59 protein-coding genes and 1 pseudogene (1 of these 60 cut by a window edge) are annotated in these 56587 nt (G+C 71.4%); 22 read left to right on the forward strand and 38 right to left on the reverse strand.

What is annotated here, in order from left to right:
- Positions 1–260: DUF6444 domain-containing protein (locus V6U90_RS33965; protein ID WP_442933649.1), on the reverse strand; the 260-nt coding region annotated here is incomplete at its 3' end.
- Between the two features lie 445 nt (positions 261–705).
- Here V6U90_RS33965 and V6U90_RS22360 point away from each other — a divergent pair.
- A complete protein-coding gene (locus V6U90_RS22360; protein WP_334439971.1) occupies positions 706–1053 on the forward strand; it encodes a hypothetical protein in 348 nt (115 codons plus the stop codon).
- Positions 1054–1169: 116 nt separating this feature from the next.
- Here V6U90_RS22360 and yidD read toward each other — a convergent pair whose 3' ends face one another.
- Entirely contained in the window at positions 1170–1616 is a 447-nt protein-coding gene (gene yidD / locus V6U90_RS22365; RefSeq protein ID WP_334439974.1) for a membrane protein insertion efficiency factor YidD, read from the reverse strand.
- Positions 1617–1663: 47 nt separating this feature from the next.
- The gene (locus tag V6U90_RS22370; RefSeq protein ID WP_334439976.1) at positions 1664–2725 is read right to left on the reverse strand and encodes a LacI family DNA-binding transcriptional regulator; all 1062 of its coding nucleotides are present in this window, start codon (positions 2723–2725) and stop codon (positions 1664–1666) included.
- A gap of 175 nt (positions 2726–2900) precedes the next feature.
- Here V6U90_RS22370 and V6U90_RS33970 point away from each other — a divergent pair.
- The 3 genes and pseudogenes from V6U90_RS33970 to V6U90_RS22380 all read left to right on the forward strand — a co-directional run.
- Positions 2901–3249: pseudogene (locus V6U90_RS33970) on the forward strand (DUF4127 family protein); the annotation flags it as partial.
- A complete protein-coding gene (locus tag V6U90_RS22375) occupies positions 3244–3891 on the forward strand; it encodes a DUF4127 family protein (protein ID WP_334439978.1) in 648 nt (215 codons plus the stop codon). The pseudogene V6U90_RS33970 and the gene V6U90_RS22375, both read left to right, overlap by 6 nt.
- Positions 3892–4118: 227 nt before the next feature.
- Entirely contained in the window at positions 4119–6566 is a 2448-nt protein-coding gene (locus V6U90_RS22380) for a DUF4127 family protein (RefSeq protein ID WP_334439980.1), read from the forward strand.
- Positions 6567–6694: 128 nt separating this feature from the next.
- Here the strand turns inward: V6U90_RS22380 and V6U90_RS22385 are convergent, their stop codons facing one another.
- Positions 6695–7393, reverse strand: coding sequence for an alpha/beta fold hydrolase (locus tag V6U90_RS22385; RefSeq protein ID WP_334439982.1), 699 nt, complete (start codon positions 7391–7393; stop codon positions 6695–6697).
- A gap of 211 nt (positions 7394–7604) precedes the next feature.
- On the opposite strand from V6U90_RS22385, the gene V6U90_RS22390 reads away from it, so the two are divergent.
- Both V6U90_RS22390 and V6U90_RS22395 read left to right on the forward strand, forming a co-directional pair.
- On the forward strand, positions 7605–8147 hold the full coding sequence (locus V6U90_RS22390) for a sigma-70 family RNA polymerase sigma factor (RefSeq protein WP_334439985.1): 543 nt from the start codon (positions 7605–7607) through the stop codon (positions 8145–8147).
- A complete protein-coding gene (locus V6U90_RS22395) occupies positions 8140–9423 on the forward strand; it encodes a hypothetical protein (RefSeq protein ID WP_334439988.1) in 1284 nt (427 codons plus the stop codon). Before V6U90_RS22390 ends, V6U90_RS22395 begins: the two co-directional genes overlap by 8 nt.
- Before the next feature lie 157 nt (positions 9424–9580).
- On the opposite strand, the gene V6U90_RS22400 is transcribed toward V6U90_RS22395, so the two are convergent.
- The 11 genes from V6U90_RS22400 to V6U90_RS22450 form a co-directional block, all read right to left on the reverse strand.
- Positions 9581–10366: a lysophospholipid acyltransferase family protein gene (locus V6U90_RS22400; RefSeq protein ID WP_334439990.1), complete on the reverse strand. Its 786-nt coding sequence runs from the start codon at positions 10364–10366 to the stop codon at positions 9581–9583.
- Positions 10367–10475: 109 nt separating this feature from the next.
- Positions 10476–11387, reverse strand: coding sequence for an alpha/beta fold hydrolase (locus tag V6U90_RS22405; RefSeq protein WP_334439993.1), 912 nt, complete (start codon positions 11385–11387; stop codon positions 10476–10478).
- A complete protein-coding gene (locus tag V6U90_RS22410; RefSeq protein ID WP_334439996.1) occupies positions 11380–11961 on the reverse strand; it encodes a hypothetical protein in 582 nt (193 codons plus the stop codon). Before V6U90_RS22410 ends, V6U90_RS22405 begins: the two co-directional genes overlap by 8 nt.
- A gap of 71 nt (positions 11962–12032) precedes the next feature.
- Positions 12033–12602 (reverse strand): DinB family protein, encoded by a 570-nt coding sequence (locus V6U90_RS22415; protein WP_334439999.1) that lies wholly within the window; start codon positions 12600–12602, stop codon positions 12033–12035.
- A gap of 88 nt (positions 12603–12690) precedes the next feature.
- Positions 12691–14748 (reverse strand): amylo-alpha-1,6-glucosidase, encoded by a 2058-nt coding sequence (locus tag V6U90_RS22420; RefSeq protein WP_334440001.1) that lies wholly within the window; start codon positions 14746–14748, stop codon positions 12691–12693.
- The gene (locus V6U90_RS22425) at positions 14748–15119 is read right to left on the reverse strand and encodes an SCP2 sterol-binding domain-containing protein (RefSeq protein ID WP_334440003.1); all 372 of its coding nucleotides are present in this window, start codon (positions 15117–15119) and stop codon (positions 14748–14750) included. The genes V6U90_RS22420 and V6U90_RS22425 overlap by 1 nt, the downstream gene beginning before the upstream one ends.
- Positions 15120–15287: 168 nt before the next feature.
- Entirely contained in the window at positions 15288–15704 is a 417-nt protein-coding gene (locus V6U90_RS22430) for a CBS domain-containing protein (RefSeq protein ID WP_334440006.1), read from the reverse strand.
- Positions 15705–15850: 146 nt separating this feature from the next.
- Positions 15851–16294, reverse strand: a complete 444-nt coding sequence (locus tag V6U90_RS22435; RefSeq protein ID WP_334440009.1) for a PPOX class F420-dependent oxidoreductase — start codon at positions 16292–16294, stop codon at positions 15851–15853.
- Between the two features lie 64 nt (positions 16295–16358).
- Positions 16359–17384: an aspartate-semialdehyde dehydrogenase gene (locus tag V6U90_RS22440; protein ID WP_334440012.1), complete on the reverse strand. Its 1026-nt coding sequence runs from the start codon at positions 17382–17384 to the stop codon at positions 16359–16361.
- A 169-nt stretch (positions 17385–17553) separates the two neighbouring features.
- Positions 17554–18888: a M16 family metallopeptidase gene (locus V6U90_RS22445; protein ID WP_334440015.1), complete on the reverse strand. Its 1335-nt coding sequence runs from the start codon at positions 18886–18888 to the stop codon at positions 17554–17556.
- Complete coding sequence (locus V6U90_RS22450) at positions 18885–20234, reverse strand: M16 family metallopeptidase (protein ID WP_334440017.1); 1350 nt, start codon at positions 20232–20234, stop codon at positions 18885–18887. The genes V6U90_RS22445 and V6U90_RS22450 overlap by 4 nt, the downstream gene beginning before the upstream one ends.
- 48 nt (positions 20235–20282) lie before the next feature.
- On the opposite strand from V6U90_RS22450, the gene V6U90_RS22455 reads away from it, so the two are divergent.
- Positions 20283–20531, forward strand: a complete 249-nt coding sequence (locus tag V6U90_RS22455; protein ID WP_334440020.1) for a hypothetical protein — start codon at positions 20283–20285, stop codon at positions 20529–20531.
- 67 nt (positions 20532–20598) lie between these two features.
- On the opposite strand, the gene V6U90_RS22460 is transcribed toward V6U90_RS22455, so the two are convergent.
- Positions 20599–20817, reverse strand: a complete 219-nt coding sequence (locus V6U90_RS22460) for a hypothetical protein (RefSeq protein WP_334440023.1) — start codon at positions 20815–20817, stop codon at positions 20599–20601.
- A gap of 110 nt (positions 20818–20927) precedes the next feature.
- Positions 20928–22082, reverse strand: a complete 1155-nt coding sequence (locus V6U90_RS22465; protein WP_334440025.1) for an alkaline phosphatase PhoX — start codon at positions 22080–22082, stop codon at positions 20928–20930.
- A gap of 312 nt (positions 22083–22394) precedes the next feature.
- Here V6U90_RS22465 and V6U90_RS22470 point away from each other — a divergent pair, with 312 nt between their 5' ends.
- The 3 genes from V6U90_RS22470 (at position 22395) to V6U90_RS22480 (ending at position 24311) form a co-directional block, all read left to right on the forward strand.
- Positions 22395–23486: a 3-deoxy-7-phosphoheptulonate synthase gene (locus tag V6U90_RS22470; RefSeq protein ID WP_334440029.1), complete on the forward strand. Its 1092-nt coding sequence runs from the start codon at positions 22395–22397 to the stop codon at positions 23484–23486.
- A 384-nt stretch (positions 23487–23870) separates the two neighbouring features.
- Entirely contained in the window at positions 23871–24077 is a 207-nt protein-coding gene (locus V6U90_RS22475; protein ID WP_334440032.1) for a hypothetical protein, read from the forward strand.
- A 33-nt stretch (positions 24078–24110) separates the two neighbouring features.
- A complete protein-coding gene (locus V6U90_RS22480) occupies positions 24111–24311 on the forward strand; it encodes a hypothetical protein (RefSeq protein ID WP_334440125.1) in 201 nt (66 codons plus the stop codon).
- Positions 24312–24381: 70 nt separating this feature from the next.
- Here the strand turns inward: V6U90_RS22480 and V6U90_RS22485 are convergent, their stop codons facing one another.
- The 3 genes from V6U90_RS22485 to V6U90_RS22495 all read right to left on the reverse strand — a co-directional run bounded on the left by V6U90_RS22485 (position 24382) and on the right by V6U90_RS22495 (position 25690).
- Complete coding sequence (locus V6U90_RS22485; RefSeq protein WP_334440034.1) at positions 24382–24921, reverse strand: DUF1360 domain-containing protein; 540 nt, start codon at positions 24919–24921, stop codon at positions 24382–24384.
- 84 nt (positions 24922–25005) lie between these two features.
- Complete coding sequence (locus V6U90_RS22490) at positions 25006–25344, reverse strand: hypothetical protein (RefSeq protein WP_334440037.1); 339 nt, start codon at positions 25342–25344, stop codon at positions 25006–25008.
- Position 25345: 1 nt separating this feature from the next.
- Entirely contained in the window at positions 25346–25690 is a 345-nt protein-coding gene (locus tag V6U90_RS22495; RefSeq protein WP_442933648.1) for a DUF6158 family protein, read from the reverse strand.
- A gap of 133 nt (positions 25691–25823) precedes the next feature.
- On the opposite strand from V6U90_RS22495, the gene V6U90_RS22500 reads away from it, so the two are divergent.
- On the forward strand, positions 25824–26234 hold the full coding sequence (locus V6U90_RS22500) for a hypothetical protein (protein WP_334440039.1): 411 nt from the start codon (positions 25824–25826) through the stop codon (positions 26232–26234).
- Between the two features lie 26 nt (positions 26235–26260).
- On the forward strand, positions 26261–26584 hold the full coding sequence (locus V6U90_RS22505; RefSeq protein WP_334440042.1) for a DUF3817 domain-containing protein: 324 nt from the start codon (positions 26261–26263) through the stop codon (positions 26582–26584).
- 84 nt (positions 26585–26668) lie between these two features.
- On the opposite strand, the gene V6U90_RS22510 is transcribed toward V6U90_RS22505, so the two are convergent.
- The 6 genes from V6U90_RS22510 to V6U90_RS22535 form a co-directional block, all read right to left on the reverse strand.
- Positions 26669–27187, reverse strand: coding sequence for a DUF6232 family protein (locus V6U90_RS22510; RefSeq protein ID WP_334440045.1), 519 nt, complete (start codon positions 27185–27187; stop codon positions 26669–26671).
- Between the two features lie 348 nt (positions 27188–27535).
- Entirely contained in the window at positions 27536–28537 is a 1002-nt protein-coding gene (locus tag V6U90_RS22515; protein ID WP_334440048.1) for a sigma-70 family RNA polymerase sigma factor, read from the reverse strand.
- 616 nt (positions 28538–29153) lie between these two features.
- On the reverse strand, positions 29154–30119 hold the full coding sequence (gene murQ / locus V6U90_RS22520) for an N-acetylmuramic acid 6-phosphate etherase (RefSeq protein WP_334440050.1): 966 nt from the start codon (positions 30117–30119) through the stop codon (positions 29154–29156).
- Positions 30116–31027: a MurR/RpiR family transcriptional regulator gene (locus tag V6U90_RS22525; RefSeq protein WP_334440054.1), complete on the reverse strand. Its 912-nt coding sequence runs from the start codon at positions 31025–31027 to the stop codon at positions 30116–30118. The genes murQ and V6U90_RS22525 overlap by 4 nt, the downstream gene beginning before the upstream one ends.
- Positions 31028–31115: 88 nt before the next feature.
- A complete protein-coding gene (locus tag V6U90_RS22530) occupies positions 31116–32132 on the reverse strand; it encodes an NAD-dependent epimerase/dehydratase family protein (protein ID WP_334440057.1) in 1017 nt (338 codons plus the stop codon).
- A 102-nt stretch (positions 32133–32234) separates the two neighbouring features.
- Positions 32235–32921, reverse strand: a complete 687-nt coding sequence (locus V6U90_RS22535; RefSeq protein WP_334440059.1) for a dTMP kinase — start codon at positions 32919–32921, stop codon at positions 32235–32237.
- Positions 32922–33091: 170 nt separating this feature from the next.
- On the opposite strand from V6U90_RS22535, the gene V6U90_RS22540 reads away from it, so the two are divergent.
- From V6U90_RS22540 to V6U90_RS22555, 4 genes are read left to right on the forward strand one after another with little or no spacing between them, the layout of a single operon-like run.
- Positions 33092–33673, forward strand: a complete 582-nt coding sequence (locus V6U90_RS22540; RefSeq protein WP_334440062.1) for a nucleotidyltransferase family protein — start codon at positions 33092–33094, stop codon at positions 33671–33673.
- Positions 33670–33942 (forward strand): hypothetical protein, encoded by a 273-nt coding sequence (locus tag V6U90_RS22545; RefSeq protein ID WP_334440065.1) that lies wholly within the window; start codon positions 33670–33672, stop codon positions 33940–33942. Before V6U90_RS22540 ends, V6U90_RS22545 begins: the two co-directional genes overlap by 4 nt.
- Positions 33943–33952: 10 nt before the next feature.
- Positions 33953–34729, forward strand: a complete 777-nt coding sequence (locus V6U90_RS22550) for a metallophosphoesterase family protein (RefSeq protein ID WP_334440067.1) — start codon at positions 33953–33955, stop codon at positions 34727–34729.
- On the forward strand, positions 34720–34866 hold the full coding sequence (locus V6U90_RS22555; RefSeq protein ID WP_334440069.1) for a GPGG-motif small membrane protein: 147 nt from the start codon (positions 34720–34722) through the stop codon (positions 34864–34866). The genes V6U90_RS22550 and V6U90_RS22555 overlap by 10 nt, the downstream gene beginning before the upstream one ends.
- Positions 34867–34994: 128 nt before the next feature.
- Here the strand turns inward: V6U90_RS22555 and V6U90_RS22560 are convergent, their stop codons facing one another.
- The gene (locus V6U90_RS22560; RefSeq protein ID WP_334440071.1) at positions 34995–35771 is read right to left on the reverse strand and encodes a peptidoglycan DD-metalloendopeptidase family protein; all 777 of its coding nucleotides are present in this window, start codon (positions 35769–35771) and stop codon (positions 34995–34997) included.
- A 364-nt stretch (positions 35772–36135) separates the two neighbouring features.
- Between V6U90_RS22560 and V6U90_RS22565 the strand changes: the two genes are divergently transcribed.
- The 4 genes from V6U90_RS22565 (at position 36136) to V6U90_RS22580 (ending at position 41404) form a co-directional block, all read left to right on the forward strand.
- Positions 36136–37491: an ABC transporter substrate-binding protein gene (locus tag V6U90_RS22565; RefSeq protein ID WP_334440073.1), complete on the forward strand. Its 1356-nt coding sequence runs from the start codon at positions 36136–36138 to the stop codon at positions 37489–37491.
- 71 nt (positions 37492–37562) lie between these two features.
- The gene (locus V6U90_RS22570) at positions 37563–38531 is read left to right on the forward strand and encodes a carbohydrate ABC transporter permease (RefSeq protein ID WP_334440075.1); all 969 of its coding nucleotides are present in this window, start codon (positions 37563–37565) and stop codon (positions 38529–38531) included.
- Between the two features lie 17 nt (positions 38532–38548).
- The gene (locus V6U90_RS22575; RefSeq protein ID WP_442933650.1) at positions 38549–39442 is read left to right on the forward strand and encodes a carbohydrate ABC transporter permease; all 894 of its coding nucleotides are present in this window, start codon (positions 38549–38551) and stop codon (positions 39440–39442) included.
- A 294-nt stretch (positions 39443–39736) separates the two neighbouring features.
- Positions 39737–41404 carry a glycoside hydrolase family 13 protein gene (locus V6U90_RS22580; protein ID WP_334440121.1) on the forward strand — a complete coding sequence of 556 codons (1668 nt, stop codon included), beginning with the start codon at positions 39737–39739 and terminating at the stop codon, positions 41402–41404.
- Positions 41405–41482: 78 nt separating this feature from the next.
- Here V6U90_RS22580 and V6U90_RS22585 read toward each other — a convergent pair whose 3' ends face one another.
- From V6U90_RS22585 to xylA, 4 genes are all read right to left on the reverse strand, one after another.
- Entirely contained in the window at positions 41483–42922 is a 1440-nt protein-coding gene (locus V6U90_RS22585) for an MFS transporter (protein WP_334440080.1), read from the reverse strand.
- A 119-nt stretch (positions 42923–43041) separates the two neighbouring features.
- Positions 43042–44238, reverse strand: a complete 1197-nt coding sequence (locus V6U90_RS22590; RefSeq protein WP_334440083.1) for a DUF5925 domain-containing protein — start codon at positions 44236–44238, stop codon at positions 43042–43044.
- A 353-nt stretch (positions 44239–44591) separates the two neighbouring features.
- A complete protein-coding gene (gene xylB, locus V6U90_RS22595; protein ID WP_334440086.1) occupies positions 44592–46007 on the reverse strand; it encodes a xylulokinase in 1416 nt (471 codons plus the stop codon).
- Positions 46008–46024: 17 nt separating this feature from the next.
- Positions 46025–47212: a xylose isomerase gene (xylA, locus tag V6U90_RS22600; RefSeq protein WP_334440088.1), complete on the reverse strand. Its 1188-nt coding sequence runs from the start codon at positions 47210–47212 to the stop codon at positions 46025–46027.
- A gap of 75 nt (positions 47213–47287) precedes the next feature.
- On the opposite strand from xylA, the gene V6U90_RS22605 reads away from it, so the two are divergent.
- On the forward strand, positions 47288–48547 hold the full coding sequence (locus V6U90_RS22605) for an ROK family protein (RefSeq protein ID WP_334440090.1): 1260 nt from the start codon (positions 47288–47290) through the stop codon (positions 48545–48547).
- Between the two features lie 143 nt (positions 48548–48690).
- Here the strand turns inward: V6U90_RS22605 and V6U90_RS22610 are convergent, their stop codons facing one another.
- Positions 48691–49320, reverse strand: a complete 630-nt coding sequence (locus V6U90_RS22610; RefSeq protein ID WP_334440093.1) for a MarR family winged helix-turn-helix transcriptional regulator — start codon at positions 49318–49320, stop codon at positions 48691–48693.
- A 97-nt stretch (positions 49321–49417) separates the two neighbouring features.
- Between V6U90_RS22610 and V6U90_RS22615 the strand changes: the two genes are divergently transcribed.
- The gene (locus tag V6U90_RS22615) at positions 49418–50548 is read left to right on the forward strand and encodes a PP2C family protein-serine/threonine phosphatase (protein WP_334440095.1); all 1131 of its coding nucleotides are present in this window, start codon (positions 49418–49420) and stop codon (positions 50546–50548) included.
- Positions 50549–50608: 60 nt separating this feature from the next.
- Here the strand turns inward: V6U90_RS22615 and V6U90_RS22620 are convergent, their stop codons facing one another.
- The 6 genes from V6U90_RS22620 to V6U90_RS22645 form a co-directional block, all read right to left on the reverse strand.
- Complete coding sequence (locus V6U90_RS22620; RefSeq protein WP_334440098.1) at positions 50609–52093, reverse strand: sugar transferase; 1485 nt, start codon at positions 52091–52093, stop codon at positions 50609–50611.
- A gap of 242 nt (positions 52094–52335) precedes the next feature.
- Positions 52336–54078 (reverse strand): VWA domain-containing protein, encoded by a 1743-nt coding sequence (locus V6U90_RS22625; RefSeq protein WP_334440123.1) that lies wholly within the window; start codon positions 54076–54078, stop codon positions 52336–52338.
- Between the two features lie 260 nt (positions 54079–54338).
- On the reverse strand, positions 54339–55379 hold the full coding sequence (locus V6U90_RS22630; protein WP_334440100.1) for a lactonase family protein: 1041 nt from the start codon (positions 55377–55379) through the stop codon (positions 54339–54341).
- 61 nt (positions 55380–55440) lie between these two features.
- The gene (locus tag V6U90_RS22635; protein WP_334440102.1) at positions 55441–56043 is read right to left on the reverse strand and encodes a GTP-binding protein; all 603 of its coding nucleotides are present in this window, start codon (positions 56041–56043) and stop codon (positions 55441–55443) included.
- Positions 56024–56410, reverse strand: a complete 387-nt coding sequence (locus V6U90_RS22640; RefSeq protein ID WP_334440105.1) for a DUF742 domain-containing protein — start codon at positions 56408–56410, stop codon at positions 56024–56026. The genes V6U90_RS22635 and V6U90_RS22640 overlap by 20 nt, the downstream gene beginning before the upstream one ends.
- Positions 56400–56587: the end of a roadblock/LC7 domain-containing protein gene (locus V6U90_RS22645; protein ID WP_334440107.1), read on the reverse strand. Its footprint extends 265 nt past the window's final position; the window shows 188 of its 453 coding nt (coding positions 266–453); the start codon falls outside the window, past its right edge — the gene reads right to left on this strand; it ends in the stop codon at positions 56400–56402. Before V6U90_RS22645 ends, V6U90_RS22640 begins: the two co-directional genes overlap by 11 nt.

Genomic DNA, 56587 nt, shown 5'->3' on the forward strand with positions numbered 1-56587 from the left:
CGCAACGTGCGACCCTCATGACCAGGCTGCCCACCCGGCCGCCGACCCGAACGCGCCCGCAACGACCTCGGCGCCGGCTTGGCCAGCCCATCCGACGACGGCGGCCGCGACGAGTTCGACGAGTCCTGCCCGAGCCGAGCCCGCAGATCCGCGTTCTCCGCCCGCAACACCGCGTTTTCCCGCCGCAACCCGGCGTTGTCCCGCTCCAACTCAAGAACCCGGGCCTCCAACCGGGCAAGCCGCTCAAGCAGCTCCACGATGGACGGCGTTCCGGACACCCAACCATGATCCAACCCGAACGACCCAGGTCAAGCCGACCCGCCGACGAGCACCTGACCAGTCACCACCGGATTATCGCGCCGCCGATCACCTTTCCGTTTCGCCGAGCCCGGCGGGAAACGACGGAATAGCGATACCTCAACGGGTCACAGCCGGATCAGAGAATGCAACAACAGTGGACGCCCCTACCTACTCCGGTTCATCACGGCGCGATTCCGCAGGCCAGCCCCGCTCCTCCGGAACTGCTCGGCCCGCCCTCGTACCGCCGGCCCGATACCCGGCCAATACCCCTAGTGACCCCTATTCAATTCTCGACCCCCGACCACCATAGCGACGGGTTGAACTCCACAGTGGCGTCAGTACGATCAATGGCGGCCTATGGAATAGGCATTCACTGTTTAGTGACCTGGAGGTCGAATGTCATCAGTGTCATCGAAGAAGCGCGCCGCCGGTTTCGCCCTGGCCCTGACCGGGGCCATGGCGGCGACGCTCGCACCGGCGAGCGCGGCCTTCGCCGCACCGGAGATCGGTGCCCTCGGTTGTAGCTCCGGCTCCAGCATCTACGCCTGCTACACCGGCTACTCCGGTGCGGTCGACCCGGTCTCCATCCGGTGGTACGTCAACGACGTCCACTCTGTGCAGAACGACAACCTCCCGTCGATGAGCGTGCTGTGCACCCCGGGCACCTCCGCCACCATCAAGGTGGTCGTCTCCGACGCGTCGGGCAGCGACACCGCCTCCACCACCCACCTGTGCCGTACCCGTTGGTGGTGACAACCCTCGTCAGCCGGTGACCGTCGCGCGGAACGGCACCGCCGCACCGGTCACCGGCTGACCACCCGGCCCCACCCCGTCTTCACACCGGACCATGCCGGGCACGGTCAGTGCGGTCAGCGCACCGGGTCGTGGGTGCCCCGCGACACCCCCGGACGACACCGACGCACCCGGTCTGCCGCCATCCGACCACCCACCGCCAGCCCGTACCGCTCCACCGCCGCCAGCCCGTACACCCCGCACGTCGGCGTGAACCGACACTCCCCCGGCCAGTGCGGCGACAACCACCGCCGGTACCCCCGGATCGCCGCCGTACCCGCCCGGTCCACCACCGGCACCCGGGTCACCGACGCCACCCCCGCACCGAACATCAACAACGTGGAGAAGAGCCCGAAGTCACAGCAGTCCGGGCCGTCGCAGTGGTCACAGCCGCTGCATCCGTCGCAGCCGTCGAGGTGGCTCTTTTTCTTCTTCTTGCGGCCGTGGTGGTGCTGGTCGTGCCTGCAGTCGCCGACGCAGACATGGTCATGCCGGTGACCGTGACCGGCTCTCACGTTGAACATGCGCGACATCATGCTTCAGCCGCGCCACCTCCCGACGACCGCTCCGTCTACCGTCCGGGAGGGACATCGGCTAGGGTCTCCCCCTCGACCAGCAGGCACGGCAGCAGCCGCTGATGGTCGCTGCCGCTGCCGTTCAGGATGCTGTCGAGCACCTCGATCGCCTGCCAGCCCATGTCCTCCCGGGGAATGTGGAAGCCGGTGAACTCGGTGTCGGTGTCGGTGTCGGCCTGCCGGGTGGGATCACCGAGGGCGAGCACGGACAACTGCTGCGGTACGGAGATACCCCGGGCCCGGGCAGCGGCGGTCAGCGCCACCGCCTCGACGAGTTCCTCGCAGAACACGGCGGTGACCCCGGCCGGGAGGAGCACATCGAGCAGTTCGCCCGACGAACGTCCGGCAACCGGTTCGTGTCGGCCCTCGGCCCCGGCCGCGCCGACCGCCCCGGTGAAGCCGGCCAGGCGGTCGACGGCGGATTCGGCACCGGTACCGGCCCCGACGTAGGCCATGACCCGGTGGCCGAGGCCCACCGCACGGTCGACCAGGGCTGCGGTGGCCCGGGCGTAGTCCGCGCCCACGTAGGGCACTGCGCCGCCCGCGCCGGATTCCAGGTACGCGTCCTCGCGCCGGCCGACGGACACGAACGGCATCTCCCCGGCGACCATCCGGGCCAGTTCGTCCCGGGGGATCTCCCGGCCGAGCAGCACACAACCGTCCGCGAGCCGGATGCGGCTGTTGTCGTGGAAGATCCTCCGGCTACCCCCGACCGCCGGGGCGCTGGTGAACAGCAGCAGGTCGCATCCGATTTTCTCGGCGCAGGCCTCGATGCCCAGCAGGAACGGGTGGTAGAAGTTGGCGCTGGTGCTGGGGAAGACCGGCTCGTAGGTGAAGACGCCGAGAATCTGGTTGTGCTGCCGCAGCAGGCGCCGGGCGAGCGGGTCGGCCACGTACCCCGTCTCGCGGATGACGCGCAGCACCCGTTCCCGGGTCTCCGGCGCGATGTTCCAGGCGGCCTCACACCGGTCGTTGAGCACGAGAGACACCGTCGTCTGGCTCACTCCGGCCGTCCGGGCGATCTCGCGCTGGGTCAGCCTCCCACGTGCTGCGGCCACGGGTATCGGTCGCCTCTCCGGTAGTGAGCGGTGTCGCTGGGATGCTGCCCGCCCATCCCAGCGGACGTCAAGGACCAGCCCGTGGAGTAATTCGTATTACTGACTCCGAAAGCCTTGACCCGGGGCATGGCCTGCTTCAAGACTCAGCAAACCCCCACCCCCGCAAGGAGCCGAAGTGCCTGATCCTGCCCTGTCTCGACGCAGTCTCCTCCGCGCTGCGGGTCTCGCCGGCTTCACCGGTGCCGGTCTCACCGCCGTCAGCCTCCCGGCCCGCGCCGACACTCTGGAAGCCACCCGGCTCGGCACGATCGGTCTGGTACCGCTCGACGACCGCCCCTACACCTGGTACGCCCCGCAGCAGATCGCCACCGGCGCCGGCTACCACACTGTGCTGCCGCCGCGCGCCACCCTCGGACGGCACTTCACCCCCGGCGACGGCCGGGCCGTCGGACAGTGGCTGACCAGCTCAACCGGCCAGGCGGACGCCCTGGTCCTCGCGCTGCCGATGCTCGCCTACGGTGGCCTGCTCAACTCGCGCAACAGTTCGGTGCCGGAAGAGGAGGTCCTCGCCCGACTGGAGGCGGTACGGGTCGTCCGCGGACCCACGGCTGCTGCCCCTGCTCAACGGCCGGATCCGCTACGCCGAACTGGCCGGTTACTCCGGCTGGAACATCGGCATCAGCATCGCCCAGTCCCTGTTTCGCTGGGCGCTGCTCCAGCGTTCGGCCCGGGGTGACCTGACACCGGGCGCAGCGGCCACCGTCGGTGAGCCGGTCCTGGCGGCCCGGCGGGCGCTCCTGCACGACGCGGCACAGGCCAGCGTCGAGCTGTCGGTCTCCGAGTGGGTACAGACCGACTCGTACCGCAACAACGTCCGGGACGCCACCACCGCCCACGCGTCCGCCCTGGGCGAGCCCGACCCGCAGAACATCAGGACCTACTTCCCTGAGATCAACGCGTACGCCGTCGACAACACCACGCCGCACGCCGAGAAGCTGTTCGCCGAGCAGTTCGCCGGTGTCCCGCTCGCCCTCGGCAGCGACGGCCGGGCCCCGGTGACGGCCCGGGTGGACCGGCTCGACGCGTGGCACATGTACCTGCCCTGGAACCGCACCGGCGAGATCGCCGCCGAGCCCCGGATCGTCCTGCACCGGGGTCAGCAGTGAGGGCGCGGTCGGTACTGCTCGCCGCACTCCTCGCCGGCACTGGCCGGTCTCTACGACTACGAACACCAGGTCAACGGCGCCAGCGCCGCAGCCACCGCCGTCTCGGGCCGCTACACCACCTACACCAGCCTCCCGGTCGCCCACAACGGGCTCGGCATCCTCAAGACGGTCGGCTACGCCGGCACCCGATGACGCCCCCTGCACCGACCCGGAAGAATCGAGAACCGATGCGCCGCACCATCAGCGTGCTCGCCACAACCGCCCTCACCCTCACCCTCGCCGCCATCCTTCCCATCACCACCCCGGCCGCCTCCGCCAGCCCACCGGACAACCTGGGTCAGCTCGCCGTCGTACCGCTGGACGACCGGCCGTTCACCTCGTACACCCCGGTCGCGGTCGCCGAGGCCGGCGGCCACCGGGCGCTCACACCCCCGACCAACCTGCTCGGCGAATTCCAGACCTACGGCGACAGCGAGGCGGTCGGCGCCTGGTGGCGCAACGCCGCCGCAGGCGCGGACGGTTCGGTCGTCGCGGCCCCGATGCTCGCCTACGGCGGACTGGTCGCCTCCCGGTCCTGCGGTACCAGCCTGGCCGACGCCCAACGGCGGCTCACCGTGCTGGACGAGGTGAAACGCAACAACCCCGACAAGCCGCTCTACGCGTTCGACGTGATCATGCGCCTCACCATCGAACCGACCAGCTCCTACCCCGGGATCCACTCCGGTCCGATCCGCCGCTGGGCGATCCTGTCCGACCAGGTGGTGAACCTCGGCCGGGAGGACCTGCGGGCCGAGTACGAGCAGGTCGCCGCCGAGATCCCGGCGGAGGTCAAGGCGGACTACCTGTGCGCCCGGGCCCGTAACAACCAGATCAACCGGGACATGGTCAAACGGGTCGCGGACGGCACCATCGACTACCTGATCCTCGGGCAGGACGACGCCACCGAGTACGGCCCGCACCGCCTGGAGAAGGAGGGCCTGGCCGCACTCGTGGCGGAACTCGGCGTCGGGGACCGGGTCAAGATCTACCCGGGCGCGGACATCCTCGGCGCCCTGCTGGTGGCCAGGCACGTCACCCAACGGCTCGGTGCCACTCCGACGGTCGACATCGAGTGGTCCCGTACCCCCGGTGACCAGTGGATCGCGCCCTACCAGGACATTCCCTACGCCACGCTGGTCGGGGAATACCTGCGTACCCTCGGCGCCCGGACCGTCGACAGCCCGGACGCGGACATCCTGCTGATGGCGAACACGGCCGGCGGCGGCCGGCTGGAACCGTTCGCCGACCGGATCCACGACGCGGTGGCCCGGGGCCGGCTCGTCGCGGTCGGCGACGACGCCTTCGCCGGCAAGGTGGACGCCGAACTGCGCTCGCTGCTCGCCCCCCGGATCCGCTTCGGGGAGCTGGCCGGCTGGTCGGGCTGGAACATCGGGCTGTCGATCTCCCAGTCGGTGGTCCGCGCGGCGCTGCTCCAGGCCAGCCGGACCGGCACGCTGCCGGGTGTGCCGGGCACAGCGGTGGGTGAGCCCGTTCAGCAGGCCCGCCGGGCCATCCTGCTGGGCGCCGCCACCGCGCACGTCGAACTGACCCTCCAGGAACTGGCGCACACCGATCTCTACCGCAACCAGGTGCTCAGCCAGGTCCAGGCGTACGCCCGGAACAACGGCGACGATCCGCAGTACATGACGAAGGTCTTCGAGGGCGCCAACCAACTCGCCGTGGAACGGGCCCGACCGCTGGCCGACCGGCTCTTCGCCGACGAGTTCGCCGGCACCCCGGTGCGGGCCGGCAGCGACGGCACGGACGAGATCACCGCCGTGGTACACCGGCTGGAGTCGTGGACCCTGGGGCTGGCCTGGCCCCGGTACCAGGAACTGGAGGCCTTCCCCACCCTCGCGCTGAGCACCGCCCCCGCCGACCGTGACTCGCTGATCACTGTCTCGTCCCTGCCGTCGCGGACCACTGTCCGGCCGGAGTCCGACGTGGACGCCCCGTTGACCACGGTGGTCCGTAACGACTTCGGCGCACCGGTGACCGCGCGGGTCAGCACCAGCGCCCCTGCGGGCTGGGTCGTCCCGCAGCCCACCGACGTACGGCTCGCGCCGTTCGAGGTACGGGAGATCCCGTTGACCGTGGGGGTCCGGCAGCTCGCCGCCGGGCAGAGCGGCACGGTCACGGTCAACGCCACGCACACCTCCGCGCCGACCCGGTCCCGGCAGTTGACCGCCGGGGCGACCTCGACGGTCAACGCGGTGTGGCGCAACGTGGCGCTGGAATCCGAGGGTGCGACGGTCACCGCGTCCGGTTGGTGGCAGCAGTACGTGCCGCGCAACGTCATCGACGGCAACCGCAGCAGCGCCGGCAGCCGCTGGATCACCGACCCGGCCGACAGCCACTGGTTGGAGGTCCGGTTCGCCGGTGTGGAGCCGATCGACACTGTGCAGCTCCACCAGTACGGCGGGTACGAACTCACCTCGTACCGGATCTCCGGTCTGGTCGACGGTGCCTGGCGGGTACTGGCCGAGGTCACCGGGAACTCGACCACGGTCACCAGCCACAGTTTCGCACCGGTCCGGGCGACCGCGGTGCGTCTCGACGTGCTCGGCAGCCGGGACGACCGGGCGCGGCTCTACGAGATCGAGGTGACCTGCCGCAACGCGTCCTGCGGCGGCTGACCCGGACGAGGACGGCGGACGTACGGACCCGCTGCCGGTGCCGGCACTGACGTGCCGGCACCGGCAGCGCCGTGTGTCGGGCGGACGACGGTGGCCAGCAGTCAGCAGTGGTCCGCAGTCGGCGGTGGTCAGCGGTCGGCGGTGGACTGCGTCGCCAGCCGGTACGCCTCCAGCCGATCGGCCAGCTCCGCCGGCCGGCTGAGCATCACCAGGTGCCCACCGGCCATCTCGTCGGGCACCATGCCCAGCCGCTCCCGGACCACCCGGCGCATGAAGTCGGCGGGGAAGAACCGGTCGTCGCGGCAGAGCAGGAACCGGGTCGGCACCTCCGGCCGGGCCGGCAACGGCCACGGCTTCTCGGCCGGGGTCATGGACTGGTCCCGGTGATGGTGGGCGGCCTCGGCGACCACCTCCGGTGGCACGTCGTGGAAGAAGGTGGCCGCCAGGTCCGCGTCGGCGGCCACGCCACCCCGGTCGGCCTGCTCGCGCCGGGCCTGCTCGTAACCGGTGTTGTCCCACCACTGTGCCGGCGGCTCGCCGGGCACCGGAATCATCGCGCTGAGCAGCACCAGCAGTCGTACCGGCAGCCGTTCGCAGACCAGTGGCGCGGTGAACCCGCCGAACGAGTGGGCCACCACGATCAGGTCGGTACGGTCACCGACCGCCCGGACGACGGCGGCAACGTACTCGTCGAGGCCGGCCGCGTCGTCGTCGGCGGGCAGGTCGACCGCGATCGCCTCCTGCCCCCGGGCATGCAGCTCCGCCGCAAGCCGGTGCCAGGTCCAGGCGGCGCCTCCGGCACCGGGAATCAACACGTACGTCGCCACGCCACTCTCCTCACCCGTCCGGCGACGCCCACCGTCACCAGCCAGTTACCTCTACCATCGCAGTCCGACAGATTTCTTCCTGTCCACCCTGGTGATGGCGCTGTCCCCGGCCGCCTTCCGAGGGTCGCCTCCCCGACTCGGCCCAGGGTGTCACCGGAACGCCCAGCCGTCGGTCGTACCAGGTGAACCGACGGAAACGGGAGGGAACGATGTGGACGGACAGGCCCAGGTCCAGGAGGTGTACGCCGCCTCGGCGGCCCGCCTCGTGGCCCAGCTCTTCGCGGTGACCGGGGACTACGCCGAGGCGCAGGACGCAGTGCAGGAGGCGTTCGTCCGGGTACTCGCCCGGCCGGGCCGACTGCGCCAGGTGGACAACCCCGAGGCATGGTTACGCACGATCGCGCTGAACGTGGCGCGCTCCCGGTACCGGCGGCGGGCGGTGTTCGACCGGCTGGTCCGCAGCGGGCGGCTGACACCGGCGGATCGGGGCGTACCGGAACTCTCGCCGGACCACGTCGTGCTGGTCGCCGCGTTGCAGCGGCTGCCCCGCGCGACCCGGGAGACGGTGGTGCTGCACCACCTCGCCGACCTGCCGGTGGCCGACGTCGCCCAGGCGCTGGGCTGCTCGGTCGAGGCGGTCAAGACCCGGCTGGTCCGGGGCCGGCGGGCGCTGGCCACCGACCTGGCCGAGACGGGAGATCCGGCCGGCGCCCTCGTCGCCAGCACCAGGGATCGGGGGATCCGCCATGCCTGAACTCGACTTCAGTGGGCTGGACAGCGCCGCCCAGGCCGCATTCAAGCCGCACTTCGCGGACGTGGTACACCGGGCGCGCCGACGCCGTCGTACCCGGATCGGCGCAGCGGTGGTGACCGCCGTAGCGGTCCTGGCCAGCGGTGGGGTGGCCGTCGCGCAGCTACCGGCCCGCCACGCCCTGCCCCCGGCGGACGATCCGAAGCCCACGCCGGAGTTCCTGCCCGTCCCCGACCCGTCCGCCTCGGCCCGGGCGCAGGCTCCCGGGCGGCAGATCAAGTACGGCCCGATGCAGGCCGGTGACCTGGACCGGTTGTACGTCCGCTACAACGACTGCCAGGACGGGGACTGCGCCCTCGGGGTGGCGGTCAGCGCCGACCGGGGCCACACCTGGCAACGGGTCCCGCTGCCGGTACCGGTCAACTCGCTGGTGGTCCTGCACGCCACCGGTCCCCGGAGCCTGGTCGCCCAGGCCCACACCCAGACCCGGCTCGGCGACGGTTTCCAGCCGGGTGAGTCCTTCTGGCTGACCAGCGTCGATGGGGGATTGACCTGGCGCCGGGCGGAGCTGCGACAGGTGCCCGCGCTACCGGCCAACGCCCGGGTACCGGACCGGATGCCCGGCCCGGACCTGGACGCGCTGATCACCGTCGACCCGTCCACCGGGGACGTGCTCCAGTTGGCCCGCCGATCCACCCTGCGGTTCGCCCGGTTCGTCGACAGCATCCCCGCCGATGCGGGCCTCTGGGTGAGCGGGTACACCGGTGCGACGTACGGGTCCGACGGCGGCGCACTGCCCACCGGCAGCGCGGTCGAGGTCAGCCGGGACGGTGGTCGGAGCTGGCAGCGGTACGCCTTCCCGGAGCAGCTCGTGTCGAACGACGACGACTTCGGCGGGCCGGCGATCGCCAGTCACAACGGGCAGACCGGGTACGCGGTCGGCCGGGTCGGCGGGACGTTGCGGATCTACCGCAGCGTCGACGGCGGCCGGAGCTGGCAGCGGACCGCCGCCACCGCGCAGGTCGGCGAGCGGCGGATCGCGGCGGCGGTCCGCTCCGACGGGACGCTGGTCGTCCAGGCCGGACTGGACGCCAACGAGAACCCGGTGATGTTCACCAGCACCGACCGGGGGAACAGTCTGCAACCGACGACCATCGGGCCGGGCGCCTCGGCGGTCCCGGTGCCGGGTGGGTACGCCCAGTCGGGCTGGCCGCAGAGCAGCGCGAGTTGGCTCTCCGCAGACGGCAACGACTGGTCCCACGTCACCCCACCCGACTGATCCACCCGCCTGGACGTCGATGACGACGAGTGCTGTTCCTGCCATGCCCCGATCGTGGCTCTCCGGCGGGCGGTACGGCAGACACCATCGCGCCCGGTAGCGGAACGGTCCGGTCAACCTCCGGTCCGCCCGTCGACTGGCCACAGTGGGCGGGCGGTCAGCCGGCCGGGTCCGCCGCCGGGTCGGCGGCCGGGTCGGCGGCCGGGACCCGCTGGCCCCGCGCCTCCAGCAGGGCGGCCTCCTCCAGGGTGGGCGCGCTGCCACCCAGGTGCGCGGGCTGCCACCAGGCGTCGTCGGGACCGGCCGGGGTGTCCGGGTACTCCCGCTGCGCCCGGTCGACCAGGGCGGACAGCCGCTCCGTCAGGTCGGCGTTCATCACGTTGGCGTCCGGGTAGTCCGCCGGGTTCATCGGCTCCCCGACGATGATGGTGATCGGTACGTGCCGACGGGTCAGGGTCCGTGGGCGCCCCTTCGTCCAGAGCCGCTGCCCGCCCCAGAGCGCGACCGGCAGCAGCGGTACCCGCGCCGCCTTGGCCATCCGGGTGGAGCCGCTCTTGAGTTCCTTGACGGTGAACGAGCGGCTGATCGTCGCCTCGGGGAAGACCCCCACCACCTCACCGCCGCGCAGGGCACGCAGCGCCGCACCGTAGGAGGCGGCACCGGCGTTCCGGTCCACCGGGATGTGCCGCATACCGCGCATCAGCGGGCCGGCGATCCGGTTCGTGAAGACCGACTGCTTCGCCATGAACCGGACCAGCCGGCCGGACTCCTGGGCCCCGAATCCGCAGAAGATGAAGTCCAGGTAGCTGACGTGGTTGGCAGCCATCACCGCGCCCCCGCTGCGCGGTACGTGGTGCGCGCCCTCCACGGTGATCCGCAGGTCCAGCACCCGGAACATCGTCTTGGCGGCGGCGATCACGGGCGGGTACACGAGTTCCGGCATTCCGCGACATTACCCCGCCGGATCTGGCAGGATCGCTGCGGCTGCCCGATGACCGGCGGATTCCCCCTTCCGGGTCACGCCGCGCGGCGCCGGTTCGCCCCCGCGCCGGTCAGCGGACCGCACCGAGGAACCGGATCACCAGTTCCGCCAGCGGCCCGGGGCACTCGACGACCATCGCGTGGCTCGCGCCGGCCAGCGGGTGTACCCGCAGCCGTGGATTCGCCGCCGCGACCTCGGCCAGCCGACCGCCCAGGCCCCGCCGGTACGCCCCGTAGAGCCGGGCGAACGGACGCTGCTCGGGCAGGTCCTCGGTGGCCAGTACGTGCAGCAGCGGCACGGTCAGGTCCCGGTAGAGCGGCACCAGGTCGAGTTCCGCCATCAGCTCCCGGACCCGGGCCAGCACCTCCGGACCGGGTCGGAGGCGCACCGCGCCCCCGTCGACGACGAGATTACGGTCGAAGGCGGCGAGCGCGACCTCCTCCGGCTGACCGTGCCGGGCGACCATCGCCAGGTGGGCGTCGCGGAACTGGGCCACCTGCTCGCTGGTCAGTGGCGCCGCGAACGCCCCGGCCATCGTGGTGAAGACCGCCTCCAGTCGGGCCAGTTCCCCGGTCGCCTCCTCGACATCCAGCCCGACGAGTTGGTCGGCACGGACCGGGGTGGGGTTGCCGTCGAGGTTGACCGCGCCGGGGCACTCCGGGTGCCGGGCCGCCCAGTGCGCGGCCACCATCCCGCCGAGGGAGACCCCGACCACCGCCGGGGCGTCGAGCCGTAGTTCGGTGGCGACCGCGACGAGGTCCGCGTCGACCGCGTCCCAGTTCCACGGGCCGTCCCCGGAACGGCCGTGGCCACGCAGGTCGACGACGACCACCCGGTACGCGGCGCGGAGCAGCCCGGCGAACGGCACGAGCCCGGCGAGGTTGCCACCGGCCCCGGGGAGCAGCAGCAGGGGCGGGCCGTCACCACCGACGTCCCGCACGGCCAGAGGTACCGTCCCGGAGCGGATCACCGTGTCAGACATGACGGGACCGCCCTTCCCGCCCACCGGCCGTCGCGTCCGGCACGGCGGGACCACCGTTTCTGGCACCGGGCGGCGCGGCGGCGCCGCCGTCGCGGGTACCCGGTGTGACGGCGGGACCGCCGTCCCGGGCCCGGAGCCGGTCCCGTACCGAGGCGGGGATGACGCCCCCGTCCGGGTGCCGGGCCAGCTTGCCCCGGGTTACCAGGTCGTGCACGCCCTGCCGGGTGATGCCGAGCATGGCGCCGGCCACCGCGTAGGAGACCGAGGTCGCAATGGGATGGCCGACCCGCCAGGCGAGCGCCTGCCCCAGCGGGGTGCGCCACCAGTCCACCGGCGGCGCGAACGGCCCGTCGTCGGGATACAGCGTGGCGACCAGTCGGATGGTCACGCCGAGCGCGGTGGTGTCGTCACCGGTGAGGATGCGCTGCGCCCAGTCGCCGGCCCTGCTCTGGACGGCGGTGCGGAGCGCCGTCACCGCGTCGTCGGATTCGAGCAGGATCTCCAGTGGATCGAGCAGCCGGATGTCGAGCAGCCGGGTGAGGTGTGCGGCGAGTTCCGCTTCGCTGGGTGGCACGATCCACCCCCCTTCTTGACAGAGATCGTCAAGCACTTGACGACTGTTGTCAAGTAAGGGATGGGGCAGGTTCAGTCAGCCGGCCTCCAGGGCTGCAACCAGGGGGTGGCCGGCCACTGCTCCACCGCCGCCAGCAGCGGGTACGCCGTCGCGCCGTCCACCACCTCCCGGACGATGTCCGCGTGGCCGGCGTGCCGCGCGGTCTCCTCGATCAGGTGCAGCAGCACCCAGCGCACGGACCACGCCTCGACGTCGGCCGGGAACCAGGGCACCTCGTGCGGCACCGGCACCGGCCGCCCGAGGTCGGTTATGCCGTCCAGCACCGCCTCGGTCCGCCGCGCCACCTCGTCGTACCCGGACAGCACGCCGGCAAGGGTCTCCCCGGGCGCCAGCCGGAACTGCGACTCGTAGTCCCCGGCGGAGGCCACCGCACCCTGCTCGACGAGATCGATCCACCACCGTTCCATGGACGCGACGTGCTTGACCAGACCTCCCACGCTCAACGCGCTGACCGTGGGTGGCGCCCGCGCCTGCTCGTCGGTGAGCCCGTGCGCGGTCACCCGGATCATGTGACGCTGGTGGGCGAGATAACCGAGCAGCGCGGACCGTTCGTCGTGGACCGGGGAAACGAGTGCGGACACGGGCGGGTCACCTTCCGGCGGTGAGGATGGGGTTGTCCCATCCTCACCGCCGGGTACGACACTCCCAGGTCCGCTACGACGGTCCGCCTCAGCGGCCCAACCGGTCCATCTCCAACCGGCCCCGGGCGAAGGCGTCCACCCGACCCCACCGGCCCGGGATGTCCAGCACCTCGATCCGCCCCATTCCCACCGGCAGGACCGGCTCCACCGCCAGGTGCCCCTCATGCGGCTCGATTCCCAGCATGGTGCGGATCAGCAGCATCGGCGTACCGGTCGACCACGCCTGCGGACTACACGCCGTCGGGTACTCGACCGGGAACTTGGTCAGCTCCCGCGGGTACCCGCCGAACGCCTCCGGCAGCCGGCCGTCGAAGTACACCGAGGCGTCGATGATGCCCTGGGCGATGATCGCGGCCTCCTCGGTGAACCCGTAACGGCGCAGCCCCCAGGCGATGAACGAGTTGTCGAACGGCCAGATCGTGCCGTTGTGGTAGCCGATCGGGTTGTACCGGACCTCGCCCTCGGCGAGGGTGCGTACCCCCCACCCGCTGAACAGCCTCGGCCCCACCAGGTGTTCGGCGAGCTTCACCGCCCGCTCCTCGGTGACGATGCCACTCCACAGCAGGTGGCCGATGTTCGACGAGAGGGTGTCCACCCGACCGCCCTGCGGGTCCAGCCCAAGGGCGTAGTACTCGCCGTCGGCCACCCACCAGTCCCGGTTGAACCGCTCCTTCAGCTCCGCCGCCTCCCGCTCCAACCGGTCGGCGAACGCGGGGTCACCCCAGAACTCCCGGGCCAGCCGGGCCGCCCGGACCTTGGCGTCGTAGGCGTACCCCTGCAACTCGCAGGTGGCCCGGGGAAAGCCCGGCAGCCGACCGTCCCGATAGGAGATCGAGTCCCAGGAGTCCTTCCAGCACTGGTTCTCCAGACCGGTGTCGGTGTTGCGCCGCTCGTACCAGATGTAGCCGTTACCCACCAGGTCCGCGTAATCGTCGATCCACTTCAGCGCCGCCCGGGTCTCCCGCTCCAACTCCATGACCAGCGCGCTGTCCCCGCTCCACCGCTCGTACTCGTCGAGCAGCACCACGAACAACGGCGTGGCGTCCACCGAGCCGTAGTACGGCGAGTGCGGCTGCTCCTCGAAGGCGGCGGTTTCGCCGTACCGCATCTCGTGCAGGATCCGACCCGGGTCCTCCTCGCGGAAGTCGTCGAACCGGGTGCCCTGGAGGGCGGCCAGGATCCGCAGCGTCGTGCGCGACAGCGACGGGGTGAACGGCAGCGTCTGGAGGCAGGTCAGGATGCTGTCCCGGCCGAACATGGTCATGAACCACGGCAGGCCGGCGGCCGGCAGCGTCTGCCCGGCCAGCGAGACCGGCGAGAAGCGCAGTGCGGCCAGGTCCACCAGACTCCGCTTGTACGTCCGGGCCAACGACTCCCACTCGCAGTTGACCTTCGGCGCTGCCGCGATCCACTCCTCCAGGTCGTGTTGCATGGCGAGCCGCTCGTGACCGTGCGCCTGGAGCCCGATCCGCAGGTCCCGGCCACCCGGACCGACCGCCGCCGTCCGCACGTCGATGTCGACCTGCCACCGCTCGTTCGGCTCCAGCCGGATCGAGTACGCGAAACCGTCCCGGTCGTACCGGGGCCCACCGGTGGCCGTGATCGTCGTCTCCCGGCGGAAGTTGCCCCGCCGGTAGCCCAACCGCAGCCGGTCGGCCTCGACCTCGGTGTAGATCTCGCCCTTCTTGTTCAGGATCTCGTCCTTGACCTGGAACAGGTCGGCGAAGTCCGAGCCGACGTCCATCCGGACCTCCAGCTCGACCGGCGCCTCGTCGTGGTTGAGGATGGTCAACCGCTCCCGGAAGCTGCCGCCCACCGCCCGCTCCCGGATGATCGACAGCTTCGCGTCGACATAGTGGGTGGCCATCCCCGGCACCAGGAAGAAACGCGCCTCGTAGTACTGGAGGTCGTCGTAGGAGAGCGAGGTCAGCCGCTCACCGTTGACCGTCAGCACCCACTTCGACAGGAACCGGGTGTCGATCGAGAAGAGCCCGGCCGGCTCGACCGGTGTCGCCTCGATGTCCCCGGTCGGTTCGGAGACCACGAACGTGTTTCCGTCCAGGATGCGGACCAGATGCTCGGCCATCAGCACGCCTCCTTGACGAAGTCCCGGCGCGGACCCCGCGCGTCCGGCGAACCGGGAAATATCCGTTCGATCTGGAGCACCAGCAGGGCGTTGCCAGTGACCGTCAGGTCCCCCCGGAGCAGGGCGGCGATGACGTGTTCCCGCCCGACGGCGATGTCGTCGAAAAGCTCCGGACTGGTGCTGATCACCGTGTCGGCCTCATGTTCGGCCCGGGTCACCTTGAGCGTGCCGTGGTCGATGAGGACCAGCCAGTGGTCGGTGTGCGCGTCCTCGCGGAAGTCGAAGCGCACGGTCCCCGCAGCCTTCTCCAGCCGGGGCTCGTACCCCCGCCGGTCCAGGTCCTCGAAGAACCGTGTGGTGGCCTCCCCCATCAGGCGTCCCCCTCTGTACGGTGCGACCGGACGTCACCGCAGGGGTCCCCGCCGACCGGCAGCTCAACCTCACCCGAATCGGATGAGCACCTCCGGTGTAAGGAAGGGCCCCTTCCTATCGCTTTCGGTATAGGAAGGGGCCCTTATTAACACCTGGGAACCGGTTGGTCAGTTGTTCGGGTCGTCCGCGCTGATGTCGGCCAGCACCGACTGCGGCTCCCGCTCGACCGCGAGGTCACCGATGGAGACCAGACCGATCAGTCGGCCGTCCTCGATCACCGGCAGCCGGCGTACCCCGTAGGTGCGCATCAGGTCGGCGGCGGCCACCGCGTCGTCGTACTGGCTGACCGTCACCACGTCCGAGGTGGTGACCCGCTTCAACGGCGTGGTGGCCGGATCCATCTGCTCGGCCACCGCACGTACGGTGATGTCCCGGTCCGTCACGATCCCAATGACGTCGTCCCCGTCGGTGACGATGACGTCACCGATGGCACTGTCCCGCATCTCCTGCGCCGCCGCGGTGAGCGTGTCGTTGGCGTCCATGGTCACCAGCCGGGTCGTCATGAACTCTCCGACGGTCGTCATACCTGCTCCCCTCTCGTGTCGGCACCCGCGGTCTACCCGACCAGCCGGAGAGGTAACGGCGACGCCGGGACGGCGACACCCGGGACGCCGGGACGCCGTAACGGCGACGCCGGGCCGCCGGGAGCAGGGTCAGCCGCGGGGCAGGGTCAGCCGCGGGGCGGGATCCCGTACACCCGCTCGACATGCAGCCGCAGCACGAGCCGGCGGTCCGCGACCATCGCCCGCCGGTAGTCGTCCCAGTCGGGGTGTTCGCCCTGCACCGCGCGGTACAGCGCGATCAGTTCCTCGACCGTCGGGTCGGCCGGGTCGGTCGCCACCGGGCTCAGCTCGGCCCGCGCCTCGGCCACCGCGTACGCCCAGCCGTCAGGCGTGCTGACCTGGAAACTGGCGCGCGGGTCACGACGCAGGTTGGCGGTCTTGGCCCGGCCGTCGGTGATGGAGACCCGGATCAGGTTCCGTTCCCGGTCGAAGGCGTAGCTCACGTTCGACAGTTGCGGTCGGCCGTCCCGCTTGATGGTGGCGAGCACACCCAGTTGCCCGTCGGCGATCAGGTCGATCAGCCGCCGGGTCGTCGTCCCGTCGTCCGCCATGGTGCCCCCTACCCAGTCACGGCTCCGGCCCGGCGGCGTTCCGCCGGACCGGACCCCGGCATGCTCAGCGTGACTCGGCGGCCACCAGTTCGGCAAGCTGTACCGCGTTCAGCGCGGCGCCCTTACGCAGGTTGTCGTTGGAGCAGAACAGGGCGAGGCCATGCTCGACGGTCTCGTCCCGGCGGATCCGCCCGACGTACGTCGGGTCCTGACCGGCCGCCTGCAACGGCGTGGGTACGTCCGACAGCGCCACGCCCGGCGCCCCGTCGAGCAGTTCCCGGGCCCGCTGCGGGCTGATCGGGTTGGCGAACCGGGCGTTGATCTGGAGCGAGTGACCGGTGAAGACCGGGACCCGCACGCAGGTACCGGAGACCTTCAGCCCGGGGATCTCCAGGATCTTGCGGCTCTCGTTGCGCAGTTTCTGCTCCTCGTCGGTCTCGGCGGAGCCGTCGTCGACGATCGAACCGGCGAGCGGGAGCACGTTGAAGGCGATCGGCCGGACGAACGAGCCGGGAGCCGGGAACTCCACCGCGGCTCCGTCGTAGGCCAGCCCGGCGGCCTGCTCGACGACCTTGCGGACCTGCTCGTCCAGCTCGGCCACGCCGGCCAGCCCGGCACCGGAGACCGCCTGGTACGTCGAGACGACCAGGCCGACCAGCCCGGCCTCGGCGTGCAGCGGGCGCAGTACCGGCATCGCGGCCATCGTCGTGCAGTTCGGGTTGGCGATGATGCCCTTGGGGCGTACGGCGGCAGCGTGCGGGTTGACCTCGGCGACCACCAGCGGCACCTCCGGGTCCATCCGGTAGGCCGACGAGTTGTCGATCACGACCGCCCCGGCCGCGGCGACCTTCGGCGCCAGCGCCAGGGAGGTGCCCTTACCGGCGGAGAAGAGCACGATGTCGAGCCCGGTGTAGTCCGCCGTCGCGGCGTCCTCCACGGTGATCTCCCCGCCCGGCCAGGGCAGGGTCTGCCCGGCCGACCTGGCGGACGCGAAGAAACGTACCTGCTCCGCCGGGAACTGCCGCTCCGCCAGTACCTGCCGCATCACGCTGCCGACCAGGCCGGTGGCTCCCACAATGCCGATCCTCATGACCGCGAGGCTACCCAGGTCGGCGGGGTGGCGGGCACCCGTATCCCACCGCCCGGACCGGGAGCGGCCCGAGTGTGACCCAGACCATGCCCAGCCCGGCCGGTGTCAGGGGGACAGGTGTTAAGAAGGGCCCCTTCCTCTACCGAAAGCGTTAATAAGGGGCCCTTCCTTACAGCAGGTCGCCGAGGCCGCTGGCGGTCAGCTCGTCGCGGATCAGCGCCGCGTCCCCCTCGACCACCAGGGTCAGCCCGTCGGCACGCAGGTGCGTCTGCGCGGCGGCGGAGACCTCCGCCACCGAGGCGTCCAGCAGGCGCTGGCGCAGCGTCGCGTGGTAGTCGTCGGGCAGGCCGTGCACGACCAGGGTGGTCAGCGCGCCGGCGATCGCCCGGGGGCTCTGGAGTTCGACGGAGAGCTGGCCGGCCCGCCAGGACTTGGCCACCTCCAGCTCCGCCTCGGTCACCCCCTCGGCCTGGGTACGGGTGATCTCCCCCACCGTGTCGACCAGGGCGGGTACGGTGACTGCCGTCTGTACTCCGGCGCTGGCCGCGAACCGGCCGAACCGGCGGGACAGGCCGAAGTCGGCGCGGATGCCGTACGTGTAGCCGCGTACCTCGCGGATCAGGTGGTTGAGCCGGGAGGTGAACGCCCCGCCGAGCACGGTGCCGGCGAGCACCATCGGCACGTGGTCGGGGTGCGCCCGGTGCGGCGCCGGGTGCCCGATCCGTAGCGTCGACTGCACCGAGCCGGGCCGGTCCACCAGGATGATCCGCCGGCCGTCGCGGATGTGCACGCCGACGGGTTCCGCCGGGGCGACGGTGGCCGGCCGGGTACCGGCGAACGCCGCCGCGCCGAGCGCGTCGAGGTCGACCCGGTCCAGGTCGCCGACGATGATCAGGGTGCCCGGCCGGGTCAGCCACTCGGCGTGGAACCCGGTGACGTCGGCCACGGTCAGGCCGGCGACCGAGTCCGGGTCGCCGTACATCGGCCGGCCGTGCCGGTGCTCGATGCCGAACAGGTCGGCCCGCAGGGCGGCGTCGGCGCGCGGGCCCGGGTTGGCCCAGTCCATCCGCAGCGCGGTCGCCTCGTCGTCGCGTACCCGCTCGACGTCGGCCGGGTCGAGCCGGGGGGTGCGGACCGCCTCGGCGAGCAGTTCCACGGCGGCCGGCAACCGGTCCACCGGCGCCTGCACGCTCACCTGGAAGGAGTCCCAGTCCAGCGAGGTCACCAGCTCGGTGCCGAGGCCCTCGACGGCCAACGCGTAGGCGGTCGAGTCGCGGAGGATGGTGCCCTCCTCCAGCCCCTTGGCGACCGCCCCGCCGACGCCCTCCTGGCCCACCGGCTCGCGGCCGGCACCCGCGTCGAGCAGCAGCAGCGCGACGGCCAGGCGGTGGCCGGGCAGGTGCGCCGCGACCACGTCGCCACCGGCCACGCTCCGCCGCACCACCTCGGGGAAACGGTACGGGCGGGCGGCACCCGGTGCCGGACGCTCGGTGATCAGATTCATCGGGCCGTCTCCTCGGGCGAGATGGTCGTCGGGGGCAGGGCCGTCTCCTCGGGCCGGGCCTTCTGCTGAGGCAGGTAGGTCAGGGTCACCCGGTCCTGCGGGGCGAGCACCTCGGCGGCGACGGCGGCGACCCGGTCGGCGGTGACCGAAAGCCAGGACGGCAACCGCTCGGCGGCCTTCGCCGGGTCGCCGAACTGGGTGGCGTACCGGCCGAGGGTGTCCGCCCGGCCGTCCACGGTGAACAGGTGCCGCCACCAGGAGGTGGTCAGCAGGGCCTTGGCCCGGTCCAGTTCGGCGTCGGTCACCCCGCCGGTGGCGATCTCGTCGAGCACCCCGGTCAGCCCGGCCTCCAACTGCTCGGCGGTCACCCCGGGGCGGGCGGCGGCGGTGACGATCAGCGGGGCCGGGGCGTGCGCCAGGTCGACCCCGTACGCCCCGACCAGGTCCGGCTGGGCCAGCCGGGCACCGTCGGCGAGCCGCTGGTAGAGCCGGCTGCCCCGGCCGCTGCCCAGGATGGTGGCGAGCACGGTCAGCACGTCGTAGTCGGGGGTACCGAAGGGGTGCGTACGGTGCGCCAGGTAGATCCGGGGAGCCGGCACGTCACCGGTCACCGTCTCCCGGAGCGGGCGACCGGTGCCGGTGACCAGCCGGCCGTCCGGGGCGGGCGGGATGTCGCTGCGCGGTGCGAGCCGCCCGAAGTACTTCTCGGCCAGCCCGAAGACCTCGTCGGCGTCGGTGTCGCCGACCACGGTCAGTACGGCGTTGTTGGGTGCGTAGTACATCGCATGGAACGCCTGGAAGGTGGCCAGGTCGGCGGCGTTCAGGTCGTCCATCGAGCCGATCGTGGCGTGGTGGTACGGGTGCCCCGGCGGGTAGAGCAGCGGCAGCAGGCGCAGCCAGGCGTCGCCGTACGGCACGTTGTCGTAGCGCTGGCGCCGCTCGTTCTTCACCACCTCACGCTGGTTGTCCAGGGTCTCCTGGGTCAGCGCCGGCACCAGGCCGCCCATCCGGTCGGCCTCCAACCACAGCGCCAGGCCCAGGTGCTCGGCGGGCACGGTGTCGAAGTAGTTCGTCCGGTCCGGGTTGGTGGTGGCGTTGAGCGAGCCACCGGAGCCCTGGATCAGCTTCATGTGCTCGGTCTTCGCCACGTTGACCGACCCTTCGAACATCAGGTGTTCGAAGAGGTGGGCGAAGCCGGTCTGGCCGGCGGGTTCGTGCCGGGAACCGACGTCGTACCAGAGGTTGACCGCGACCACCGGAGCGGTGCGGTCCTCGCTCACCACCACGCGCAGGCCGTTGTCCAGGCGGGTGGTCTCGATCGGCCAGGGGTAACCGGTCTCGGGCATCCCAGAACGCTATCCGATCAACGGCCTCCGGGTGGGGCTGACGCGAGTGTGTCGGCCCGGAGCCGGACACCGGGGCCGGGCCGCTCCGGGCGCATCAGTGCCCTGGTCTCCTCCAGCACGGCCGGGCCGCTGCTGCGGCACCTGCCCCTGCCCCGCCGCTCGTTCACCGGGACGTACACCACGATCGTGTCGTACCGGGCCGGTGGCCGCCGGTTGCTGCTCGGCGCCCTGCCGGACCCGGAGGCGCCGAGGCTCCCCGCCCTGCCGGACCCGGAGCCCACCGGGCGGCGGGTCTGATCCAGCGGGCCCGGATGCTGACCTACCGGGGGTCGCAGCGGGCCCGCCGGACCGGACCGGGGACGGTTCAGTCGGGGGTTTCGATCGGGGTCACGGTCTGACCGGAGGTACGCCGTTCCAGGAAGGTGTCCGGGGCCGCGCCCGGATCGCCCTCCCGCAGGTCCGACTCGGCCAGGATCGCCTCGGCCTGGGCGTGCGGGTCGTCACTGCCGACCGCCAACTCCTCGGGGAGCAGGTGGCCGGCCCGGGAGTCGACCCGCCCGTCGTCAACTGGATCACTCGTCATGCGACGGTGATACCCAACCGGCTGCTCCGCCACGCCCGTTGCCGGCCGGTACCGACGCGTGTCCGATACCGACGCGTGTCCGGTACCGGCACGGGTCCGTTGCCGGGCGGTCAGGACCGGAACGGACCGCGTACCTCGTAGGTGATTCCGCCGGAGGAGGAACCGGAGGTGCCGCGCTGGGAGGAGAAGTAGAGCCGGGTGCCGTCCGGCGAGAACGCCGGCCCGCAGATCTCCGACGAACCCTGCCCGGTGATCCGCAGGAACGGCGCGACCACCTCGTCCGGAGTAATGATGTTGATCTCCATGTTGCCGCCGTCCTCGGCGATGTACAGGTCGCCCGAGCGGGCCCCGGTGATGTTGTCCACCCCGGTCAGTGGGGCGGTCCCGGAGACCAGCGAGTCGTCGTACACCAGGTCGATCCGCTGGTTGACCGCGTCGTACGCCCAGACCCGGTTGTCGCCCTTGGTGGTGAACCAGCAGGTGCCGTCGGCGTACCAGCAGCCCTCACCCCCGTTGAACCGCTTCGCCCCGGAGACCTGGTTGCGGGTGTAGGTGGGCGAGCCGTCCGGATCGGGGACGCGCGCCCAGGTCACCGGGCCGCTGGTGGCCGAGCCGGCGACCAGTACCTCCAGGGTGCCGGCGGAGAGGTCGCCCCAGGTGGTCGGCCGGAACCGGTAGAAGCAGCCGGTGGACTCGTCCTCGGTCAGGTAGATCACCTGCCGGACCGGGTCGGCTGCGGCGGCCTCGTGGTTGAACCGGCCCATCGCCGGACGGCGTACCGCCGCCGTCCCGCCCAGCGGGTAGGTCTCGTAGACGTAGCCGAGGCTGACCTCCTCGCAGGAGAGCCAGGTGCCCCACGGGGTCGCGCCGCCGGCGCAGTTCCGGTTCGTGTTTCCCAGGATCCGGTACGCCGAGGCGATGCTCCCGTCCGCGTTGAAGCGCACCGCAGAGGCACCCCCGGTCGAGGCGATCTCAGAGTTCGAGACATAGACCCAACCGGTTCCCGCGACGAAACAGGCACCGCCGTCGGGTGCGTCGTGCCAGGTGTAGGAGGTACCCGGAACGGTCTGCCGGGACCGGGCGACGACCCGGCTGGTGAAGCCGGCGGGGAGCTGGATCCCGTTGCTGTCGGCGGTCCCGAGTGGTCCGTACGGACCCGGCCCGGGCTGGGCCGGAGCGGCCAGCGCCCCGGTCCAGAGGCTGCCGGAGAAGACAGCGCCTCCGGCCGCGGCGACGGTGGTGCGCAGGACACTGCGACGGTCCATGCCAACCTCCATGAGAACGACATATGTCGATGACATTACCGATGGTTCCATCGAGGCACATGAACGTCTGGCGACGATCTGCCGGCGGCCCGGGGAGCTTTTGCCGCTGCGTCGGGTAACCTGGTCGGCATGGCGCGTTCGTATCGATGGTTTATGCAGCCGGCTCTGGCCGGTGGCTCGACCATGATCTGACGCCACCACGACCTGAGCCGGCTGGGCAGGAGCTTCCGCTCCTGCCCTTTTGCGTACGAGCAGCCGGCTCGACGACCCGGGCGCCGGCCCCGGGTACGGCCGGCGGTGAGGAATCCACCCGTGAGCCCCGAGTCCCACTCCCCCACCCGGGTCATCGACCAGCGGATCGACCGCGTCGTCCCGCTGACCACCCCGGCCCTGCTGCACCACGAACTGCCCCTCGACGAACAACTGACCGACGCGGTGCTGGCCGGCCGACGAGCCGTCAGCCGGGTACTGGACCACGAGGACGACCGCCTGCTGGTCGTCGTCGGTCCGTGCTCGGTGCACGACCCGGCCGCCGCCCTGGAGTACGCCGGTCGCCTGCGCGAGGTGGCCGGACGGCTCTCCGACGACCTGCTCGTGGTGATGCGGGTGTACTTCGAGAAGCCGCGCTCCACGGTCGGCTGGAAGGGCCTCATCAACGACCCGGGGCTGGACGGCTCCGGCGACGTGAACACCGGCCTGCGTACCGCCCGGCGCCTGCTGCTGGACGTGCTCCGGCTCGGCCTGCCGGTCGGCTGCGAGTTCCTCGACCCGATCACCCCGCAGTACATCGCGGACACCGTCGCGTGGGGCGCGATCGGCGCCCGGACGGTGGAGAGCCAGGTGCACCGGCAGCTCGCCTCGGGGCTCTCCATGCCGATCGGGATGAAGAACCGCCCGGACGGCAGCATCGGCACCGCGGTGGACGCGATCCGGGCGGCCGGGGTACCGCACGTCTTCCCCGGCATCGACGTGTCCGGGACGCCGGCCATCCTGCACACCCGGGGCAACGCCGACGGGCACCTGGTGCTGCGCGGCGGGCGCGGTGAGCCGAACTACGACGCCCAGTCGGTGGAGCACGCCGTGGGCCTGCTGCGCGCGGCCGGCCTGCCGGAGCGGGTGGTGATCGACGCCAGCCACGACAACAGCGGCAAGGACCACCGTCGTCAGCCGCTGGTGGCCGCCGACGTGGCCGCCCAGCTCGCCGCCGGCAGCCGGGGCGTCGTCGGGATCATGCTGGAGTCGTTCCTGGTACCCGGCCGGCAGGACCTCGACCCGACCTGCGAACTCGTCTACGGCCAGTCGATCACCGACGCCTGCCTGGGCTGGGAGCAGACCGAGGCGGTACTGACCGAGCTGGCCGGTGCGGTCCGAGCCCGCCGGGTCGCCGCCACCACCCCCGCCTGAGGTGTAAGGAAGGGCCCCCGCTTAACGCTTTCGGTAGGTAAAGGGGCCCTTCCTAACACCTGACCGCGTCGGCCCCGCTGGCCGGGAGAGATACGGGAGACGTAGTGTGCCGCCCGGGGCTGGGCCCCGGGCGGCACGGGTGTCGGTGTGCAGGTCGCCTCTCGGCGAGTGGCACGACGCGGCTCCAGCCGAACGGTATTCCGCGAAGGCAGTTAGGTGAGGCCCGGGGACACTGGACACACCGACACCTCATTCAACCAGGTCCACGCGGCGGATGTTCCATGCCGACGAAGTGACGGGGCCCACCGCGCCAGCGGGTACCGGCCGGCACCACCGGCGGCTGCGTACACGTTTGACCGTTTCGGTCCCGGGTAGCTGATCGCCGTGACCGATGACGCACCGACCCGCGAGTTGGACGACCTGCTGGACGACATCTACCTCGGCCAGGAACGGGTCACCCAGGCGGAGATCCAGCGCCGCGCGGTCGCCCAGGAGGTACCCGCCGAGCTGCTGACCCGCATCTGCGCACTTCCCGAAGGGGAGTACGCCCTGGAGGAGGTCGCCGAACTGCTCGGCGGTACCGCCGGCTGACCACGGCCCGGTGACGAGCGAGAGGACCCGCAGATGACCGAGCGAGATGACCCGCAACGAAAAGAACGGATGCCCGTACTCGGCCAGCCGCCGGCAGCCCTCGCCCCGGACGCCGACCCGGATTTCGCCAACGAGCACGAGGAGACCGCCGTCGCCTCCGATGTGATCACGGGGGAGGACGAGGAGGTGCGCGAGCCGGAGTCACCTCGGGGCTGGGCCGGCATGCAGCGTTGACCCAGGGCCGGCCGACGACCGGAAAACAGCGGGGGTACCAGCCGGAGCCGGTACCCCCGCTGTTGCCGTCTCAGTCCCGGCGCGCCGGCCGCTCGGCGGTCTGCATGGCGATCGCGTACCCGAGATGGAGGAAGTCGGCGGCGGCCACCGCGGTCAGTGCGGTGGCGACCAGCCGGGTGAGGCGTGGGGCGAGGACCAGCCCGCCGGTCAGGCCGGTGGCGACCCAGACGGCGAGGCAGAACGGGCAGCTCAGCAGCTCGCCGATGGCGTGCCGGGTGGAACTGCCCTGGTCGCGTACCTGCTCCATCACCTCGCCGCTACCGATCGGCTTGTCGTACCGGGTGAACGGCGCCCGTAGCGGGCTGGTCACCGCGTCCTTGGCGAGCAGCCGGCTCAGTTTGTGCGTGGCGATGGCGAGCAGCACCACGTCGGATGGCGCGGGCCGCTCCGGCACCGGTCGACCGGTGATCCGGACCAGGGTGGCCAGCCCTGCGGTCACCCCGGCGTAGCTGCCCATGGCGGCGAGATACCCACCGAGCGGCCGGTGTTCGTGCGGTGCGTACGCCTGGCGCAACCGCGTCACTCTCTGCTTCAGGCCACGATCGGTCACGCGATCCCCTAGCTTCTGGTCGATGTTCCGCCGTTCACCCAACTCTCCGCCTCGTTCACCCAGCGGTCAGGTTCTCCGTCCCGTTCACCCAGCGGTCAGGTTCTCCGCCACCTCGCGGGCGAGGCTGTCCAGCGTCTCCTCGGCCAGCCCGTCGAGTTGCCGCTGGTCCGGGCCGGCATCGAGGGTCAGCCGGACCTGGGAGCCACCGGCGTTCCCCGGGTGTACGGACAGCTCCGCCGACCAGCCGGGAGCCGCGGAACTGGTCCACCGGGCCCGCAGTTCGCCGTCCATCCGGTCGGGCCGGCACTGCCCGTCGGAGCGCAGCGCGGGTGGCAGCCAGGCGGTGGCCCGGTCGGGGTCAGTGGCGGTGTTGAAGACCACCTCAGGGGGCGCGGACATGCCGCGCGCGGCTTCTGCGCCCATCTCAGAGGTCCCGCAGTCGACCCGGGTCGACCTCCCGACCCGGGTAGCGGGTCAGGTACTCGGTCTCCAGTTCTGCGGTACGTCGCAGGTGGTTGGCCAGAGCCGCGTCGGTCGCGTGCCGCAAGGTGTCCAGCCGGGTACGGTGCAGGCTGTGGATCTCCCGGATCAGGTCCTCGTCGGCCAGATCCGCCGGGTCGACCCCCATCGGCTCGGCCTCCGCCACGTCGACCCCGCCACCGGTGGTGTGGCTGGCGTCCCACTCCGGCATCCGCTGCTCCGGGCTCGCGTCCACGGAGCCGCCGGGGCTGGTGGACGGATACCCGTCCCGCCGTACTGATTCGGTCATGGGGCCCTCCGGAAGCTCGTGCGGGTTGGCAGCTAGACGGATGCCCACCCAGGCGGGAGCCAAACCCCGCCCCGGCACGCCGGTCTACGACGTCCCGTCGGAGTAGCCGCCGACGCCCGGTACGCTCGTTGCCATGAAACGGCTCTGGACACCGGCGTGGATCGCCCGCCACGTGGCCACCGTCGTGCTCGTCGCCGCGTTCTCGGCCCTCGGCTGGTGGCAGATCAGCCGGGCCGCGTCCGGTAACACGCTCAGCTGGGCGTACGCGGTGGAGTGGCCGGTCTTCGCCGGCTTCGTGATCTTCCTCTGGTGGCGGGAGGTACGCCACGCGCTGGGCAGGGGTGCCAGCGACGGCGAGGCCGGACGGCGTGAACCGGCCCCGCCGGAGCCGACCGGCGGCGTCGGGTTCCGCCCCCCGGTGCGTACCGTCCGGGCCGGCGGCCCGGCCGACGACCCGGGCGATCCGGAACTCGCCGCCTACAACCGCTACCTGTCATGGTTGAACGCCAATCCGGGCGCCCGGCCCGGTGACTATCCCGGCTGACGCCGGTCGGAAGGGACGGATCGAAGGTGGGCGCAGCCCTTACCCGGTACCGCGTGATCGCCTACGTGGTGGGCGTCGTGCTGATCATGCTCGTGGTGATCGGCATGCCGCTGAAGTACGGCTTCGACAATCCCGTGGTGGTCGAGACGGTCGGTCCGGCACACGGCTTCCTGTACATGCTCTACCTGCTCGCCGCCTTCGACCTGGGCCGCCGGGCCGGCTGGTCGTTGCGTCGGATGGCGCTGGTGATGCTCGCCGGCACGGTGCCGTTCGTATCGTTCTTCGCCGAGCGGGGGGTGACCCGCGAGATCGACGGCCGGCTGCGGGAGCGGGAGCCGGTCGCCGGCTGACCGCCGACTCCCTCGACGTCCCCGCGCCGGCCCCTGCTCCCGTCCGCCTCGACGACACCCGTCCGCAGCGGACCGGGCGATCGGCTACCAGGGGTCGGCCGTGGCCACCGGCTCGTCCCAGCCACCGAGCCGGGCTGCTTCCCGGGCCCGCAGCAGCGCCCGGGTCACCTGGCCGAATTGCCGCTCCTCGTCACTGCTGAAGAGCAACTGGTCGGTGCCCCGGTAGCTGCCCCACAGTTCGTGGGCGGGCGGACGCCAGCGGCGTCCGGCCAGGGCGATCAGCACCGGGACCAGGGCCGCCACCCCGAGGCAGAGGTACCCACCGACGGAGAGCCGTTGCAGGCCACCGGTGAGACCCAGCAGCAGAGCGGTACCGGCCACGATGCCGCCGGTCACCGCGATCGCCTGTACGGTCAGCCGGTCGTGCGGTCCCCGGGTGGTGCGCAACCGGGTCAACTCCCGGACCACGAAGGTCCGGTCCCCGACGGTGAACCGGTGGCTGGTCACCGTGATCCCCGGTTTGTCGTACGTGGTCAGTGGCGCCGCCAGTCCGGTGACGCTGAGTGGAGATGGCAGGTGCTGAGCGGGACTTGTACGATTCACGGAATGCCTCCCACGGCTCGTGCGGCGGGCTGGGGCGATGGTGTCGGTATCGGCATCCGGTGGCCGCCGGATGCCGGTCGCACTGATGCGGATATCGATTCCAGTGGGCTTCCGGAATTCATTGTGTTAACCGGGCGCCACCGCAGATGCCGGTTCTGCCGCCCCTCCGCAACTGCCCGGGCGCACCGTGACCAGCGCGCCGCCGATTACGCCCACCTTTGGGCGGCTTTGCCGGGCTGATTTCGCCGCGTCATCTGTAACGACCGACCAAAAGGGCGCATAACCAGAACGGCCGGCACCCCGATGGGGTGCCGGCCGTTCTTCCGGTCTTGTCGGCAGGGCCGCCGGTCAGGCGGCCTGGAGGCCCTCCGCCCGGGCCAGTTCCCGCAGCCGGCCCAGTGCCTGGATCTCCAGCTGCCGGATCCGCTCACGGGAGAGGGAGAAGCGCGAGGCCACCTCGGTGAGCGAGTGCTCCCGCCCGTCCTCCAGGCCGTACCGGGCCCGCATGATGCCGGCGGACCGGTCGTCCAGGTGGTTGAGCAGGCCCTCGATGCGCTGACGCTCCAGCCCGGTCAGCACGATCTCCTCCGGGGAGGGTGCGTCGCTGTCCGCGACCAGGTCACCGAGATTGGTGTCCCCGTCGTCGCCGATCGGCGTGTCCAGCGACACCGTGTCCTGCGACCAGCGGACCAGCTCGTGCACCCGCTCGACGGTGACCCCCAGCGCGGCGGCGATCTGGTCGGGCTCCGGGTCGCTGCCCAGTTCCCGGGTCAGCTGCCGGGCCACGTTGCGCATCCGGTTGACGTCCTCGACGAGGTGCACCGGGAGCCGTACCGTCCGCTCCTGCTGGGCGATGGCCCGGCTGATCGCCTGCCGGATCCACCACGTCGCGTAGGTGGAGAACTTGAAGCCCTTTTCGTAGTCGAACTTCTCGACCGCCCGCACCAGGCCGGTGTTGCCCTCCTGGATCAGGTCCAGCATCGGCATGCCCGACCGGACGTACCGTCGCGCGATCGAGACGACCAGACGCAGGTTGGCCCGGATGAACAGGTCCTTCGCCCGCTCGCCCTCGGTCACCAGTCGTTCCAGTTCGTCACGGCTGACCCCGTCGGGGATGCGGTCCTCCCCGAGCAGGTGCTCGGCGTAGAGGCCGGCCTCGATCGTCCGGGAGAGTTCGACCTCTCTGGCCGCGTCGAGCAGCGGCGTCCGGGAGATCTCGTGCAGGTAGACGCCGACCAGGTCGCGCTCCTCGGCAACCTCGTCGGTTCGCATGCCGATGTTCTTGTCCACGTTGCCCACGGTCCCCTCGCTAGCGCCGGTTGCCCGGTTCCTTGCCGTCCCCACGACCATCAGCCCTCCCCCGTGACGTTCCCCGTGGTGCCTGGCGGTACTGACACCTACACAACAGCTGAGACGCATTGGGGATTCCGTCTCGTGAGTCGAAAGTGTCACGAATGCCTGAGTGGTTGCTGAGAGTACGGTCGACGTTTGCTGTCAGCACCCCCTGGTCAGGGCTTTTTCGTGACCGACAGCACAGCCGTACGGGATCGGCGGTGCACGATCCACCCGAATCAGTCGCACCATTGCGACCGGGACGGATGGCCTGCCATGTCACAGAGGCCACTGAGATCCTCATCACCACGGATCACCGGCGAGCCGGCTGGTCCACCTGATCTCGGGATTACCCCGCACCCGATTGAACAATCCGCAACGTCGGGACAGTCCCGCTGCGGCGCGCATCACTGCCCGCCGGCCATCCGGTCACCGAAGGCACCCGACCGGTCACCCGGAGCGCGGGCAGACAAACTGCGGGCGGACGGACCGGAGACGGACGGACTGCGGGCGGACGGACCGGGAGACGGACGGACTGCGGGCGGACGGACCGGGAGACGGACGGACTGCGGGCGGACGGACCGGGAGACGGACGGACTGCGGGCGGACGGACCGGGAGACGGACCGGGGCGGGTCAGGAGGCGAGCAGGGCCAGGGCACCGCGTACCTGGTCGGCCGAGCGGGAGAGGGCGTCCCGGGCATCGGCCACCGCCGCTCCGGAGACGAGGGCGACCAGCGCCGCCTTCAGGTCGCCGTCGGCCTCGTCCAGCACCCGCTGGGAGACCTCCTCGCTGCAGCCGGTGGCGTCCACCAGGATCGAGATCATGCGCCCACGCAACTTGGCGTTGGTGGCCACCACATCGATCATCAGATTCGAGTAGACCCGGCCGAGGCGGACCATCACGGCGGTGGAGAACGCGTTCAACACCAGCTTCTGCGCGGTGCCGGCCTTCATCCGGGTGGAGCCCGTGACCACCTCCGGCCCGGTGTCCACCCCGATGAAGACATCCACCGAGGACGCCGCCTCGGCGTGCGGGTTGGCGCAGAGCAGTACCGTCCCGGCCCCGGCCGTCCGGGCCGCGCCGAGGGCACCGAGCACGTACGGGGTACGGCCACTGGCGGCCAGACCGACCACCAGGTCACCGGCGTGTACGCAGTCCCCGGCCTCGGTCGCGCCCGTGTACTCGTCGTCCTCGGCGTCCTCGACGGCCCGCCAGACCGCCTCCGGTCCCCCGGCGATGTGCGAGCAGAACCAGTGTTTGGGGGAGTTGAAGGTAGGCGCCAACTCAGCCGCGTCCAGCACCCCCAGCCGGCCGGACGTCCCGGCGCCGAAGTAGTGCACCCGGTGCCCGGCACGCAACGCCCCTACCGCGAGGTCGACCGCAGCGGCGATCTCGTCGAGTACCGCGGCGACCGCGGCGGGCACCCGCCGGTCCGCCTCGTTGATCACACGGAGCACGTCACGGGTGGACATCAGGTCGAGGTCGGCGCTGAGCGGATTGCGCTGTTCGGTCGGCGCATTGACCCGGATCATCGGCCGGGGCTGCTCCGCGAGCGGGAGCGCGGACGCGGTGTCGGGCTCCACCCGGCCCGCCGTCATGCCTTCCTCCGGTTCGTGACGCGGTGCTGCTGGACCGCCTCGGCGGTCACCTCCAACGCCTTGCGGGCCTTGGCCCGGTTCCGGGCGGCCACCCCGACGAAGAGGCAGTCGACGACGGTGAGCTGTGCCAGCCGGCTGGCCATCGCGCCGGACCGGTACGTCGTCTCCCGGGCTGCGGTGGTCAGGACATGGTCGGCGACCTCGGTGATCGGCGAGCGGGGGAAGTTGGTCAGGGCGACGGTGACCGCCCCCCGTGACCGGGCCTGCTCCAGCACCTCGATCACGTCCGAGGTGGTACCGGTGTGCGAGATCCCCACCGCGATGTCGCCCCGGCCGAGCAGGGCGGCGGAGGTGAGGGCGGTGTGGACGTCCGGGAAGTAGAAGGCGGTCCGGCCGATCCGGTGCAGCTTCTGCTGGAAGTCCGAGGCGACGAAGCCGCTGGCGCCGGCACCGTAGATGTCGATCCGGCCGGCGTTGCAGATCGCCTCGACGACCTGTTCACAGACGGCGGGGTCGAGCTGCTCGGCTGTCTCCTCGACGGCCCGCGCGTCGTTGAAGGCGATGGTGGCGATGATCTGCGCGAGGTCGGCGCCGGGTGGAATGTCCCCACCGACCACCCGGGCGTCCGGCGGCTCCACCCGGCGGGCGGCCTCGGCCGCCAACCGGATGCGGAGCTGCGGGTAGCCGTCCATGCCGACGGAGCGGCAGAACCGGATGACGGTCGCCTCGGAGGTCTCGGCGGCGGTGGCGAGATCGGTGATTGTCCGTCGCGCCGCGTCCGCCGGATCGGCGACCACCAGCCGGGCCACCCGCTGCTCGGCGGGCGACAGCGACGGGAGCAGGCCACTGATGTGGACGATCAGTCCACCGGTCTCGTGACTCGCAGAAATCTTCGCACTCTTCGCCACGGGATGAAACTTACTTTCACGAGGCGGTGAGCGTCAACCATGACCGCGCGTATCTGACAAAGTACGCCCGAGATTGTCGAGGAGCGGGTCATCCGTCCCGTTCAGCGTGCCATTCCCGGAGTACCTCGGCCTCCACCGCGCGGCCCAGTCCACCCGGTCGGACGGCCTCCGGCGCGTTGGTCATCCAGTCGAGCGTGGCCTGGGCGGACGCCGCCACCGGACGGACGGTGAGCCCGGCGGCGAGCGCGTCGGTCACGTCCCGGGCGAGGAATCCGGCGTCCGCCGGATCGCCACCCACCCAGAGCGGCAGGGACCGCTCCCCGCTCCACGGCCGGACGTCCCGAGCGCGGAGGAAGTCCCCGTCGACCCAGGTCAGTCGCGGATCGGGCCGGTCGACCCCGGCGGCGATCCCGGCCAGGACCTCGGCCAACCCGCGCGCCGGGCCGGTGCCGTCGAACGTACCAGCAAGTCGGGTGGTCGCGGCGTGCAGCAGCCACCCGGCCAGGTCCTCGACGTCGACCCACTGCACCGGTTCGTCGGGCCGCCCCGGCGCCAGCACCTCACCACCGTCGGCCAGCCGACGGACCCAGTAGGGGAACCGGTCGGAGGTGTCCTCCGGCCCGACGATCAGGCCGGCCCGGCAGATGAACGACCGGTCGGCCCCGACCCGGTCGAGTACCGCGCGCTCGATGCTGACCTTGCACTCGCCGTACCACCGGAAGTCCGGCCCGGGACCGTCGACCCCGTCCGGCGCGGGCGGCAGCAGCGGGGAGTCGGCGACGGACCGGCCGGGCACCGAGTGGTCGGCGTAGACCGAGATACTGGAGACGAACACCCAGTGCCCGACCCGGTCGGCGAGGGTGTCCAGCGCGTACCGGGCGTGGTCGACCCGGCGGGTCACGTCCACCACCGCGTCGAACCAGGCACCGTCCAGCGCCGCCAGGCCGTCCGGGTCGTCCCGGTCGACGGGTACGAAGCGGGGGCCCGCCGGCGGGGCGCCGGAGACGGACCGGGCGGCGCAGGTGACGTCGTACCCCCGGTCGTGCGCGAGCCGGGCCACTGCGCGGCCGAGGAACCGGGTACCACCGAGGACGAGGATTCGCATCCGGTGATGCTGCGACCGGACTGCCCCTGACGGCCAGGGTTGTTAGCTGTGGGCAGACCGGTTACGCCGGTCGCGTAACCGGTGTCGGGTGACCCGCCCGGTTCAGGTGCTGACGGGAGCGGTCGCCGGGACCGGTACGGCCGGCGCCCGACGCGACTCCGGCAGCCACCGGGCCACCTGCGCGCCGATGTCGGCGGCGACCTGGTCCGGAGTGCCGTTCGCGTCGACCACCACGAAGGTCGGGTACTCCGGCAGCGACCGGTAGGCCGCGTCGGCCGCGATCAGGTACTCCATCGTCTCGTGGTCGGTACCCCGGGACTCGATCCGCCGGTACGCCTCGGCGGGGTCGACGGTGAGCAGGAGGGTCAGCCCGGGCGGCGGGAAGACGCGGTAGACCAACCGGGCGAACGTCTCCCAGCGCCGGCCGCCGTGCGCCCGGATGCTGGCGTACTGGCAGTACGCGTAGCGGTCCATCACCGCGACCCGCCGGGTGAGCACCGAGCGGAGCAGCGTCCGGGCGATGGCCAGCCAGCGCAGCACCGACTCGGCCAGCAGCAGCCCGTTCCGACCGAGCAGTCGTTGCGCGTCCGCCCGGCCCAGCCGGCGGGCGAGCCGGCCGAACCAGCGTCGGCCACCCGCGTTTCGGAGGTAGTTCGCTGGTACGCCGGCCGCGTTCAGCGCGGCGGCGAGCTGGTGCGCCTGGGTGGTCTTGCCGGAACCGTCGATACCGATCAGGGCCACGGCGCGTAGCCGTCGCCCGCGCCGCTGTACCCGTTGCGCTCTGGCCACCTCGACAACGGTACCCAGTGCCGGCACCATCTGTAGATTCACTACCAGTACAAAAAACTCAGAACGTCACGATCCCGCCCCGCCCAGGTGTAAACGCGTCGAGTGCCGGGTACGGACACAGACCTCCACTCCGGATGACCATGTCCGCCTCCGAACACCCGGGAGATTCGATGGTTCAGCAAGGGGACGAGGGCCTGTTGCACACGCTCAAACGGGTCGCCGCCGTCCTCAAACAGGCGGAGATCCCGTTCGCCCTGGGCGGCAGTTTCGCGGTCTACGCTCACGGCGGCCACTCCAGCGACCACGACGTCGACTTCCTCATCCGTGGCGAGGACGTCGACCTGGCCCTGGAGGCGCTGGTCGCCGCCGGTTTCACGGCCGAGCGCCCGCCGGAGGACTGGCTGGTCAAGGTCTACGACTCGGGACGGATGGTGGACCTGATCCACCGGCCGATCGAGACCCCGGTGACCGACGAGACCTTCACCGACACCGTGGTCCGGCCGGTGGACGCCATCCACATGCCGGTCCTCTCCGCCAGCCAGCTGATGGTGCACAAACTGCTCAGCTTCTCCCAGCACTACTGCGACTTCGCCCGTGGACTGCCGCTGGCCCGCTCACTACGGGAGCAGATCGACTGGGATCGGGTACGTAAGGAGACACAGCACTCGCCGTACGCCGAGGCGTTCCTTGTCCTGCTGGACCGGTTGGATGTGGTGCCGTACTCGTCGGAGGAGGGAAAGGGGACGCGATGACCAGTTCCGCGCACGCAGGTGGCCCGCCGGACGAGTACGTCGAGGCGGAGATCCACCGGCTGCTGACCGAGAACCCGGAGATCGCCGAACAGGGAATCACCGTGGTCCGGCGGGAGAACTCGCTGATCCTCCAGGGCGAGGTGGAGAGCCCGCACCGGCGGGACGAGATCATGCGCCAGGTCGCCGAACGGTTCCCCGGCATCCCGCTCACCACCGACATCGGGCTGATCCGTACCCAGGCGCCGACCGAGATCGAACAGTTGCCGTGAGGGGGACGCGATGGTGATCCGGATCGCCGCCGTCGGGGACGTGCACCTGGACGAGGACGTGGTCGGCCGGTTCCGGCCGGCGCTGGACCAGCTACCCGGACACGCCGACGTGCTGCTGCTGGCCGGGGACCTGACCCGGCACGGGACCGAGGCCGAGGCGCGCTGCGTGGCCCGGGAGTTCGGCGGGCTGGGCGTACCGGTGGTCACCGTGCTCGGCAACCACGACCACCAGTGCGACCAGGTCCCCGAGGTGGTCGGGGCACTGGAGGAGGTCGGCATCACCGTGCTGGAGGGCACCGGCACGGTGCTGGACACCCCCGGTGGGCGGCTGGGTATCGCCGGTGCCAAGGGCTTCGGCGGGGGGTTCGCCGGTCGGTGCGCCAGCGAGTTCGGCGAGCCGGAGATGAAGGCGTTCGTCCGTACCACCAGCACCATCGCCGACCGGCTCGGCACGGTACTGCGCGAGCTGGATTGCGACACCCGGGTCGCCCTGACCCACTACGCGCCGGTACCGGACACGCTCGCTGGTGAACCGCTGGAGATCTACCCGTTCCTGGGGTCGTACCTGCTGGGTCAGGCGATCGACTCGGCGGACACGGCGCTGGCCATCCACGGGCACGCGCACGCCGGCAGCGAGCGGGGCACCACGCCGGGCGGGGTACGGGTCCGCAACGTCGCGCACCCGGTCATCAAGCAGGCGTACAGCCTCTTCCACCTGGGGGACCATCTGGACGCCGGGGAGGTTTCCACCGCTGCCGCCGGGGGTATTTCGCAGCCATGGAGCTGATTCTCTGGATTCTCGCAGTCGTACTTGTGGTCGCCGGTGTGCTTGCGCTCTTCCGGCGGCAGATCCTCTGGGGCATCGTCCTCATCGTGGTCGGCCTGCTGGTCGGGCCGGGTGGGGTCAGCATCTTCAACAATTGACGCCCGTTGACATGATTCCCCGGACCCGCCGGGATCGTCGCAGCCGGTACCGCACCGCTGAAGGTGTCAGGAAGGGCCCCCGTCAACGGACTGCGTCCGTTGACGGGGGCCCTTCCTGACACCTAGAACTAGCAGCGTGGCACGTTCGGGATGAAGCCGTCGTGGCCGGTGTACACGTAGGCGTCGGCGATGTACCGGCCGGAGCCGATCCGGTCCCAGATGTTGCTGGTGCCGTAGGTGCCGGTCACCGTGGTGCCGGTGGTCTGGCAGTAGATGGTGACCCGGGTGCCGTCGGCGACCGTGTCCACGGCGGTGTACCCGGTGCCGGGGCCGGACCGGACGGTCAGCGGGGTGCCGCTGGTGTTCACCGTGCCCGAGCCGGTCGTGCTACCGCAGCCGTTGTCGCTGGTGTAGTTCTTGGTGCCCCAGTAGAGGGCGAGCGTGCCGTTGAACCGGACCTGGATGTCGTTGCCGTTGAGGCGCTGCTCGTAGTGCAGGTGCGGGCCGCTGGAACCGCCGGTGGTACCGACGTAGCCGATCACCCTGCCGTATCCCACGCTTTGGCCCACGGAGACGTTGGAGCTGTTCAGGTGGGCGTAGTAGGTCGTGTAGCCGTTGCCGTGGTTGATCCGGACATACTTGCCGTAGCTGGTGTCGCCGAGGTTGGTGACGACGTCCACGGTGCCGGGCGCGCTGGCGACCACCGGGTCGCCGAGATCGTCTGTCCGGTTGAAGTCGATGGCGTAGGCCGGACTGTGGTTGGTACGCGTCTGCCCAGACCAGGTCTGGTTGCAGGGGAACGGAACCTTGAAGGTGGGCGCGGCCATCGCAGGGCTCGCCGGGACCAGGGCAGCCGCCGCGACCAGCAGTCCGGCGCCGATGAGGCTCAGCAGGCGCTTACGCATCCAGATCCTCCTATGACGAAACTCTTCGATCGATGCGACGATGCTGGCAGAAAACTCCAACCTTGGGAAGCCCCCCCCATTCCCACCCCTCGAGCCCCAACTGCAACAAGGAGATCACCACTACCAGCAAGGAGGGCCAACACTCTCCGTATTGCGATCATCGCGGTCCGAAACAGTCACGCACACGGAGCAAAGTGGACCGGAAAGTTCCACAATCGTTACCGATTCGGCCCTCCGTTAACCATTGCGTCGTGCCAGGGTAACCGTTTGACTGACGATCAATTGGTCGTACCGGCCACCGTGCGGATACAGCTCATCGACGAGCGGCGCACGCGCCGGCGGATGACGAAGAAAGGAAGGGCGCATGTCCCTTCGTGCGACAAGGACGCGTACGGCGGTCGCATCGGCCGGCGTACTCGGTCTGACTCTCGCCCTCGCGGCCTGCGGTGGTGGCAGCGACTCGGACGACACCTCGGCCAACGCCCCGAAGGCGGACTGCTCGCAGTTCACCCAGTACGGTGACCTCAAGGGCAAGACCGTGACGGTGTTCACCGGCATCGTGACCCCCGAGGACAAGGCATACACGGACTCGTACAAGCCGTTCGAGGAGTGCACCGGCGTCACAATCAAGTACGAGGGCGACAAGTCCTTCGAGACCCAGGTGCTGGTCCGGGCCAAGGCCGGCAACGCGCCGGACATCGCGATCGTGCCGCAGCCGGGCCTGCTCGCCCAGCTCGTCGCGACCGGTAACGCCAAGGAGGCCCCGGCGGAGGTCGCCGCGAACGTCGACAAGTTCTGGGGCAAGGACTGGAAGGCGTACGGCACGGTCGACGGCAAGTTCTACGCCGCCCCGTCCGGCGCCAGCATCAAGTCGCTGGTCTGGTACTCCCCCAAGGAGTTCAAGGACAACGGCTACCAGGTGCCCAAGACCCTCGAAGAGCTGTACGCGCTGAGCGACAAGATCGCGGCGAGCGGCAAGAAGCCGTGGTGTGCCGGCATCTCCAGCGGTGAGGCCACCGGCTGGCCGATCACCGACTGGATGGAGGACATGATGCTCCGGCTGAACGGGCCGGAGACCTACGACAAGTGGGTCAAGCACGAGATCCCGTTCAACTCGCCGGAGTCGGCCGCCGCGCTCGACGAGGCTGGCAAGATCCTCAAGAACTCGAAGTACGTCAACGGTGGCCTCGGCGACGTGAAGAGCATCGCCACCACCACCTTCCAGGACGCCGGCCTGCCGATCCTGGACGGCACCTGCTCGCTGCACCGGCAGGCGAGCTTCTACGCGGCCAACTGGCCGAAGAACACCAAGGTGGCCGAGGACGGCGACGTCTTCGCGTTCTACCTGCCCGGCAAGGACACCAGCTCCAAGCCGCTGCTCGGTGGTGGCGAGTTCAACCTGGCCTTCTCCGACCGCCCGGAGGTCAAGGCGTTCCAGACCTACCTGTCCACGGACACCTGGGCCAACATCAAGGTGTCGGTGTCGCAGGGTTGGGTGAGCGCCAACAAGGGCGTCGACGCCAGCAAGCTGACCAGCCCGGTCGACAAGCTCGCCGCTGAGCTGCTCCAGGACCCGAACGCGGTCTTCCGCTTCGACGGCTCGGACATGATGCCGGGCGCGGTCGGGTCCAACGCGTTCTGGAAGCAGTCCACCAGTTGGATCACCGGTCAGAGCACCCAGCAGACCGTGGACAACATCGAAGCCGCCTGGCCGAAGTGATGTGACGGCACGGGACCGGCCAGGCAATGATGCCCGGCCGGTCCCGTGCCGTACGAGGGAGGTGAGATTCGATGACCACTGCCGAGAAGTTCCTTGAAATGCTCACCGCGATTCTGATATTCGTCGCGGTGGTCGGGGTAATCCTCTTTTTAGCCGGACGTGTCCGGGGCAAGAAGGGTGACCGATGGGTCGCCTTTCTGTACCTCGCCCCAGCCATTCTGATGCTCGCCGTCGGCCTGATCTACCCGGCGGCACGGACCATTTTCCAGTCATTCTTCGATGCCGCCGGGACCGCCTTCATCGGGCTCGACAACTACCAGACGATCTTCACGTCGAGTGACCAGCTCACGGTGCTTCGCAACACGGTGCTCTGGGTGGTCGTGACGCCGTTCGTGGCCACCGCGGTCGGCCTGCTCTACGCCGTCCTGGTCGACAAGGCCCGGTTGGAGTCATTCGCCAAGGCGCTGATCTTCCTGCCCATGGCCATCTCGTTCGTGGGCGCCTCGATCATCTGGAAGTTCGTCTACGAGTTCCGCCCCGACCAGGTCGGGGTCAAGCAGATCGGCCTGCTCAACCAGGTCATCGTGTGGGTCGGCGGCAAGCCCCAGCAGTGGCTGGTCGAGTCACCGTGGAACACGCTGTTCCTGATCCTGGTGATGATCTGGATTCAGGCCGGGTTCGCGATGACCGTCCTGTCCGCAGCGATCAAGTCCATTCCGGACGATGTGGTCGAGGCGGCCCGACTGGACGGCGTCACCCCGTTCGGGATGTTCCGTTTCGTCACCCTGCCGAGCATCCGCCCGGCGGTGGTCGTGGTGCTGACCACGATCGGTATCGGCACGCTCAAGGTGTTCGACATCGTCCGGACCATGACCGGCGGCCAGTTCGACACCAGCGTGGTCGCGAACGAGTTCTACAGCCAGAGCTTCCGTAGCGACAACCAGGGGCTCGGCGCGGCCCTGGCGGTCCTGCTCTTCATCCTGGTGATCCCGATCGTCGTCTACAACGTTCGGCAACTGCGCGCCTCGGAGGCACGATGAGCACCACGAGCGCCCCGCTGACGTCCACCCCGCCGATCGACCCCGGCGCTCCCGCCGCAACCAAGGCGAAGCGGAAGCTCACCTCACCGTGGGCGTCCCTGATCGCGGTCGTGATCGCGGTGCTGTGGACCCTGCCCACCTTCGGGCTGGCCATCTCGTCGCTACGACCCGAGCGGCAGATCAAGACCACCGGCTGGTGGACCTTCTTCACCGATCCGCAGGTGACGCTGGACAACTACCGGGCGGTGCTGGACGTGGAGAACGGCGAAGGGCTGGGCAGCTTCTTCGTCAACTCGTTCGTGATCACCATCCCCTCGGTACTGATCCCGCTCTGCCTGGCGTCGCTGGCGGCGTACGCCTTCGCCTGGATCAAGTTCCGCGGGCGAGATCTGCTGTTCATCGTGATCTTCGCCCTCCAGATCGTGCCCATCCAGGTCACCCTGATCCCGCTGCTCACGCTCTACGTGGACGCCGGGATCGCCGGGCAGTTCTGGACGCTCTGGTTGTCCCACTCCACGTTCGCGCTGCCGCTGGCGATCTTCCTGCTGCACAACTTCATGAAGGAGATCCCGGCGGGGCTGCTGGAGGCCGCCCGGGTGGACGGCGCCGGGCACGTGCAGATCTTCTTCAAGGTCCTGCTGCCCCTGCTGACCCCGGCACTGGCGGCGTTCGGCATCTTCCAGTTCCTGTGGGTCTGGAACGACCTGCTGGTCGCCCTGACCTTCGCCGGTGGCGGCCCGGACACCGCACCCATCACGGTGGCCCTGGCCAACCTCAGCGGCACCCGGGGTACCGCCTGGCACCTGCTCTCGGCCGGTGCCTTCGTCTCGATCATCGTGCCGGTCGCGATCTTCCTGCTGCTCCAGCGGTACTTCGTACGCGGCCTGCTCGCCGGTGGTCTCAAGGGCTGAACCAACAGCCCTGCCGGGACCGCATCGACCGGACGCCGCCATCCCCGACCAGGGGATGGCGGCGTCCGCCGTCCGGCGCGCAGTGTCCCCCGCGTCCGCCATCGGGCGCGCGCCGTCCCGCGTCCGTCATCGGGCGCGCGCCGTCCCGCGCCCACCCGGCCGGGCGGCGATGATGATGATGGGACGTGTACCGGTGACCCTCCACACGCGGACCGGTCGCCAGAGATTCACCCGGCCCCCGCACGGGCACACTGGGCGGGAGTCGGCAACGAGATACGGGAGAGGGCCCTGAACATCCACGAGACGAACCAGCAGCCAGTCGGTGGCGCGACCGCCGCGTGGTGGACCGAAGCCGTCATCTACCAGATCTACCCCCGATCCTTCGCCGAATCCGGCGGGGACGGCATCGGCGACCTGCCGGGCATCACCGCCCGCCTCGACCACCTGGTCGAGCTGGGCGTGGACGCCGTCTGGCTCTCGCCGTTCTACCCGTCGCCGCAGGCCGACGCCGGGTACGACGTGGCCGACTACCGCGACGTCGACCCACTCTTCGGCACCCTGGCCGACGCGGACCGGCTGATCGCCGCCGCCCGGGAGCGGGGACTGCGGGTCATCGTCGACCTGGTGCCGAACCACACCTCGTCCGCGCACCGGTGGTTCACCGAGGCGCTCGCCGCCGCACCGGGCAGCCCGGCCCGGCAGCGGTACATCTTCCGGGACGGCCTCGGGCCGGACGGCGCGGAGCCGCCGAACGACTGGCGGAGCGTCTTCGGCGGTCCGGCCTGGACCCGGGTCATTGGACCGGACGGCCGCCCCGACCAGTGGTACCTGCACCTGTTCGACACCGCCCAGCCCGACCTGAACTGGGACAACCCCGAGGTCCGCGCCGAGTTCCTGGACACCCTGCGGTTCTGGCTGGACCGGGGGGTGGACGGGTTCCGGGTCGACGTGGCGCACGGCCTGATCAAGCAGTCGGACCTGGCCAACTGGCACGAGCCGCAGGAGATCCTCTCCGGCCGGGAGATCGACAAGCCGCGCCCGCCGATGTGGGACCAGGACGGCGTACACGAGATCTACCGGGACTGGCGGCGGGTGCTGGACAGCTACCCCGGCGGGCGGATCCTGGTCGCCGAGGCGTGGGTCGAGCCCGCCGAGCGGCTCGCCGCCTACGTTCGGCCGGACGAAATGCACCAGGCGTTCAACTTCGAGTACCTGCTGGCCGCCTGGACCGCGCCGGCACAGTACGCGGTGATCACCCGCTCGCTGGAGGCGACCGACGCGGTCGGCGCCCCCACCACCTGGGTGCTCTCCAACCACGACGTGGTGCGGCACGCCTCCCGGCTGGGGCTGCCGGTGGGTACGCCCCGACCGAACGGCATCGGAATCGGCGACCCGCAGCCGGACGCCGCCCTCGGCCTGCGGCGGGCCCGGGCGGCCACCCTGCTGATGCTCGCGCTGCCCGGATCGGCCTACCTCTACCAGGGTGAGGAACTGGGGCTGCCGGAGCACACCACGCTCCCCGACGAGGCCCGGCAGGACCCCACCTGGAAGCGGAGCGGCCACACCGAGCGGGGCCGGGACGGCTGCCGGGTACCGATCCCGTGGGAGGCCGACGCGCCCTCGTACGGTTTCGGGCCGACCGACGCGAGCTGGCTGCCGCAGCCGTCGCTGTGGGCGGAGTACGCCCGGGACCGGCAGCACGGCGTACCCGGCTCGACGTACGAGATGTACCGGACCGCGCTGCGGCTGCGCCGTGAGCACGGCCTGGGCCGGGGCACGCTGTACTGGCTGGCGTCCGGCGACGAGGTGCTGACCTTCCGCAACGGGGAGGTGACCGTGCTGACCAACTTCGGGGCGGCAGCCGTACCGCTGCCGGACGGGGCCGAACTGGTGCACGCCAGCGGCCCGCTCGACGGCGACCGGCTGGTACCGACGGACGTGACCGTCTGGTACCTCGGCTGAGGTGAAGCGCCGGAGCCTGAGGTGAAGTGTTAAGAAGGGCCCCCTTTACCGCGAAAAGCGTTAAGCGGGGGCCCTTCCTTACAGCTTCTGGGCGCGGGCGTGCAGCAGGTCGTGCACGTTCGTGATGTCCTGCGGGGCGGTACGCGACGCCAGCCAGTACATGACGCCGGTGGGCAGGAAGAAGAGCTGGAACGCGGCGAGACCGACGGCGAAGTTGAGCGGGGGCGGGAAGAGACCACCCAGCCGGGCGAAGGCCAGCCCGACCAGTCCGTTGCCGGCCGCCCGGCCCACCCCGTTGACCAGGTTGCCGAGGCTGTAGACGGTCCCCCGGTGCTCGGGTGGGTTCACGTCGGCGATCAGGGCGAACCAGTTCGGCGAGTTGGCCGAGGTCAGCGCGAGGGCGAGCACGGCGGCCAGCAGGCTGAACCCGACGGTCGGCTCGGTGACCACGCTGGCGAGTACCGCACCGGTCACCTGGCCGGCCCCGGCGCCGTCGGGCACGTCGATCCGGATCGGCACGAAGAAGAGCACCAGGTAGAACGGCACGGCGGCGAGGATGCCGACCGCCGCGACCAGCGCCCGGCCGCGCAGCGTACGGCGTTGCAGGGCGTCGCCGACCAGCCCGCCGACGATGGAGAGCGCCCCGCCGAGCTGGAACAGGGTGGCGAAGATGCTGCCGACCATGGTCGCCGTGCCGGTCGAGTAGCCCTGCTGTTGGGCCCGTTCGGCGAAGAGCACGGGTAACCAGACCAGCGAGCCGAAGGCGGCCTGCGCGGTGAGCCCCTGGAGGATCAGCCAGACGTTGGTCCGCCGGTGCAGGATGCGTGGCAGGTCGCCCCGGGTGATCCGGTAGTCGTACTCGCCACCGGTGGCCAGCGGCCCGGCCAGCTCCGGCTCGCTGCCGCCGCGCCGGATGTCGTAGGTGAAAAGGTAGGCCACGGTGGCGGCCAGGCCGATTCCGGTGAGCAGCAGGAACGGGCGGCGCCAGTCGGCGGCCCCGAGCAGCCCGCCGAGCAGGGTGCCGGCCAGGGTGCCGATGCCCTGGGAGAGACCCCAGAAGCTCATCACCAGCCCCCGCCGCCGTGGGGAGATCAGATCGGTGACCACCGAGAAACCCACCGAGCCGACCGCGCCGAGCCCGACCGCCCCGACCAGTTGCGCGCCGAGGAAGGTGGGATAGTTCGGGGCGAGGGCGCTGCCGGCGGTCCCCACCGCCCAGAGCAGGGTGCCGGCCATCAGCAGCGGCTTCCGGTTGCTGCGGTCACCGATGTACGCCCAGGCCACCGCCGCGACCGCGCTGACCAGGAAGGTGACGGCGGTGACCAGCCCGATCAGGCCGGTGCCGACGCCGAGATCGGCGGCGATCGGCCCGTACAACGGCGGCACCAGGCCGATGGCCACGTTGTCCAGCGAGGCGAGCAGCACGAAGACCACCACGCTGTAGAGCCGCGCCGCGTTCCCGCTGATCGCCGCTGTAGCCCGGCCACGCCGACCGGCGCCACCGCCGACACTTGTCATGCAGGGCACTCAACCAGCAGCCGCCGCGCCACGCCACCGGGACCGGAGTGTCGGTGGCGGTTCCGGCGGTGACGGGTCAGCAGGTCGGTCGGCCGGCATCCGGCGGGCGGGGTGGGTGGTCAGAGATAGCCACCGATCTCGGTCGGGGCGGAGGGGTCCGCCAACCGGCCGGCCCGGAGCGCGTACAGCTCGGCGAGGCTGGCACCGCCGGGGGCGACCCCTGTGGTGCTGCCGAGCCAACGGGTCGCCTCGGCGTACGACAGCCGGTCGATCTCGATCCGGGCCAGGCAGCGGCCCGGCCGGACCACCGCCGGGTGCAGCCGGGCCAGGTCCTCGTTGGTGGTGATCGCGACGAGGACGTCCCGTCCCTGGCCGAGCAGCCCGTCGGTCAGGTTGAGCAACCGGGACAGTGCCTGGCCGGCCGACTGCCGGGCCTCACCCCGGATCAGCTCGTCGGAGTCCTCCAGGATCAGCAACCGCCACCGCCGGTCGGTCTCCCCGCTGCCGTCCTCGTCCTCCCCGACCGCGAGTTCGGCCAGGTAGGCCGGGTCGCCGAAGAGCTCCTCCGGATCGAGTACGCAGTCCACCTGGCACCAGCGGCGCCACTCGCGGGCCAGGGCCCGCAGGGCGGTGGTCTTGCCCGTCCCCGGTGGCCCGTGCAGCAGGAGCAGCCGGCCCACCACGTTGTCGGGGGTGGTGGCCATCAGCCGGTCGAGGGCCTGCGCGGCAGCCGCCGGGTAGTTCGACCGGATCGTCGCCCAGTCCGGGGTGGCGATCTGCCGGGTGTCACGCTGGGCGCCTCGACGGGGGTTCTTGTGCCAGAAGCCGACCGGCTGGCTCTCCTCGTCGGCCGGCTCGGCCGCGCCGTCGACGATCTCGTCGAGTACCGCCTGGCCGGTCTCCTCGCTGACTGCGGTCACGGTCACCTCGGCGCCCCGCCCCTTCCAGCGGATCGCCCGTACCAGCCAGCCGTCGCCCCGGGCCAGTTGCGACCACTGCTGCCGGTCGGTCGCGGTACGCAGCACCTCGGCCCGGTCGGGAACCAGCGACGCACCGGGCCGGAGCCGGGCCAGCCGGACGGTGTGCGCCCACGGATGCCGGCCGGTGATGAAGTCCGCCAGCGCCAGGGCATCGATGACGTCGCAGGGTGTGTCGGCGTCGTCGTGCTGAAGGACGGACGGCAGTTCGGTGCGGGACACCGGGCGCGGGGCGGTCTGCTGCGGGACGGTCTGCTGCGGGGTGCTGGCCGGGTGTGGAGCGGCCGACTGTGGAGCGGCCGACTGTGGGACGGCTGCGGCCGGGCTGGTGGACGACACGCAACGATCATCGGGGAGCATCCATCAGTCGTACAGCCGATTACCCGGAATCGGACACCCCTCCACCCCCTCGATCCACTCCGTTTTCAGGAAAACGGGCTATCGGGCCGGGGCTGACACCGCGACTACCAGGAAATCGAGTGGATCACAGAGCGGTGGTCGAGGCCGATCAGGGCAGAAGCGGGTGTCCGGTGTCATGTCGGCGGGACAGTCGGCCCTCGTCTGCTGGCACAGACGGTGCAGCTCGACAGGCGGCGAGTCGGAGGTCCGCCGCCGAGGTCCGCTACGGCTGCCGCCATGGGGACACCCCCTTTCCCGCGTTGGAGGGTGGCAACGCGGGAGGGGCGGTGGGGTCAGGAGTGGAGCTGGTCGACGATCCGGTCCCGGGCCTCGGCGTACCGGGCCCGGATCGCCGGGACCTCCGGTGCGTCGTACCGCTCGGTCCGGCCGGTCGACCAGGCCGGCGGCGCGGCGCCGCCCAGGGCGACCCAGGCGGCCTGGCGGGCCGCCCCCTCGGCCACGTACTCCCCGGGCGGCGGGACCAGCACCGGTACCCCGAACACCTGGGGCGCGACGGCCCGGACCGCCGCCGAACGCGCACCACCACCGACCAGTACCACCCGGCGCACCTCGACACCCTGGGCACGCAGCGCGTCCAGGCCGTCGGCGAGCGCGCAGAGCATCCCCTCGACGGCGGCCCGGGCCAGGTGGGCCGCCGTCGAGGTGCGCAGGTTCAGGCCGTGCACGGCTCCGGTGGCCAGCGGGCGGTTCGGGGTCCGCTCCCCCGCCAGGTAGGGCACCAGGACCAGCCCGTCCGCGCCGGCCGGTGCGGAGAGCGCGAGGTCGGACAACTCGTCGAGATCCACCCGGAGCATGCCGGCGGCGGCGTCCAGCACCCGCGCCGCGTTGAGGGTGCAGACCAGGGGGAGGTACCGGCCGGTGGCGTCGGCGAACCCGGCGACCGTGCCGGTGTGGTCGGCGGTCGGCGCCTCGGCGACGCTGAACACGGTGCCGGAGGTACCGATGGAGACGATCACGTCCCCGGCCTCGGCGCCCGCGCCGAGTGCGGCGGCGGCGTTGTCGCCGGCACCCGGCCCGATCGGTGCACCGTGCGGCAGGGCGCCCGCCGGATCGGCCGGCCCACGCACCGACGGTACGGCCGGCTGCCGGCCGAGGGCCAGTTCCAGCAGGTCGGACCGGTAGTGACCGGTCGACGGGGACCAGTAGCCGGTGCCGCTGGCGTCGCTGCGGTCGGTGGCCAACGCGGCCAGCCCGGCTGCACCGCCCAGCCGCCAGGTGAGCCAGTCGTGCGGCAGGCAGACCACGGCGACCCGGTCGGCGTGCTGCGGCTCGTGCCGGGCCAGCCAGCGCAGCTTGGTCACGGTGAAGCTGGCCACCGGCACCAGGCCGACCGCCCCGGCCCAGGCCCGCCGGCCCGCCTCACCACCGCCCAGGTCGGCGATCAGCTCGTCGGCCGCCCCGGCGGAGCGGGTGTCGTTCCAGAGCAGGGCCGGCCGGATCACCTGCCCGGCGTCGTCCAGGCAGACCATGCCGTGCTGCTGGCCGGCGACCGAGACGGCGGCGACGTCATCGAGCCCGCCGGCCTGCCCGACCGCCGCCTCCAGCGCCCGCCACCAGGCCACCGGGTCGGCCTCCGTACCGTCCGGGTGCGGCGCGCGCCCCTGTCGGCGCAGCTCACCGGTTGCCGCGTCGCGGACGACCACCTTGCAGGACTGGGTGGACGAGTCCACCCCGGCGACCAGTGGCATCTGCCCTCCCCCTCCGCTCAGCGGGCGCCGAGCAGGTGCTCGACGGCGAGCTGGTTGAGCCGGACGAAACCGAAGCCCCGGGCGGCGACCGCGTCCACGTCGAACTCCTCGAAGGCGGACCGGTCGGCCAGCAGGTCGGCGCAGCTCTCGCCGTCGGCGAGGGTGGGGGTGGCCAGCTCGGCGACCTTGCTGGCGGCGAGCGCCTCGGCCACCTCCGGGTCGGCCCGGAACGCTGCGGCCCGCTCCTTGAGCAGCAGGTAGGTGCGCATGTTCGCCTCGGCGGAGGCCCACACCCCGGTGAAGTCCTCGGTGCGGGAGGGCTTGTAGTCGAAGTGCCGGGGGCCGTCGTACGCCGGGCCGCCCTGCGGGCCACCGTGCTCCAGCAGGTCGACCAGGGCGAACGCGTTGAGCAGGTCACCGTGGCCGAAGACCAGGTCCTGGTCGTACTTGATGCCGCGCTGGCCGTTGAGGTCGAGGTGGAACAGCTTGCCGTGCCAGAGCGCCTGGGCGATGCCGTGGGCGTAGTTGAGCCCGGCCATCTGCTCGTGACCGACCTCCGGGTTCAGGCCGACCAACTCGGGGTGGGCGAGCTCGGAGATGAAGGCGAGCGCGTGCCCGACGGTGGGCAGCAGGATGTCGCCGCGCGGCTCGTTCGGCTTGGGCTCGATGGCGAAGCGCAGGTCGTAGCCGGAGTCGATGACGTACCGGGTGAGCAGGTCGACGGCCTCGCGGTAGCGGTCCAGCGCGGCCCGGATGTCCTTGGCGACGTCGTACTCGGCGCCTTCCCGGCCGCCCCACATCACGAAGGTCCGGGCGCCCAGCTCGGCGGCGAGGTCGATGTTGCGCAGCACCTTGCGCAGCGCGTACCGGCGGACGTCCCGGTCGTTGCTGGTGAAGCCACCGTCCTTGAAGACCGGGTGGGTGAAGAGGTTGGTGGTGACCATCGGTACCACCAGGCCGGTCTCGTCGAGTGCCGTGCGGAACCGGGCGATGTGCTGGTCCCGGGTGGCCAGGTCGGCGCCGAACGGGATCAGGTCGTCGTCGTGGAAGGTGATCCCGTACGCCCCGAGGTCGGCCAGCCGGTGCACCGCCTCGACCGGGTCGAGTGCGGCCCGGGTGGCGTCACCGAACGGGTCGCGGGCCTGCCAGCCCACCGTCCAGAGGCCGAAGGAGAACTTGTCGGCGGGAGTGGGCCGCGGCGCCATCGGTGACCTCCAGGAAACATCCGTGATTTGTTTATCGGTTGAATTATTTGGTCGGAGTGTGACACTGTCAAGGCCGTGCAGCAGTCCCGCAGCAACCCCGACCGGCACCGACCCGCGCCGCCCGCGCACCCGGCCCGACAGGCCAGCCTGCGGACCCACAACCTCGCCCTGGTCTTGCGGCACATCGCCGACGCACCCCGCCCGCCGTCCCGGGCCGAGGTGGCCACCACCACCGGCCTGACCCGGGCCACGGTCTCCGCCCTCGTCGACGACCTGCTCGCCGGCAGCCTGCTCACCGAGGTCTCCCCGGCACCACGCACCGGGGCCGGCCGCCCCGCGCAGGGACTCGTCCTCGCCGACCACGGCCCGGCCGGGCTGGGCCTGGAGATCAACGTGGATTACCTGGCCACCTGCCTGATCGACCTGACCGGCACGGTACGTCACCACGCCGTGCACCGGGTCGACCTGCGCACGGTCAGCCCGACGACCGCCCTGACCCGGGTCGCCGACCTCGCGGTGACGGCCCGGACCGAGGCGGCACACCAGGGCCTCACCGTCGCCGGCACGGTACTCGCGGTACCCGGACTGGTCAGTGGTGACGGGCTGGTCCGGCTCGCGCCGAACCTCGGCTGGCGGGACGTGGACGTGACCGCCGTGCTCGCCGGCCATCCGGGCATCGCCCCCCCGGGGATGACCCCCCTCCTGGTGGAGAACGAGGCGAACCTGGCCGCCCTGGGCGAACTGCACGCCGCGCCGACCGGCCCGCGCAGCTTCGTCCACATCTCCGGCGAGATCGGCATCGGTGCCGGCATCGTGCTGGACGGCGCCCTGTTCCGGGGGGCGCGCGGCTTCAGCGGCGAGATCGGACACCTCGCCGTCGAGCCGGGCGGTCGGCCCTGCCGCTGCGGTGCGCGCGGCTGCCTGGAGCCGTACGCCGGTCTGGAGGCGATCCTGGCCGGCGCTGGCGTGTCCGGCGCGGACCTTCCGGCCGGCGCGGCGGTCGCCCGGTTGACCAGGCTCGCCGAGGCCGGTGACCCGGCGACCTGCCGGGCGCTGACCGAGGCCGGCACCGCTCTCGGCGTCACCGTGGCCGCAGTGGTCAACCTGCTCGACATCGAGACCGTCATCCTCGGTGGCGCCTACGCGCCACTGACCCGCTGGCTGCGCCCACCGGTCGAGGCGGAGATCACCGGTCGGGTACTCACCGCCACCTGGTCCCCGGTCGCGGTCCGGGCCGCCGTGCTCGGCGCCGACGCTGCCGTGGTCGGTGCCGCCGGTTCGGTGGTCCGCCGGGTGGTCGAGGAACCGGCGGACTGGCTGGCCCGCACCGGCTGACATCCCGCCGGCACGCCGCACCGGGCGGCCGGTGGCCGGTCACACGAGCGGGTGGCCGTCGTAGCCGTAGGTGGAGACGGTGCTGGTGCCGCCCCTGGCCGGGCCGCACCGACGGCGGGTCGAGCGGTATGCGTCCGCGGAACTCAGGCCGACCGGATGGTCGCCGCCGGGCCGGCCGACCGGGTCGGGCGGCCCCGCATCGGACGTCGCGAGAGCTGCTCGGGGACATCGCCGAAGCCGCCGACCGGAACGGCCCGCCCGGCACCGCTGGCGGCCGGATCGACCGCCGGACCGGTCGGCAACGGCCCACCACCTGACGGGTACGGGTCAGCGGCCGGATCGAGCGTGGCCGGCGGCTCGGCCACCTCCCGGGTGACCTCCTCGAATTCGGACAACCCACGCAGCAGCGCCTGCCGCCCATCCGGGCTCATCGCCTGGAGCACCTCGGTCAACCGTCGGCGCCGTTCCGCCCGCTGCTCCTGTAGGAGTTCCCGGGCCGCCTCGGTGAGATGCAGGGAGATCTCGCGCCGGTCGGTCCGCCCCGGCTCGCGTTCCAGCATGCCGGCGGCGACCAGCCGGTCGCAGAGCCGGCTGGCCGACGAGAGCAGCATGCCGAGTGACTGGGCGAGCCGGCGCAGGTTGATCCCGTCGTGCTGCTCGACGGTCATCACCGCCCGTAGCTGTGAGCCGGAGAGTCTGCTGGTGGCGTGCTCCCGGGCCGCGTCCCAGACAGCCAGCAGGGCGCCCGCCACGCTGTCGAGCGCAGCGGCCATACTCGGATCCGGTCCGCCTGGACCATTTTCTCTGGCCATGGTGCGCCCGAGACTACCTCGGCACCGCAGGTCGCCGGGCCTGCCAAGGGGAGATCAGATGTACGACCGGGTAACGGCGGTCCGCCGGGCACTCACCGAGTCCCCGGCCGACGCGCTCGTGGAGCGGCTGGCGGCGGCACTCGACGTCGGGTACCGGATCACCGCGACCGAGTTGCTCCAGGTCGACTACCGGCTCTCCGCCCTGCTGCCACTCACCGGCGGGGACGCCATCACCACACCCGGTCACCCGGCCTGGCGCTGCTTCGACCATCAGGAGCCGGTACTCCACGAGGGGGTCGGCTACTTCCCGGTGAGTCGCCGGGGCGAGCGGGTCGGGGTGCTTCGGCTGGCTCCGGCGCCGACCGATCCGCAGGAGTACGCCGAGCTGACCGAGATCGGCACGGTGCTCGCCCATGAGCTGGGCTGCGTCGACGCCGGGACCGACCGGTACACGGTAGCGGCCCGGACCCGCCGGCTGACCCTCGCCGCCGAGATGCAGTGGGAGCTGCTGCCCGGACGGAGCCGGGTCCGGCCCTCGTTCAGTCTCGCCGGCCAGCTCGAACCGGCGTACGCGGTGCGTGGGGACAGCTTCGACTGGTCCGACGACGGGCACCGGCTCTGGCTGTCCGCGCTCAACGGGATGGGCGAGGGGGTGGCCGCCTCGGCGCTGACCGCGCTGGCCACCCACGCGCTGCGCAACGCCCGCCGGGCCGGGCTCTCCCTGGCCGACCAGGCCGCCCTGGCCGACCAGGCGGTCTACGCCTGCCACCGGGGTGCGCAACACGTGTCGGTGCTGCTGATGGAGCTGGAGCTGGCGACCGGGCTGATGACCGTGGTCGACGCCGGCTCGCCCCGGCTGGTGCTGCTCCGCGAGGGCAAGGCCATCGAACAGCCGCTGGACGCCCAGTTCCCGCTGGGCATGTTCGACGGTACGGAGTACGAGTCCCAGCGGTTCCGGCTGGAGGTCGGTGACCGGCTCTTCGTGCTCAGCGACGGCGTGGTGGACGCCACCTCCGCGACGGGTCGGTACGGCGGGAGTGCGCTGGACCGGTTCCTGCGCCGTACCGGGCCGATGGCGCCGCTGGAGGCGGTCCGCTCGCTCCTGGGTGACCTGCGGGCGTTCGTCTCGGCCGAACTGAACGACGACGCCGTGGTGGTCTGCCTGGACTGGACCGGTCCGCAGCCCTGACCGGCCCCGGGATCCCCCGTCCGGCCGGTCAGGCGCCACCACCCGCAGCGGCGGCACGGGTCAGTACGCGCCCCGGCTGTTGATCACGGCACCGAAGGTCTTCCAGAGGATGGTCAGATCGGAGGCGAGGGACCAGTTCTCCACGTAGTAGAGGTCGAGCCGGATGCCGTCCTCCCAGGTCAGGTCGGAGCGGCCACTGACCTGCCAGAGCCCGGTCATACCCGGCTTGACCAGCAGGCGCCGGGCGACGTCACCGTCGTACCGGGCCACCTCGGAGGGCAGCGGCGGTCGCGGGCCCACCAGGCTCATGTGCCCGAACAGCACGTTGGCGAGTTGGGGCAGCTCGTCCAGCGACCACTTGCGCAGGAACCGGCCGACCCGGGTGACCCGGGGGTCGTCGCGCATCTTGAACAGCAGTCCGTCGGTCTCGTTCCGGGTGGCCAGCTCGGCCAGCATGGCGTCGGCGTTGACCACCATGGTGCGGAACTTGTAGACGCCGAACTCGACCCCGCCCTGCCCCACCCGGGTCTGCCGGAAGATCACCGGGCCCTGGCTGTCCAGCTTGACCAGCAGCGCGATCAGCGCCAGTACCGGAAACGCCAGGGTGAGCAGGAAGAGCGCGATCGCCCGGTCGAAGAACCCCTTGACGATCTTACGGAGGCCACGGAACTCCGGCGCCTCGACGTGGATCAGCGGCAGCCCGGCCACCGGGCGGGTGTGGATGCGCGGCCCCGCCACGTCGGTCAGCGCGGGCGCGACCACCAGGTCGATCCCGGTCCCCTCCAGCTGCCAGCCGAGCCGGCGCAGTCGGGTGGCGGTCAGCTCGCCGGAGGCGGTCACCGCCACGGTGTCCGCTCCGGCGGCGAGCGCGGCGTCCGGGATGCCCCGGAACGAGCCCACCACCGGCACGTCGCCGAGCCGCTGCGGCACCGGGGCGAGCAGCGCGTCGGGGATGCAGGCACCGACCACCTGGTAGCCCGCGTACGGCTCGCGGTGCAGGGTGTGTACCAACTCCAGCACGTGCGCGGTGTCCCCCACCACCAGTACCCGGCGGGACCAGCCGTACCCCCGGTACCGGGCCTTGTGCAGCAGCTTGCGGGCGGCGAACCGGGCCACGACCAGGCCGACCGTCCCGACCAGGAAGGAGATGCCGAGGAAACCCCGGGACACCCCGACGTCGGCGATGTAACCGGCGATGGCGATCGTACCGGCCAGCCGGAGGCTGCCGCTGCTGACGCGACGGTACTCGTCGGCCCCGTACCCGATCACCCGGTCGTCGTAGCAGCGCAGCGCCTTGAGCGAGACCAGCCAGGCCAGCACGAGACCGGGCGCCACGATGAAGTAGGGGATGTCCGAGCCGATCGGCTCGTCGCCGCCGAACCGGGCGACGTACCCGACCAGGACCGCCAGCACCAGCACAGCCGTGTCGAGCACCAGCAGGCCACGTAGGTAGGCACGCTGGCGGAGGCGGGCCGTACTGGCTGACAGTCCCGCAGCGGACGCCCGGGGCGTCCGCGCGGGGCTCAACACGGTCGCCGAGGTCACCGGCCCCTCCACTCGCTCAGGCGTCCCGTGACCGGCTACCGGACCCGCTCAACGGTCCGTGGTCCCGGGCACCCCGACATCTTGTCGTACGAATTATCGCCGCAGCGTACTTCGGACGGATTACCGTCACTTTTCCGCCACCCTGTATTCATCTGTCACCATGGGTGACGGCCCGCGTGAACCGGCTTCCCCGGTACCGGCGCGGACCACCGGGGCGACCGCTCCGGCCGCCCCGAACCGGCTCAGCGCGGCGCGTTGGGGCGCAGCGCGATCGCCTTGAGGAAAATGTCCCCGATCCCGGTGGGATCCTCGGTGATGAAGACCCCGCCACCGGTGAGCTTGGTGATCGACTCCAGCTCGGGCCGGCTGATCCCGCCACCGATGCCGATGATGACCAGCTGGATCGGCCGCTCAGGGTCGTTGATCCGCTTCAGCTCGCTGAGGAGTTTCTCCTGGGTGACCCCGTTGGCGTCCTCGTTCTTGCCGTCGGTGAAGAGCACGATCGAGTTGACCCGGCCGGGCTCCCAGTTCTCCTGCACCGTCCGGTAGGCGGCGAGCACCGTGTCGTAGAGGCCGGTGTCCCCGTTCGGTTTGGGGGCGACCGTGCCCAACGCGGCCTCCAGCCGGCTCCGTTGACTGGACAGCGGACCGATCGGCACGAGTTCCCGGTGGTCCCGGCTCCCCACCATCTCCGTGGAGAAGACCCAGAGGCCGAGTGCCCAGGAGTCGTCGAACAGGGCCAGCCCGCGCCGGGCCGCCGCCACCGTCACCTGCTCCCGGGTGGCGTTGCCCGCGGTGGGTACCAGCTCCTTCATCGAGCCGGAGACGTCGATGACCGCGAGCATCCGGCCGGACTGGGTGGCGATGGACCAGCTGGAGACGACCTTCTCCAGGGCGGCCGAGTCGGGGGATCCGGCCGCCCTGCCACCGGAGGGTTGTGCCGCCGGGCTGCCGCCACTGCCCGGGCTGGGTGCGCCCTGCGGGGCCTGGAAGCCCTCCCCCCAGGTACCGTCCGGCGCCCGCAGCCCCTCGTCGGCGAGCCGGTTACGGAACTGGGCGGTGTTGAGCACCGCGAACAGCCCGTCGGCGGCGGCGGCCTTGGCCGGCTCGATACCGGGCAGCACCGCGTACGGGTAGTCCAGCGCCAGCGACGCGGGCTCCAGGTAGAGGGCGGCCAGCGGGATCGGCGGCTGCTTCGCGTTGTACGCGATGACGTCCTCTTCGGACAGCGGCGCGGCGCCCAGCGAACCGGCGATGGACGCCGCGTCATCGGCGCGCGGGAACTTGGCGAGCAGATCCTGCCGCAGGGCGGACCGGCCGGTGGCCAGGGCGCGCAACGCGCCGGTGGTCGCCTGCTGCGCATCCCCACCCGATGCGCTCGCCGCACCCGCCAGGGAGAGCAGACCGACGAGCCCGGCCGCGTCCCGGGTCGGCTCGACGATCCCGGTCCGCAGCTTGGTACCGGTGGTCACGTCCCGTAGCAGGTCGGCCCAGGTCAGCTTCTTGTCTGGCCAGCCGGCCCGGGTGGCGACCGGCTCCGGCATCGCGACCACCACCGGACTGCGGGCCACCGACGCACCGTTGGTCGGCGCGAACGCGGTCGCGCCGCCGCTCTTGAGACGCAGCAGCCAGGTGGACGAGTCGGGCAGCCACACGTCCGGGGCGACTGCGGTACCACTGGCCTGACCGACCCCGGCGAGGACCGCGCCGTGCCGGGCGGCCACGACCGCGGCCACGTCGACCGGGTCGGAGTCGGTGACGTTCACCGCGACGCAGACGCCGTCGATGGCGCCCCCGTCGGCGGACCACTGGGCGGCGGCCTGTACGGCCGGAGCGATCTCCGGGGCGGCGGCCACGGTGAGTTGAACCTGTCCGGAGCAGGCCGGCTGCACGAGGCGCTGGTATCCGAACCAGGCTCCCGCGATCACCACAACAAGCGCCGTCGCTGCTGCGACGGCGCTTGTTCTGCGGGTACCCCTATGCATGCGATGACGGCCGGACACGTCCCTATCTTGCGGACCACCCCTGACCGCGACCACAACCGTTCGGACGAAAGTTAACCCAGAAGAAACAGTTGACCTGCAATTCTTACTCTGCGTAATGATCTCGGCCCGGCCTGGTCAGCAAACCGGCCGACGGTGCGGCACCGTCCAGCACTGCCGGCAACCCCTGTCTTTCCCCGGGTGACCGCCCCTGCCCGGCGTCGCCGTCGGACGGCGGCTCCGGCACCGGCACCGGCACCGGCTCAGGGCAGTACGCAGACCGGGCTGGGCACCTCGACCGGCTCGCCGACCGGCGTCGGGATCCCGGTTCCCGGGTCGACCTGGAAGATCCGGATGAGATGAGCCCGCTCGTCGGCGACGTAGAGGTGCTCGCCGACCCGGGCGAAGTGCCGGGGCCACCCACCGCCGGTCGCCACCTCCGTGACGAGGCGCGGCGGCTGCCCGTCGGCCAGTGCGAAGACGGCCAGCGTGCCGACCCCCCGGTTGGCGACGTAGCCGAACCGGCCGTCCGGGGCGACCGACACCTCCGAGGGCTGGACGTGCCCGGTCCGGTCGCTCGCCGGCACCCGGTGCCGCTCGTGCAGCACCCCGCCGGGGTGCAACTCGTACTCGGTCAGGGTGGCGTCCAGCTCACCGACCAGGTAGCCGCGTCGGCCGTCCGGGTGCCGGGCCAGGTGCCGGGGCCCGGTGCCGGCCGGGGTACGCAGCCGGGGCGCCCGGGGCACCAGTCGCCCCGAGGCCGGCTCCAGCTCGTACCGGTAGACGGAGTCGGTGCCGAGGTCGACGGCGAGCACGGAGCCGTCGGCCGGATGCGGCGAGACCATGTGGGCGTGCGCCCGGTCCTGGCGTTCCGGGTCCGCGCCGTGCCCGGAGTGGGCCAGCAGGTCGCTGCGGTCACCGGGCACCCCGGCAGCGTCCAGCGGGTGCACCGAGACGCTGCCGCTGCCGTAGTTCGCCACGTACAGGTGCCGGCCGTCCGGCGCGACCGCCAGATGGCACGGGCTGTCCCCGCCGGTGGAGCGGACCCCGAGCGGGGTGAGCCCGCCGTCGGTCGCCACCTGGAACGCGCTCACCGTGCCCTCGGGCAGCTCGTTGACCGCGTACAGCACGTCGAGGGTGGGATGACGGACGAGGAACGACGGCGAGTCGGTGACCGCAGCCGTGCCGAGCACGGTCAGCGCCCCGCTCGCCGGATCCCGACGGGCCAGCACGATGCCCTCGCCCCGGCCGCCGGTCGCCGGGGTGTAGCACCCGATGTGGACCAATCCTCCCCGGTCGCTCACCGGCCCTCCCCCTCCGTCGCCTGTCCGGTCGATCTAACCAGAACGGGCCGGCCCGGGCAGGTCAAGCCGCCGGAACCGGCTCGCCGCGCCGCTGGGCCACATGCTCGACCAGCGCCACCAGCACGGTCTTGCCGGACTGCCGGCTCCGCGCGTCGCAGAGCACCACCGGCACGTCCGGGTCCAGGTCGAGCGCCCGGCGCACCGCGTCCACCCCGAACCGCTGCGCCCCGTCGAAACAGTTCACCCCGACCACGAACGGGATGCCCCGCTGCTCGAAGTAGTCCACCGACGGGAAGCAGTCGGCGAGCCGGCGGGTGTCGGCGAGCACCACCGCGCCGAGGGCACCGAAGGCCAGTTCGTCCCAGAGGAACCAGAACCGGTCCTGTCCCGGGGTACCGAAGAGGTACACCTGGAGGTCCTCGTTGATGGTGATCCGGCCGAAGTCCATGGCCACCGTGGTGGTCCGCTTCGTCTCCACCCCAGACAGATCGTCGGTGCCGATCCCCGCGTCGGTCAGCACCTCCTCGGTCTGCAACGGACGGATCTCGCTGACCGTGCCGACAAGTGTCGTCTTGCCCGCCCCGAAACCACCGGCAATCAGGATCTTGAGCGCGAGGGGTACCCGCTGCCCTGATCCGTTCCGGTCAGAGCGCACGGAGTCCATTGACCACCGCCTTGAGGATGTTGTCGTCAGGATAGTGGGACGTGGCCGGCGGCTCGTGCATGGCGATCAGCCGGGCGTCGAGCAGGTCGCCGAGGAGGACCCGGACCACGCCGAGGGCCAGGTCCAGGTGGGCGGAGATTTCCGCGACCGAGATCGGCTCGGTCGCCAACCGGAGGATCCGCCGGTGCTCCGGCTGGGTCAGCTCGTGCCGGTCCGGATCGGCGTCCGGCTCGGCGAAGACGAACGCCACCAGGTCGAACCCGGCGGCGGGACGAACCCGGCCGCCGGTCATGGCGTACGGCCGGACCACCGGGCCGGCCTCGTCGTCCAGCCAGTCGTGCAGGGTGCCGGGTGGGTCAGCGCGCATCGGGCAGCCTCCCGGCGGCCCCGGACGGCACCTCGGGTTCGACGGTCGACCGGGCGGCGGCACTCAGGTTCTCCCCCACCCGGGTCACCAGCATCGCCATCTCGTAGGCGACCAGGCCGATGTCCGCGTCGGCGGCGCTCAGCACGGCCAGGCAGGCGCCCAGCCCGGCCGAGGTGA

The sequence above is a fragment of the Micromonospora sp. CPCC 206060 genome (genome assembly GCF_036906895.1).
Classification (GTDB): domain Bacteria; phylum Actinomycetota; class Actinomycetes; order Mycobacteriales; family Micromonosporaceae; genus Micromonospora.

Coding starts and splice junctions, on each gene's coding strand:
- V6U90_RS22450 (WP_334440017.1), bottom strand. CDS start 20,234: ATGCCCGAGACCGGTTACCCCTGGCCGATCGAGACCACCCGCCTGGAC.
- V6U90_RS22610 (WP_334440093.1), bottom strand. CDS start 49,320: ATGGCCGCTGCGCTCGACAGCGTGGCGGGCGCCCTGCTGGCTGTCTGG.
- V6U90_RS22395 (WP_334439988.1), top strand. CDS start 8,140: ATGCCTGAACTCGACTTCAGTGGGCTGGACAGCGCCGCCCAGGCCGCA.
- V6U90_RS22635 (WP_334440102.1), bottom strand. CDS start 56,043: ATGGACTCCGTGCGCTCTGACCGGAACGGATCAGGGCAGCGGGTACCC.
- V6U90_RS22445 (WP_334440015.1), bottom strand. CDS start 18,888: ATGAATCTGATCACCGAGCGTCCGGCACCGGGTGCCGCCCGCCCGTAC.
- V6U90_RS22480 (WP_334440125.1), top strand. CDS start 24,111: ATGACCGAGCGAGATGACCCGCAACGAAAAGAACGGATGCCCGTACTC.
- V6U90_RS22615 (WP_334440095.1), top strand. CDS start 49,418: ATGTACGACCGGGTAACGGCGGTCCGCCGGGCACTCACCGAGTCCCCG.
- V6U90_RS22460 (WP_334440023.1), bottom strand. CDS start 20,817: ATGACGAGTGATCCAGTTGACGACGGGCGGGTCGACTCCCGGGCCGGC.
- V6U90_RS22380 (WP_334439980.1), top strand. CDS start 4,119: ATGCGCCGCACCATCAGCGTGCTCGCCACAACCGCCCTCACCCTCACC.
- V6U90_RS22515 (WP_334440048.1), bottom strand. CDS start 28,537: ATGGTCGTGGGGACGGCAAGGAACCGGGCAACCGGCGCTAGCGAGGGG.
- V6U90_RS22495 (WP_442933648.1), bottom strand. CDS start 25,690: ATGACCGAATCAGTACGGCGGGACGGGTATCCGTCCACCAGCCCCGGC.
- xylB (WP_334440086.1), bottom strand. CDS start 46,007: ATGCCACTGGTCGCCGGGGTGGACTCGTCCACCCAGTCCTGCAAGGTG.
- V6U90_RS22555 (WP_334440069.1), top strand. CDS start 34,720: ATGGAGCTGATTCTCTGGATTCTCGCAGTCGTACTTGTGGTCGCCGGT.
- V6U90_RS22420 (WP_334440001.1), bottom strand. CDS start 14,748: ATGGCCGAGCATCTGGTCCGCATCCTGGACGGAAACACGTTCGTGGTC.
- xylA (WP_334440088.1), bottom strand. CDS start 47,212: ATGGCGCCGCGGCCCACTCCCGCCGACAAGTTCTCCTTCGGCCTCTGG.
- V6U90_RS22405 (WP_334439993.1), bottom strand. CDS start 11,387: ATGTCTGACACGGTGATCCGCTCCGGGACGGTACCTCTGGCCGTGCGG.
- V6U90_RS22500 (WP_334440039.1), top strand. CDS start 25,824: ATGAAACGGCTCTGGACACCGGCGTGGATCGCCCGCCACGTGGCCACC.
- V6U90_RS22625 (WP_334440123.1), bottom strand. CDS start 54,078: ATGCATAGGGGTACCCGCAGAACAAGCGCCGTCGCAGCAGCGACGGCG.
- V6U90_RS22425 (WP_334440003.1), bottom strand. CDS start 15,119: ATGGGGGAGGCCACCACACGGTTCTTCGAGGACCTGGACCGGCGGGGG.
- V6U90_RS22585 (WP_334440080.1), bottom strand. CDS start 42,922: ATGACAAGTGTCGGCGGTGGCGCCGGTCGGCGTGGCCGGGCTACAGCG.
- V6U90_RS22400 (WP_334439990.1), bottom strand. CDS start 10,366: ATGCCGGAACTCGTGTACCCGCCCGTGATCGCCGCCGCCAAGACGATG.
- murQ (WP_334440050.1), bottom strand. CDS start 30,119: ATGACGGCGGGCCGGGTGGAGCCCGACACCGCGTCCGCGCTCCCGCTC.
- V6U90_RS22545 (WP_334440065.1), top strand. CDS start 33,670: ATGACCAGTTCCGCGCACGCAGGTGGCCCGCCGGACGAGTACGTCGAG.
- V6U90_RS22430 (WP_334440006.1), bottom strand. CDS start 15,704: ATGACGACCGTCGGAGAGTTCATGACGACCCGGCTGGTGACCATGGAC.
- yidD (WP_334439974.1), bottom strand. CDS start 1,616: ATGTTCAACGTGAGAGCCGGTCACGGTCACCGGCATGACCATGTCTGC.
- V6U90_RS22540 (WP_334440062.1), top strand. CDS start 33,092: ATGGTTCAGCAAGGGGACGAGGGCCTGTTGCACACGCTCAAACGGGTC.
- V6U90_RS22560 (WP_334440071.1), bottom strand. CDS start 35,771: ATGCGTAAGCGCCTGCTGAGCCTCATCGGCGCCGGACTGCTGGTCGCG.
- V6U90_RS22435 (WP_334440009.1), bottom strand. CDS start 16,294: ATGGCGGACGACGGGACGACGACCCGGCGGCTGATCGACCTGATCGCC.
- V6U90_RS22530 (WP_334440057.1), bottom strand. CDS start 32,132: ATGCGAATCCTCGTCCTCGGTGGTACCCGGTTCCTCGGCCGCGCAGTG.
- V6U90_RS22565 (WP_334440073.1), top strand. CDS start 36,136: ATGTCCCTTCGTGCGACAAGGACGCGTACGGCGGTCGCATCGGCCGGC.
- V6U90_RS22550 (WP_334440067.1), top strand. CDS start 33,953: ATGGTGATCCGGATCGCCGCCGTCGGGGACGTGCACCTGGACGAGGAC.
- V6U90_RS22640 (WP_334440105.1), bottom strand. CDS start 56,410: ATGCGCGCTGACCCACCCGGCACCCTGCACGACTGGCTGGACGACGAG.
- V6U90_RS22570 (WP_334440075.1), top strand. CDS start 37,563: ATGACCACTGCCGAGAAGTTCCTTGAAATGCTCACCGCGATTCTGATA.
- V6U90_RS22440 (WP_334440012.1), bottom strand. CDS start 17,384: ATGAGGATCGGCATTGTGGGAGCCACCGGCCTGGTCGGCAGCGTGATG.
- V6U90_RS22490 (WP_334440037.1), bottom strand. CDS start 25,344: ATGGGCGCAGAAGCCGCGCGCGGCATGTCCGCGCCCCCTGAGGTGGTC.
- V6U90_RS22465 (WP_334440025.1), bottom strand. CDS start 22,082: ATGGACCGTCGCAGTGTCCTGCGCACCACCGTCGCCGCGGCCGGAGGC.